Genomic DNA, 57,238 nt, shown 5'->3' with positions numbered 1-57,238 from the left:
CCTCCGGTAACTACCTGCTCCACCGCGCAAAGATGGCGGTCGGCAGCACCAGTCCCCGCGCCTCTTCGCGCACGCCGAGTTCGCCGCATTCGACCTTGCCGCCCAAGTCCGCGAAATGCTGGTTGAGCAATTCGCCGATCGCCAGCGCGGACATGCGGATCGCGTAGACAGTGAGGAACAGGAAGCGCGACTCACTGTCGAGCAGCTGGCGGCAGTCGGCGATCAGGCCGGGGAGGTCGCGTTCGAGTTGCCACACTTCGCCGGTCGGGCCGCGGCCATATTTGGGCGGGTCGAGCAGGATGCCGTCATAGCGGCGGCCGCGACGCACTTCGCGCGCGACGAACTTGGCGGCGTCGTCGATGATCCAGCGGACGGGCTTGTCGGTCATCCCCGACAGCGCGGCATTGCCCTTCGCAGCCTCGACCGACTTCTTGCTCGCATCGACATGGACGAGTTTAGCGCCCGTTGCCGCCATCGCCAGCGTGCCGACGCCGGTATACCCGAACAGGTTCATGACCTCGGGCGCATCGACCCCGGCGGTCTGGTCGCGCATCCAGCTCCACACCGGGGCCATGTCGGGGAAGAAGCCGAGATGGCGGAAGGGGGTGGTCTGGGCGGTGAACTTCGCCTCCTTCCACGCGAGCGGCCAGCCTTCCCGCGGGACCGGCTTGGTGAAGACCCAGCGGCCGCCGCCCTCGTCATCGGGCGCGGGCATGAATTCGCCGTGCGCGTCCCAGTCGGGCGACGCGGGTGACCACATCGCCTGCGGCTCGGGCCGGATGAAGCGGTAATCGCCATAGCGTTCGAGCTTGCGGCCATGGCCCGAGTCGACGAGGCCGTAGTCGCTCCAGGGCTCGCCGGTGAGGGTGATGAGGTTCATGGGGTGCCCCATAACCCGTTTGCCCTGAGCTTGTCGAAGGGCGTGTCCCGCGCCTCACGAAGGGCAGGCTGCGGCCCTTCGACAAGCTCAGGGCAAACGGACGTTAAGCCTTTGGCGTCCCCCGCTCCGCCACATAGCCGGTGATCGCCGCGAACGTCGCGGGGAGGACGTCATAGCGTTCCTCGCGGTCAAACAGGTCGCCGACGCGGGGCGGCAGGGTCGGGCGGATGCCGGTGGCGCGTTCGACCGCGGTGTCGAACTTGGCCGGGTGGGCGGTGGCGAGGGTGACGATCGGCACGTGCGGCGGGAGCGCGACCCGCTGCGCGGCGGCGAGGCCGATGGCGGTGTGGGGGTCGAGAATCTCGTCGGCGCGGGCATGCGCCCAGGCCATGGCGCGCGACATGTCGTCCGCCTCGATCCGGTCGCTGGCGAACAAGGATGCCGCGCCCTCCTGCTGCGCGTTGGTCAGGCGCATCGCCTTGCTCGATTCGAATCCGGCCATCTGTGCAGCAAGCGCGGGGCCATCGCGCCCGGCCAGGTCGAACAACAGGCGTTCGAAGTTGGAGCTGACCTGGATGTCCATGCTCGGCGCGGCGGTGGGCGTGACGGTGCCCGCCGAATAATCGCCGCTCGACAGCGCGCGGTGGAGAATGTCGTTGACGTTGGTCGCGACGATCAGCTTGGCGACCGGCAGGCCCATCTTCGCCGCGACGTACCCTGCGAAGACATCGCCGAAATTGCCGGTGGGGACGCTGAACGCGACTTCGCGCGCCGGGGCGCCGAGGCGGACGGCGGCGTAGAAATAATAGACCACCTGCGCCATCAGCCGCGCCCAGTTGATCGAATTGACCGCGGTGACGTGGAAGCGGCCCGAGAAGTCCGCGTCGTTGAACATCGCCTTCACCAGCGCCTGAGCGTCGTCGAAGCTGCCCTCGATCGCGATGTTATGGACGTTGGGCGCGAGCACGGTGGTCATCTGGCGGCGCTGGACATCGCTGACCCGCCCCTTGGGGTGGAGCATGAAGATGTCGATCCCCTCACGCCCCGCCACCGCGTCGATCGCCGCCGATCCGGTGTCGCCACTGGTCGCGCCGACGATGGTCAAGTGCCGGTCGGTGCCGGTCAGGAACTTTTCGAACAACAGGCCGAGCAGCTGGAGCGCGACGTCTTTAAACGCCAGCGTCGGGCCGTGGAACAGTTCGAGCAGGAAGTGGCGGTGGTCGAGCTGGACCAGCGGGGTCACCGCGTCGTGGCTGAACCGGCCATAGGCGCGCGTGCACAGGTCGCGCAGTTCCGCTTCCGTCAGGCTGCCCGCGACGAACGGGGCCATGACGCGAACGGCGGTCTCGACGTACGACAGGCCAGCCATGTCGGCGATCTGGTCGGGCGTGAAGCGCGGCCATTCGACGGGGACGTAAAGGCCGCCGTCGCTCGCCAGGCCGGCGAGGGTGACTTCGCGGAAATCGAGTTCGGGCGCGGTGCCGCGCGTGCTCTGGTAGCGCATGGCGGGCGGGGTAGCGGCGGTTGCCGGATGGGGCAAGAAAGTCTGGCTTTGGGCGGCTGTGGTGGGTGCGGGATTTGGGGGCGCACAAAGGCACGAAGCCACGAAGAGAAGAAGAAGGTTATTGGTTCGCGCAGAGGCGCGGAGACGCAGAGATGTTCGCCGCCGCGTCAGCGGCTCAGATCACATCATCGTTCCGCTTGCTTCGGCGGCACAGTTAGAGCGCGTCGCGCGAGCCTTACGCTCCGCGCCTCTGCGCCTCTGCGCCTCTGCGCCTCTGCGCGAACAAAATCTCTTCGTGCCTTAGCGCCTTCGTGCGCAATCAAGCCTTCTTCTTCTGCCGCCGCCGCCGCAGTGCGAGCAGGTAGATCACCACCGCGATCCCCGCGAACAGGAACCACTGCACGGCGTAGGCGAGGTGGTTGTTCGGCACGCTCGACGGGTCGGGCGGGGCGCTGGCGGACAGGCCCGGCGCGGGGGCGTCGGCGACGAGCATCAGGTTGCGCGGCGGGCGCTTGCCGAACAGCGAGGCGAGCAGCGGGGTCGAATCGGGAGCATGGGTGATGGTGCCGGTGACCGCTCCACCCTTCCATGCCGGCTTCACGCCGGGGGCGCTGCTGACGCCCATGTCGACCTTGACGCTCATCCCCTCCGCCCCGGTGCGGCAGTCGGCGAGGTGGCGCCAGCCGCTTTTGCCGGTCGCGTCGCGGCCGGCCTGTTCGCTCCAGCTGGCAACTTCGAGGCACATCAGCCCGGCGCGGCGGAACAGATGGTCGTCGCCGACCGGGGGGCTGGGGAAGGTCATTGCGGGCAGGTCGCGGTTGGCGGACAGGCGGGCGAGCTGCACCGCCTTTTCCCCGCGCCGGTCGAGCTGCCAGATGCCGAGGCCGATCATCGCCGCGACGGCGAGGCCGACCAGGATCGTGGGAAACAGCGGGAGTTTCACGCCTCGGGATCCTTCAGCCGCCCTTCACGCGCGGCGTTGCGATATTCGAGCGCGAGCAGCGCCCCCTTGGCCCAGCGCAGGCTGAACACGACCAGCGCCACGGTCACCGGCGGCCAGATCAGCAGGTGCAGCCAGACCGGCGGCTCGGCAGCCAGTTCCAGCCACACCGACAGGGCGACGATGATCGTGCCGATGATGAGGGTCAGGAACGCCGCCGGGCCATCGCCGACATTGAACGCGGCATAATCGAGCCCGCAGTTCGGGCAGCGATCGGCGAACTTTACCCAGCCTGCAAACAGAGAGGGCGCGCCGCATTGCGGACACGCCCCCTTGAATGCCGACTCCGTGACCGGAGGTGCGCTGTGGTCCATCAGCCGTGGACCGGCGCGCCCCAGCCGCCCCACACATAGACGGTGACGAAGAGGAACAGCCACACCACGTCGACGAAGTGCCAGTACCAGGCCGCCGCTTCGAAGCCGAAATGTTGGCGCGGGGTGAAATCGCCCTGATAGGTGCGCAGCAGGCAGACCATCAGGAAGATGGTGCCGACGATCACGTGGAAGCCGTGGAAGCCGGTCGCCATGTAGAAGGCCGACGAATAGTTCGACTTGCCGAACACGAACGGGGCGTGCGCATATTCATATGCCTGCACCGCCGAGAAGACGAGGCCGAGGATGATCGTCAGCCACAGGCCCTTCTTCACCACGTCATTCTCACCCACGCCGATCGCGCCCCACAGGCCGCGCATGGCACCGCCACGCTGGTTGTGGATCAGGCCGTGATGCGCCCAGGTGATCGTGGTGCCCGAGAGGAGCAGGATGAAGGTGTTGAGCAACGGCAGCTGGAACGCGTCGAGCACTTCCATGCCCTTGGGCGGGAACTGCGCGGCAATGTTCTGCGCCACTTCGACCACGCTGGCATGTTCGCCGCTGACGGCGATCGCGGCGGGGAACAGCGCATAGTTGAACCATGCCCAGAACCAGCCGACGAAGAACATCACTTCCGACGCGATGAACAGGATCATGCCATAGCGCAGGTGCAGCTGGACGACCGGGGTATGGTCGCCGGCATTGGCTTCCTTGATCACGTCGACCCACCACGACGCCATGCAGAACAGCACGGCGGCAAGGCCGGACATCATCACCCAGAAACCGGCCGGATGCTCCTTCATGTACATGAGGCCGCCGACCGCCAGCCACAGAGCGGCGAGCGAGCTGAGCATCGGCCACGGGCTGGGCGGGAGAATGTGATAGTCGTGGTTCTTGGCGCCTGCCATCGTCCGTCCCTGTTCGTTTCTGGCGTTGTTGCGACTTCCCCTAGCCCTTGGGCTTGGCGGAATCCACTGGGTAAAATGTGTAGGAGAGCGTGATCTTCTGAATGTCCTTCGTATCCGGATCCGTCAGGATCTTCGGATCGACGAAATAGATCACCGGCATGCGCACCGTCTCACCGGGCTGCAGCGTCTGCTCCGTGAAGCAGAAACACTGGATCTTGCTGAAATACTTCCCCGCCGCCTCCGGCGTGACATTGTAGGTCGCGGTGCCGGTGATCGGCACGGTCCCGGCGTTAGTCGCGGTGTAGAAGGCCATGTCGCGCGCACCGATGGCGATGGTGTCCGACGCCACCTCCGGCTTGAACTGCCAGCTCAGCGCCGGGCTGACGTTGGAATCGAACGCGACGGTGATCTTGCCGTCGACCGCGCCGGGCGCGGCACCAGCGCGCATGGTCGTACCGCCAAAGCCGGTGACCTGACAGAACAGGCGGTAGAGCGGGACGCTGGCAAAGGCGAGGCCGGTCATCGCCAGCACGCCGAGCACCGCCAGCATCGCGGTACGGAGCTTGGGATCCTGAGGGAGGGCTGCGATCATCGGAGACTCACTGCGCGCGAAGGGGCATGCCCATCTGGATCTTCACGATGCTGATCGCGAAGACCAGGATGACGAAGGCGAACAGCAGCACTGCCAGCACGCGGGCGCGCGACTTCTGGCGGGCGCGGATCAGGTCTTGGTCTTCGGGGGTCATGCCATGATCCTATCGGCGGCAACCGCGCCGAACAAGATGAAGAGGTAGGAGATCGAATAGGCGAACAGCCGCTTTTCGGGCTTCATCGTGTCGCCGTCGCTGGCCATGCGGGTCGCGACGTGCAGCGCGAGCAGGCCGAACAAGGCGGTCGTCGCAATCGAGGTCCAGCCATAGAGGCTGCCGGTCAGGCCGAGCGGCCAGGGTGCGACCGCCGCCACCGCCATGGGGATCGTGTAGAGGCCGATCTGAATCCGCGTCGCGCGCTCCCCCGCCACTACGGGCAGCATGGGCACGCCGGCATTGGCGTAATCGGTCTTCACGAACAGCGCGAGCGCCCAAAAATGCGGCGGGGTCCACAGGAAGACGAGGCTGAACAGCAGCACGGGCAGCAGCGCAATCTCGCCGGTCGCCGCCGCCCAGCCGATCAGCGGCGGGAACGCCCCGGCCGCGCCGCCGATCACGATATTCTGCGGCGTGCGGCGCTTGAGCCAGACGGTGTAGATCAGCACGTAGAACAGGATCGACCCGAGCAGGATGCCGGCCGCGACATAGTTGACCGCCAGCCCCATCAGGATCACCGACAGCGCGGCGACACCAACGCCGAAATGCAGCGCCGACTGGCGATCCATGCGCCCGGCGGGCAGCGGGCGGCTCTGCGTCCGCTTCATCTTGGCGTCGAGGTCCGCCTCATACCATTGATTGAGCGCGCCCGATGCACCGGCACCCAGTGCAATGCACAGGATCGCGGTGAAGCCGATAACCGGATGAATCGCGACGGGCGCGGCGAGCATGCCGCACAGGCCGGTGAACACGACCAGGCTCATCACGCGCGGCTTGGTCAGCGCAAGGAAATCGCGCCAGTCGGCGGGGATGGTCAGGGCGTGGTTGGCGACGGACATTTGTGGGGCGCTATAGGCGTGGTTGGCGCGCGGGGGAAGGGTCAGGGCAACACAGGTTGCAGCTTGCGCCGGCGCGCAACCATGCCGACGGGCGTGCGAATGTTCCATGCCAGCCCAAGTCGGGCGAGGAGCAGGATGAAGGCATAGCCCCAGTCGCTCTGGCCCGGGTGGATGCCGATTCGCGCCGAGCCTGGAAATGCATGGTGATTATTGTGCCACGCTTCCCCCATTGTCGGGATTGCTGCCCAGGGGACGTCATGGGCTTGCACCCCGGCATCGCGCACCAGCCAGCTTTGCGGCCCGCGACGATGGGCGAGGTGTCCAACGAACCAATGGCCCGTTACACAGATACTGACCCGCAGGCAGATACCCCAGATCACCCACGCCCATCCGCCAATCGCGAGCAGAACGAGGGCAAGCGGAAGCTGTTGCCAGCGCCAAGTCCTTTCAAGCCAGCGATAGGCCAGGCTTTCGCCTGCAGATCCGGCATCGAAGCCGGGCGGTTGATCGAGGGTGAGACGGCAGTGCAATTGCCACCATGCGTCTTTGAGCATCGATTCGCGGTGCGCCAGATAGGGATGGCAGTCAGGTTGGCGTTGCGCCCAATCCCGCAGATCATGCGTGCGGATCATCCCGATCGGCCCCGCCAGACCCACGAGAACGCCAGCATAGACCAACGCGAACTCAAGCCATTGTGGACAGTCGAAACTGCGATGAATCAATCGGCGGTGCATTCCGACGCTGTGCCCCGCGAGCAACGTTGCCCCCGTGAGCACGGTGAAGACTGCAAAGGCACTCCAACTGAACGTCAATGGGGTGCCAACAAGCGCGATGCCGAGCATCGCGCCGTTCCAGATCGACATCGCTGGATCCCAACGCACTGTGCCTTCAACGGGGGAGCAGCCGGGCAGCTCAATGATGGAGCGAACGGGTGGATCGTCGTCAAACACGGCCATCGCTGTCGGCTCCCAACTAATTAGGTAATAACTTAATTATCTAATTCCCATTGTCAACCGTCGCTTGAGGCCATAGGTTGTCAGCGATGCAGAAGGTTTTCGAAGCACTGGCGTCGGCTCCGCGCCGCAAGATTCTCGCCTATCTTTCCGAGGCTGAGCTGAGCGCGGGGGAAATTGCCGCGCGGTTCGACATGTCGAAGCCAGCGGTGTCGCAGCATCTGTCGGTCCTCGAGAACGCTGGACTGATCAGCAGCGAGAAGCGCGGGCAATATGTCTATTATCGGCTCGTGCCGGACGCGCTGGCAAACACGCTGAATGGCTATGTGCAGCAGGTTTGCCCAGTGTCACGCCCGCTGAAAGCGGAGAGCGCGCGGATCGCGCGGGATCGCAAACGCGACAGCGAATAGGCTGGGACACGACCGTAAAACCAAAACGCCCCGGAGTTTCCCCCGGGGCGTTTCGTGTTTCAGTCGTGACCGACCTCAGTGATGCTTGTCGTCGGCAATCACCGGGAGGGTTTCGAACTGGTGGAACGGCGGCGGGCTGGACAGGGTCCATTCCAGCGTCGTTGCACCTTCGCCCCAAGGATTGTCCGGAGCCTTCTTGCCCGCGGCGAGCGACCAGAACAGGTTGACGAAGAAGATCGCCATACCCGCCAGCATGATCACATAGCCCCAGCTGGAGATCTCGTTCCAGTATGCATAGGCGTCCGGATAGTCCGGGTAGCGGCGCGGCATGCCCTGAAGGCCCAGGAAATGCTGCGGGAAGAACAGCACGTTCACGCCGACGAAGAACACCCAGAAGTGCAGCTGACCCAGCAGTTCGCTGTACATCTTTCCGAACATCTTCGGGAACCAGTAGTAGAAGCCGGCGAACAGGCCGAACACCGCGCCCAGCGAGAGCACATAGTGGAAGTGCGCGACCACATAATAGGTGTCGTGCATGTAATCGTCGACGCCGCCGTTCGCGAGCACGACGCCGGTGACGCCGCCCACGGTGAACAGGAAGATGAAGCCGATCGCCCAGACCATCGGGGTCTTGAAGCTCATCGACCCGCCCCACATCGTCGCGATCCACGAGAAGATCTTGATGCCGGTCGGCACCGCGATGATCATCGTCGCGGCGGTGAAGTACATCTTCACGTTTACGCTCATGCCCGTCGTGAACATGTGGTGCGCCCACACGACGAACCCGACCACGCCGATCGCTACCATGGCATAGGCCATGCCGAGGTAACCGAACACCGGCTTGCGGCTGAAGGTCGACACGATCTGGCTGACGATGCCGAAGCCCGGCAGGATCATGATGTACACTTCGGGGTGGCCGAAGAACCAGAACAGATGCTGGTACAGCACCGGATCGCCGCCGCCGGCGGGATCATAGAAGGTGGTGCCGAAGTTACGATCGGTCAGCAGCATCGTGATCGCGGCGGCCAGAACCGGCAGCGCGAGCAGCAGCAGGAAGGCGGTGATCAGCACCGACCACACGAACAGCGGCATCTTGTGCAGGGTCATGCCCGGCGCGCGCATGTTGAAGATGGTGGTGATGAAGTTGATCGCGCCCAGGATCGAGCTGGCACCGGCAAGGTGCAGCGACAGGATCGCCATGTCCACCGCCGGCCCCGGCTCACCATAGGTCGAGAGCGGGGCATAGACGGTCCAGCCGGTCCCCGCGCCACCGCCGAAGAACGGTGAAGCGAGCAGGAGCACGAATGCCGGGACGAGCAGCCAGAAGGACAGGTTGTTCATGCGCGGGAACGCCATGTCCGGCGCACCGATCATGATCGGAACGAACCAGTTGCCGAAGCCGCCGATCATGGCGGGCATGACCATGAAGAACACCATGATCAGGCCGTGCGCGGTGATCAGCACGTTCCAGAAGTGCAGCGATTCGTCGAAGGTCTGCGGACCGCCATGCACGAATTCGGCGACATAGCCGAGATGCTGGATGCCCGGCTCGGCCAGCTCAAGGCGCATCACGCCCGAAATCGCACCACCGATGATCCCCGCGAGAATTGCGAAGATCAGGTAGAGCGTGCCGATGTCCTTGTGGTTGGTCGACAGGAACCAGCGGGCGAAGAAGCCCGGCACATGGTCCGCATGCGTGTCGTGATGGTCGTCATGCGCCGTAAAGGCGTGCGCGTCGCGTGCTGCGTCGGTCATGGCTTACTGGTCCGTGTTGCCGGTGGCGGCTTGATTGGTGGTGGCGCCGGTTTCGGTCGCCTCGACGGTCGCATTGCCGGTGGCGACGATGGCGTTGGCCGGGGTCGCGGTGTCGTCGGCGGCGTCGCTGCCCGGCTGCGCCGGAGCGGCGGCCGAGGGCTTGGCGGCCGACGGCATCGTGCCGCCCTTGGCCGCGACCCACTGCGCGAACACGGCCGGCTCGACCGCCTCGACCACGATCGGCATGTACGCGTGACGCGCACCGCACAGTTCGCTGCACTGGCCGAAGTAAACGCCAGGCTTGTCGACGGTGAAGCTGGTTTCGTTGAGGCGACCGGGGATGGCGTCCATCTTGATCCAGAATGCCGGGACCGCCCAGCTGTGGATCACGTCATTGGCGGTCGCGATCAGGCGGATCGGGGTGCCGACCGGCACGACGATGCGGTTGTCGACCGCGAGCAGGCGCGGACCATCGACATCGGTGCGGAAGCGCTGACCGGCCTGAACTTCGCTCTTTTCCTTGAGCATGTTGGCGGTGATCGAAATGCCGCCATGGTCGGGATACTCATACGACCAATACCATTGGTTGCCGATCGCCTTGATCGTCACAGCATTGTCGGGCGCCGGCTTGAACTGCTTGGCGAGCAGCGCGATCGACGGCCATGCGATGAAGGCGAGGATCAGCACCGGCACCGCGGTCCAGATGATCTCGATCAGCGTGTTGTGGCTGGTCTTCGACGGGACCGGGTTGGCCTTGCGGCGATAGCGGACGATCGTCCACGCCAGCAGGATCAGCACGAAGATCGAGATCGCGGTGATGATCGGCAGCAGGATGTTGTTGTGGAAACCGGCCGCGCTCTCGCCCAGCTTGGTCGCCTGCGGCTGAATACCGAGCTTGCCGTCGACCGGCATGCCGACGCCCGCGACCGGCCCGTTCTTGTGCGTGCCGTCGGGGTTGAGCGTCGGATCAGCAACCTTCGCTTCCGCGGGAGCAGCCGTCGCGGCCTGCTCGACCGGGCTACCCGGCGCGGGAGCCGCGGCCGGAGTCGCCACCGTCACCGGCGCGGGCGCTTCGGGCGCCGCTGCGGCCGGTGCCTGAGCCTGGGCCATGCCCCCGGCGAGCGCGAGGCCCGCAGCCAGCACGATCGCCTTCAATCCATGCATGCGCATCGTCTCAATAAACCCCTGTCCTTCTGGCCCCTGTGCGGGGGCGCCGGCTTTGCCGGTCGCGCGGACGCAATTCGCCCGTCGAGGCTGGCCTATAGCACCTCGCGCGTCCGCCTCAAGCGTGTCGACTGCTCTTTTTGATACCGTAGTTGCGGGGGGACCGCCCGAACCCTAGATGCCCGGCGACAACAACAGCGGGGTGGACGCGTGACCGAAGACGAGGTGCTGGGCGAATTCCGGGCGGCAGAGGCGCTGCTGGAAGGGCATTTCATCCTGTCGTCGGGGCTGCGCAGCCCGCGTTACCTGCAATGCGCGCGCGTGCTGATGAACCCGCGCCGCGCCGCGCGACTGGCCGAGGCGGTAGCGGCGAACATCCCCGCCGAGCTGCGTTCGCGGATCACCGCCGTTGTCTCCCCCGCAATGGGTGGGGTGATTGCGGGACAGGAAGTCGCCCGCGCGCTCGATGTCGATGCGATGTTCGTCGAACGCCCCACCGGCATTTTCGAACTGCGGCGCGGCTTTCGCTTGGCGCCCGGGCAACAGGTGCTGATGATGGAAGACGTCGTCACCACCGGGCTCTCCAGTCGTGAGGCGATCAAGGCGATTGCCGAAGCCGGCGGCGAGGTGATCGCAGCGGCTTCGCTGGTCGATCGGTCGAACGGCACCGCCGATCTGGGCGTCCCGTTCTTTCCGCTGATCCGACTCGACGTGCCGAGCTACGCGGCGGACGCGCTCCCCCCCGAGCTGGCGGCGATCCCGGCGATCAAGCCGGGCAGCCGGGCGGCGGCGTGAACGCTGCGCTTGCAGCTCTGCTGATGCAGGCAACCGCGGTGCAAACCGCGCCGCCGGTCGATGAGCGCGCGCTCGCTAAATTGGTCGAGGATCCGGCGTTCAGCGGCGATATCCAGATTGCCGACCCGGAGGGCGGCGGCTGGGGCTATGTCGGCTTGCTCCCACAGCCCTTTCGCGGTGGTGATGATGGCGCGACGTGGCGCTGGGCATCGGTGACCAAGCAGGTTGTCGCGGTGTTGGTGATGCAGGAAGTCGCCAAGGGCCGGATCGACCTTGATCGCCCGATCGCCACCTATCTGCCCAAGTTCCGCAGCGCGAATGCCGCTACGGTGACGGTGCGCCAATTGCTGCAGCATCGCTCGGGTTTGCCTAATCCCGACGACAGCCCGGCGGGAACGAGCGGTTTCCCATCCTATTATCAGCCGGGCTATACCGGGAGCCGCGATCCGCTGACCGGCTATTGCGCGGGGCCGGTCAAGGGGACGCCGGGGGGAAACTGGTCCTACAATAATTGCGACTATCTGGTGCTCGGCGCGCTGCTTGAGGCGGTGACCGGCAAGAGCTGGGCAACGCTCGTCGACGAACGCATCGCCAAGCCGCTCGAGATCGACTTTCTTGCCGCTTATCCGGGGGAAGCGTTTACGCGGATGGGCACGATCGATGGCAAGCCCGAGCCGGCGATCGACCTCGCCAGCTATGGTGCTGCGGCAGGGCTGTATGGCTCGACCGACGCGCTGGCGAAATTCGACATTGCGCTGATGGAGGGGAGGCTGATCCCGCCGGATGCGCTGGCAACGCTTTGGCAGGGCGATCCCGCGCTCGGCTATATGGCGCTCGGCCAATGGGTGTTCGAAGCACCGCTCAAGGGGTGCGCCAAGCCGGTGCGGATCGTCGAGCGACGCGGTGGCGTGGGGGGAATCGAGGTTCGCAACTTCATCCTGCCGGACATTCGTCGCGTGGTGATCGTCTTTTCGGACCGCGCCCCCTTTGCCTTTGGTGAAGTGTGGCAGGGCGCGGGTTTCTCGCACGACCTGTTGAGCGCCGCCGCGTGCGGCAAGGGGACCAAGTAATGACCGGCCATCTGCGCCTTGGCGTGAACATCGACCATGTCGCCACCGTGCGCAATGCGCGCGGCAGCGGCTATCCCGATCCGGTGCGGGCGGCATTGTTGGCGGCGGAGGCCGGGGCGGACGGGATCACGGCGCATTTGCGCGAGGACCGGCGGCATATCACCGATGACGACATCGCGCGGCTCGCGGCGGAGCTGACGATTCCCCTCAACCTGGAAATGGCGGCGACCGACGAAATGCTCGCCATCGCGCTGCGCCACCGCCCGCACGCCGCGTGCATCGTGCCTGAACGGCGCGAGGAGCGCACGACCGAAGGCGGGCTGGACGCGGCGGGGCAGCATAATGTGCTCGCGCCAATGGTCAGCGAGCTCAAGGGCGCGAACATCCGCGTGTCGCTGTTCATCGAACCCGATCCGGCGCAGATCGAAGCGGCGATCCGGCTGGGCGCGCCGGTGGTCGAGCTGCACACCGGGCGCTATTGCGAGCTGGAAGGCGAAGCGCAGACCGCCGAGCTGCGCCGCATCGCCGACGCGGCGGCGCTGGCCGCGAAGAACGGGATCGAGGTGCATGCCGGGCATGGCCTGACCTTCGACAATGTCGTGCCGATCGCGGCGATTCCGCAGCTGGCGGAGCTGAATATCGGGCATTTCCTGATTGGCGAGGCAATTTTCGACGGGCTGGCCCCGGTGGTCAGGCGGATGCGCGATCTGATGGATGCGGCGCGGTGAGCGGGTCGTTCGTCCCCCCGGCGGAGGCGGGGGCCGCTCGCAGCACCGGACACGCCTGCAACATGGCGGCCCCGGCCTTCGCCGGGGCGACGATCTTATGATCATCGGCATCGGATCCGATCTCTGCAACATCGAGCGGATCCAGTCGTCGCTCGACCGGTTCGGCATGCGGTTCGAACAGCGCGTGTTCACCGAGGTCGAGCTGCGCAAGGCGGCGCGGCGGCCGATGGGCTATGCCGCAACGCTCGCGAAACGTTTTGCTGCCAAAGAGGCTTTTTCGAAGGCGGTCGGGACCGGTTTCAAGTCTGGCGTGTTCATGCGCGATATCGGCGTGGTCAATGCGCCGTCGGGCGCGCCGACGCTGGCGCTGGCCGGGGGTGCCAAGGCGCGGCTTGACGCGATGACGCCCGCGGGACACGTGGTGAAGGTGCATCTGACGCTGACCGACGACCATCCCTGGGCACAGGCGCTGGTGGTGATCGAGGCGCTGCCCGTGGCGGGCGAGTAAGAGAGACGGGATGGCCGAAAAACTGGCATTGGCGAGCGAGAGCGAAGAGACGCGCAGCGGCACCGATTGGTGGGGCGAGGCGCGCGGTATCTTTTGGCTGGTGCTCGCCGTGCTCGGCTTTCACAGCCTGGCCGCCAAGCCATTCTACATTCCGTCGGAGTCGATGATGCCGTCGCTACTGGTCGGGGACCGGCTGGTGGTGAGCAAATATCCCTATGGATACAGCTATGTCACCCCGACCTTTCACATCCTGCCATTCGTGCAGGGGCGCCTGTTCGGCAGCCTGCCGGAACGCGGCGACATTGTCATCGTCAGCCATCCCGTGGTGCGAACCGACTATATCAAGCGGGTGATCGGCCTGCCCGGCGACCTGATCGAGATGCATGGCGGCATCCTGTATCTCAACGGCCGACCGGTGCAGCGCGAGAAGCTGGGCCTGCGGGCGCTCAAGGTCGATGGCAACCTGACCTGCGACCCGCGCCACTATCCCGACGCGCTGGCGCGCGACGCGGCTGGTGCGCGCGTCTGCAATGTCGAGATCGTCCGCGAGACCCTGCCCAACGGCGTCAGCTATGACACCATCGACATCGGCCTGACCAGCGCCGATAATTTTTCCCCGATCCGCGTCCCGACCGGCCATGTGTGGCTGATGGGTGACAATCGCGACAACAGCGCGGACAGCCGCGCGCCCGCGATGAGTGCGAAGGGTGAGTCCGAGGGATTGGGCGGGCCGGTGCCGATCGAGAATATCGGTGGGCGCGCCGAGTTCATCACCTTCAGCCTGGATGGCAGCGCAAACTGGAACCCGCTCACCTGGTTCGGATCGTTCCGGTCGGGCCGCGCGGGCACGTCGCTGCATCCCGATAGCGCGGCACAGTAAGCCGATGGCGAGCGCCGCCGAGGAGGACGTGAGCGTCACCCAGACGCCCGGCCCGAACGAGATGCGCGATCCGGTGATGCGCGCGGAGATGCGCCGCGCATCGGTGTGGTTCGGACTCGCCGCCGCCGCCGCGCTGATCGTGCTGCTGATCCAGCCTTTGCTGCTCATCTTCGCCGGGCTGGTCGTCGCGTCGATGCTGGATGGCGGGGCGCGGTTGATCCGGCGCGCAGTGCCGATCCCGCGTGGCCTCGCGCTGACCATCGTGGTGATCGGCGTCGTCGCGTTCATCGGTGGCGTCATCTACCTGACCGGGGTCGAGATCGTGGCGCAGGCCGAGCAATTGCGGATCACGCTGGAAACGCAGGCGATGCGGATCAGCGGGTGGCTGAGCGACCTGGGCCTGATGCCGCAGGCGTCCGACCTGAGCGGGCTGGCCAAGGAGGCGCTGGGATCGGTCGGGCGGCTGACATCGTTCATCGGCGGCGCGATCGGCGCGATTGCCAGCTTCATCATGATCCTCGTCATCGGCCTGTTCGTGGCGATGGAGCCACGCCTTTATGAGCGCGGACTGCAATGGATGGTGCCGATGGCGTCGCGCGACCAGTTCGCGATCACGCTGGCGCGGATGGCGCGGACGATGCGCGTGCTGCTCGCCGGGCGGTTGCTGGGCATGGTGTTCGAAGGGATCGTGACCTGGATCCTGCTGTCGATCGCGGGCGTACCCATGGCGCTGCTGCTCGGCATCCTGACCGGCATGCTCGCCTTCATCCCCAATATCGGGGCGTTCATCTCGGGCGTGCTGATGGTCGCGGTCGGCTTCAGCGCCGGGCAGAGCGAGGGGCTGTGGGCGATCGCGATCTATTTCGGGGTGCAGACGTTCGACGGCTATGTGCTGTTGCCGCTGGTGGCGAAGCGCACGGTCGACATGCCGCCGGCACTGACCGTGTCGTCGCAGATTCTGATGAGCACCCTGTTCGGCTTTCTCGGCCTGGCGCTCGCCGATCCGATCGTGGCGATGATCAAGGTGGCGCTGGAACGGCGGTCGGAACAGGCGATTGAAGCGGGCTATGGTGCCGACGAGGGTGAGCTGACGTGATTCTGTACGATTATTTCCGCTCAAGCGCCGCCTATCGCGTGCGCATCGCGCTGAACCTCAAGGGCGTGAGCTATGAACGGCGCGAGGTGCATCTGGTGCAGGGAGCGCAGCGTAGCGAGGCGCATCTGGCGCGCAACCCGCAGGGATTCGTCCCCGCGCTGGAGATTGGCGAGGGCCGCATCCTGACGCAGAGCCTGGCGATCATCGAATGGCTGGATGCGACCTATCCGGAACCGCGGCTGATCCCGGCCGACCCGATCGCGCGCGCCGATGCGATGGCGCAGGCGCTGGTGATCGCGGCCGATATCCACCCGCTCAACAATCTGCGTGTGCTGCGCGCGCTCGAGTCGCGCTTCGGTGCGGATGAGGCGGTGAAGGGCGACTGGTATCGCCACTGGATTATCGAAGGCTTCACCGCGCTGGAGGCGCTAGCGGCGGCCAAGGCCGGCGACGGGCCTTTTCTGGGCGGAACCGCGCCGGGGATCGCGGACGTGATGCTGGTGCCCCAGATGTATAATGCGCGGCGGTTCGACACGCCGCTCGATGCGTTCCCGACCTTGCGCGCCGCCGATGCCGCCGCTTGCGCGCTGGAGGCCTTTGCCGCCGCCAGCCCCGAGCGGGCGAAGCCGGCATGAGGGGCGCGGCCCCGCTGCTCCTCCTTACCCTGCCCTTGCCAGTCGCCGCACAGGAGATTGTGATCGTCGGACAGGGGCTGGACGCACCGCCGGGTGAAGCCGCGCTGGCGACGGTCGAGATCGACCGCGAACGGCTGACCGACAGTGCCAGCGGGCGGCTGGAGGATGTGCTGCGCGATGTCGCCGGGGCGGCGCAGTTCCGCCGCGCCGATTCGCGCTCATCGCACCCGACCGCACAGGGGATCAGCCTGCGCGGGCTCGGCGGCAACGCGTCGAGCCGGGCGCTGCTGCTGCTCGACGGGGTGCCGCAGGCCGATCCGTTCGGCGGCTGGGTCCCCTTCCCCGCCATGCTGCCGCAACGGCTGGGCGGGGTGCGCGTGACGCGCGGCGGCGGCAGCGGCTATCACGGTGCGGGTGCACTGGCCGGGACGGTCGAGCTGTTCAGCGCTGACGCGCAAACGCTGGGGCCGGTCGCGCTGACCGGCTTCTTCGGCAGCCGCGAGTCGGTCGATCTGGTCGCAACCGGCGGCGCGCGCCTGGGCGCGGGGGAAGTGACCGGGGCGGTGCAGTTCGCGCGCGGCGATGGGTTCGTACCGATTATCGAGGGCCAGCGCGGCGCAGCGGACCGTGCCGCGCCCTATGAACAGGCGAGCATCGCTCTGCGCGGCGTCGCGCCGTTGACGGCGGGGATCGAGCTGCAGGCGAACCTGTCGGCCTTTTCCGATCAGCGTGATCGCGGGACCGATTTTACCCCGGTGAACAGCCGCGGGGCGGATGCCAGCCTGCGCCTGATCGGCAACGGGCGCTGGCGCTGGGCGGCGACCGGCTGGCTCCAGCATCGCGATTTCGCCACCGGCTTTGCCAGCGTGAATGCGACGCGCACTGCCGCGAGCCCGACGCTGGACCAGCATGTGCCGGCGACCGGCACCGGGCTGCGCGTCGAGATCGAGCCACCATTGGGCAGCGGATGGACGCTGCGCACCGGCGGCGATCTGCGCATGGTGAGCGGGCGGACCAACGAGCTCTACAGCTTTGTGGCGGGTGCGCCGACGCGCCGCCGCGTGGCGGGGGGTGAGAGCAACACCGCCGGGCTGTTCGCCGATCTGAGCCTGGAGCGCGGCGCGCTTACGCTGACGGCGGGCGGACGCGCCGATCGCTGGACGATCCGCGACGGGCGCTTGTTCGAGGCGCTGTTGACCGGCGGCGCGCCGCTGACCGACAGCCGCGCGCCGAATCGCACCGGGTGGGAAGGCAGCGCGCGGCTTGCCGCTGCGTTGCGGGCCAGCGACGCCATCGAGCTGCGAGGCGCGGCCTATAGCGGCTGGCACTTGCCGACCCTCAACGAGCTCTACCGCCCGTTCCGCGCGGGGACGGATGCGACCGCCGCCAACCCCCAGCTTGCGCCGGAGCGGCTGCGGGGGGTGGAGGTCGGGGTCGACTTGACCCCCGCCGACGGCTTCACGCTGCGCACCACTGCCTTTCTCAACCGACTCGACAATGCGATCGGCAACGTCACTTTGGGCAGCGGGCCGGGGACCTTTCCCGGCGTCGGTTTCGTCGCAGCGGGCGGCGTCTATCGCGTGCGGCAGAATCTGGACGCCATCGAGTCGCGGGGGATCGAGGCCGATCTGACGTGGCAGGCCGGGCCGTGGCGCGCGGGCGCGTCCTGGGCCTATACCGATGCGCGGGTGGAGGCGTCGGGCAGCGCCGCGCCGCTGAACGGACGGCGCCCGGCGCAGACTGCGCCGCATCAGCTCTCCGCCCATATCGGCTATAGCGGCGATCGGCTGAGCGTTTCGGGAACGGCGCGCTATGTCGCGGCGCAGTTCGAGGACGACCTCAACGTGCGCGCGCTGGCCGATGCACTCACGTTCGACGCCGTGATTCGCGTACCGGTGGCGAAGGGTTTCGCGGTCGAGGCACGGGGTGAGAATCTGACCGATGCGCGGATCGAAACTGGCGTGAGCGGGACGGGCATAGTCGAGCGCGCGAGTCCCCGCACGTTGTGGATCGGCTTGAGCTACCGCCCGCGCTGAGCGACCAGGCGATCGAACAACTCCAGATACGCCCCGATCGGCTCCGGCCCCTCTTCGACCAGCGGTTCGGGCCGCTGCCGTCCCGGCGTCAGCCAGTGGTTGAGCGCACCGACCAGCCGTGCGCGATCGCCAGGTGGGACGACCGAGCCGCGCGAAGCGCAGTTGATCAGTTCATGAATTGCAACGCTCGAATCGGTCGCCACGATCGGCGTGCCGGCGGCCAGTGCCTCGCGCACCACACCCGGCACGCCTTCGAATTCGGACGTGAGCGCCACGACATCGGCGCGCGCGATCACGGGAAGCGGATCGGGAGCATGGCCCGGCATCGCCACGCGGTCGGACAGGCCGAGCCGCTCGACCAGCCGTTCGAGCTGTTCGCGCTCCTCGCCTTCGCCCAGGATCAGCAGCTTGACGTCGGGGTCGGCAAGGCGCGGCATCGCGGCGATCAGCCGTTCCCATTTCTTCTGGGGAGCGAGCCGTCCAACGCCCAGGATGAAGCGCCCGTCCGGCATGGGCGGCAGCGGCGCGCCGGGGATCGGCACGGCCGGCGGGTTGGGGATGACCACGACGCGGGCGGGATCGATGCGCATCTCGCGCACCGCCTCTTCGCCCGTGGCCGGAGTCATGGCGACGATTGCATCCAAAAACGACGGATGCATGCGCAGCCACAGCGCATAGCCAAACCCCACTGCGCGGGGCAGATCGGGGCGGATCAACGTGTTGGAGACCTGCGCCGCCATGGGCGGGCACGCCTGGCCCAACCGCCGCTTCAGCCAAAAGGCGGCGGCGGTATAGTGATTACCGGGACAGAAGATCGCGTCAGGACGCACTTCGCGCACGATATCAGCGATGCCGAACATCGCCCGATAGCGCGCATCGCCAAGCTCACGCACCTCGACATTGGGCGGAATTTCGTGCGCCAGCGCGCCGCGCGCATCGCCGATCACCAGCGTCACGCGCCGCCCGGCTTCGGCCCAGCCGTTCGCCATGCGCATCATCGCACGCTCGACCCCGCCCCCTTTCAGGGTCTGGGCAAAGCTCAGGATATGGGTGGCGGAGTGATTTGGTTGGGGCATGGGCTTGCAGCGTGCCTTGTTAAAGCCCAAATCACCCCGCGTTGAAACCATAATCTCGGGTCATTTCACCCCCACTTGCATAGCGGCCACCTTTCCGAGACATGTTGCACCTTCACCGGGGTACGAGCAGGGGTTGCCTGATTGGCTGATGTGGAACCGCCAGGAGCGCAATCCTTGACGACCGATACGCTTCCCGGTGCCGCGCCCAAGCCGGTCGTCGCGGAACTCGCCGAACTCGAACCGATCGCCAAGATCCGGCGGCGTTGGCCGACCTGGCTCGGCGCGGTGCTGTCGGTCCTGATGGTGGTCGGGATCGGGCACGAGCTGCTGGACCAGGGACTGGCGGGGCTGACCCGCACCGCCCCGGCGAGCTGGCTGTTCTACCTGATCTTTGTCCTGCGCTACATGGTCGGGCCGACCTTCGACTTCATCATCTATCGCAAGCTATGGAATATTCCGTGGTCGGGCATGATCGCGCTCAACCGCAAGCGGATCGCGAACGACGTCGTGCTCGGCTATTCGGGCGAGGCCTATTTCTATGCCTGGGCGCGACAGCGGACCAAGATGGTCGCGGCCCCATTTGGTGCGGTGAAGGACGTGTCGATCCTGTCCGCACTGGCGGGCAATGCGATCACGCTGCTGCTGGTGGCCATCGCGCTGCCGCTGGCGACCGACATGCTGAGCCCGGCAGAGTTCAAGACCGGCCTGATCTCGGCAGCCGTGGTGCTTGGCATGTCGTTGCCCTTCCTGCTGCTCTCGCGCCGCGTCTTTTCGCTCGGCCGCAAGGAGCTGTGGGAAGTGTTCGGCATCCATGTCGCGCGCCTGCTTGCCGATTCGCTCTTGATCGCGGTGGCCTGGGCGGTGGCGCTGCCCGGCGTGGGTTTTGGCACCTGGGTTCTGCTCGCCGCCGCGCGCATGCTCGTTTCACGCCTGCCGCTGATCCCCAGCCAGGAAGTGGTGTTTGCCAGTTTTGCGATTTTGCTGATCGGCCGCGGCGACGCGCTGACCGAGATGCTGTCGTTCATGGCAGCGCTCACTTTGCTGTTCCATGCTATCCTGATCGCAGGATTCGGCCTGCTTGGTTTGTTTAGGAAGGATCTATGACCACCCCCCGTTTCGCCCGCCGCGCCGCCCCGCTTTCGCTCGCTCTGATCGCTGCGGTCGCCTGGCCCAATGCTGCATCGGCGCAGGCCGCGATCGGTGAGGATGCCGCCGCGTGCGCTGCGGGCGACGTGCCCGCGCTGCGCGTCAATGTGCAGGGAATCAAGGACCGGACCGGGCGGCTCAAGCTGGAACTCTACCCCGCGGTCGAGGGCGATTATCTGCGCGACGACCATGTGCTGGTGAAGGAAGGCAAGCTGTTCCACCGCAGCTTCGCCCCCACGCCCAAGTCGGGCAACATCGTGCTGTGCATCAAGGCGCCGCGCCCGGGCCGCTATGCGCTGTTCCTGACCCATGACCGCGATGGCGCGAACAAGTTCAACATCTGGAAGGACGGGGCCGGCGTGCCCAGCAACCGCAAGCTGGGGCGCAGCAAGCCCAAGCTGGCCGATGGGATCGTCACGGTCGGCGCGAGCGCGACGCCGATCACGATCAAGTTGCAATATGTGCGGGGCCTGTCCGGCTTTTCACCCAGCGGAAGCTGAACACCGGTGCGGATCGTCGACGTCAACGAATATTATTCGCCGACTGGCGGCGGCGTCCGCACCTATCTCGACCGCAAGGTGCGGATCATGGCGGAGCTTGGCCATGAGCTGATCGTCATCGCGCCGTTCCATGAGGACCGGATTGAGGATCGCGCAGATGGCGGGCGCATCTATTGGGTCAAATCGCCTCCGCTGATCCTCGACCGCAATTACTGGCTGTTCAACGAGCCCGAAGCGGTCACAAGGCTGCTCGACCAGATCAAGCCGGACGTGGTGGAGAACAGCTCGCCCTGGCGGCCCGCCTGGTTCATCGGCGACTGGCAGGGTGATGCGCTGAAGATCTTCTTCGCGCATAACGACAATATGGGCGCCTATCCGCACCGCTGGCTGGAGGGGGTCGCCAGCCCCGAACGGATCGAGCGGATTTTCGGTTGGTACACCCGCTACATGGACAAGTTCCTGGGCAAATATGATGCGTTCGTGACCAACGGTCCGGCGCTGGCGAAGCGCTACAGCGCGCGCGGGCTGCGCGTCGACGCCGCGATGCCGCTGGGGATCGACCGCAACCATTTCTCGCCCAGCCTGCGCGACGAAGCGCTGCGTGCATCGATGCTCGCGCAGCTCGACCTGCCGCCGGAGGGGCATTTGCTGATCGGCTTGGGCCGCCACCACAAGGAAAAGCGCTGGCCGCTGGTGATCGACGCAGTGCAGGCGGCCGGCGCAGAGGTGCCGGTCGGCCTGATGCTGTTGGGTCAGGGCCCGCAGAGCGAGGCGCTGGAACGGCAGATCGGCGGCAACCGCCATATCCGCCTGTTCCGCCCGGTCTATGACCGCGACCGGTTCAGCCGCATTCTCGCCAGCGCCGACGCCTTTATCCACGGGTCGGATCAGGAGCCATTCGGATTGGTGGCAAGCGAGGCGCTGGCGAGCGGCCTGCCGCTGATCGTGCCGGACGAGGGCGGTTGTGCCGAGGTCGCGGACCCCGCCTTTGCCGAAACCTATCGCGCACGCGACACCCGCTCCTGCGCCGGTGCCATTCAGCGGCTGTTCGCACGCGATCAGGTGACGCTGCGTGCGGCGGCGCGGCAGGCGGCCGGCGAAGTGCTGTCCGATCGCGACCATGCGATCGCATTGGTCGAGCTCTATTCGCGCTGGCTGGCCGAACCGCCGCGCGGCGTCAGGGTTTGACGGGCGCGAACACCTCCGGGCGGCAGGCGCTGAGATCGACGGGCCAGGCTTCGCGCTTCTGGCGATAGATAACGCGCGTGCGGTCGCGCGTCGCCACGCACAGGACTGGGCGATAGCGTTCGGCAATCACGCGGTGCAGCAATGCGCGCGTCTCGCGATTGCCGAGCGCATAAGCGGGAAAGGTATCGACGATGGCGTCCGGGTTCGCGTCGAGGATCCGGCGCGTCTCGACCAGCGGATCGACCCCGAGCGCGCGCGGATTATTCTCATCCTGCGTATTCAGATGCCCCGGAAACGACCAACGCGACGGCAGCGGCGACCCGGTCAGCAGGTACAGGCCGGGATAGCCGTTATAGACAAAGATGACGCCGCGATCCGGCTTTGCCGCCGCAGCGACCGCGCGCATTGCCGCGTCGCCACCCTTCATCGCAGCCAACTGAATCTGCACGACCTGTCCTGCGATCAGCGCCAGTGCGGCGATTGCGGCACCCAGTCGGGGCCTGGCATCCAGTGCCGGCGCCAGCAGCACGCATAGCGGGGCGAGGAGCGGGATTGCGTAGTGCGGAGCGCTGAAGCGCCAGTAGAGCAGCACACCAAGCACGGATGCGACCAGCCAGAGGCGCACCATTTGCCCATCGGGTCGCACCATCTTATCCCGTATTGCGCGGTGACCCACGACCGCCACCACGCCCAGCGGCAGAAACAGCGCACTCAGCTCGACCAGCTTGAACAGCTGGACGAGGGACGAGCCGTTTTCCTTATACGCGTTGGAGCTGAAATTGGCGAAGATGAAGGCGTCGGCCTCTCCCACACCCCAGTAATAGAGCAGGACCAGCGCGGTCGGAAGCAGTGCCAGCGCGACCATGACGGTGGCAAAGGCGACGAGCCGGCCCCACGCCATGCGCTGCGTCCACGCCAGCCACAGAAAGGCGAGGCCGAAGAACATGCCTTCGAACACCACGGTATATTTGATCTGCAACGCGAGCCCGATTAGCAGCAGCGCGAGCGCCCCGCGCGGCACCAGCCGGTCGGGTGCGCGCAGCGCCGCGAACAACTGCCACGCCGCGCCGATCACTAGCAGATTGTAGAAGACCGGGGTCTGCCCGCCCTCCCCCTCCATCAGGTTGAGCCAGAGGATGTAGAGCGCAGCGGCAAGGCCCGCGCCGAAGCGCTCGGCCCGCTGGCGCGCGAGCAGGTAGATCAGCCACGCCGTCGCGATCACGAACAGCGTGGCGACCAGCTTGTACTGAACGAACCCCTCCCCGCCGAGCCAGCGGATACCGGCATAGATCAGGAAAATGCCGATCGGCTTGCGGTCGAAGATGTCGACATAGGGCAGTTCGCCCTGAACCATGCGATCCCCGACGAGCAGGTAGAATTGCTCGTCAAAGCCCAGTGCCGGATTGCCATAGGTAATGAAGCGCACCGCGACTGCGAGCAGTGCTAGCAGTGCCAGCACCATCCGGTCCGACTGCATGAACCCAACCGGCGCGGTCGCCGCGCGCGAAACCTGGCTGACCGCCACCCTGAACCTTTCCCGACCTGCCGCGACCGGCGGCGCTCGCCCTTCCCCGATTGCCACCCGCCTGACAAGAGGCGGGCGGCGCGGGCTCATACTGCGTCGGGATAGACCGGGCGGATATCGACGGGGATCGCCGACATCGACGCGATTACACGCTTGGCCGGATCGTCGAGCACCGCCCATTTCGCCATGAACGCCTTGGTCCCGGCGTAATCGCCCTTGTGCTGTAACACGATCATGTCGCGCAGCAGGTCACGCAGCGCGGCTTCAAACTTGGCGTTGTCGATGCGGTAGCGGCCGGTGTTCTCGTCCCAGACGAACGCGCCCTTCGCTTTCATATAGCCATATTGCATCGCCGCGCCGCGCCCGTGCGCTTCCTCGATCCCGAAGCGCATCGAGCGGAAGGTGCCGGCGAGGTAGGTGGCGAACAGCTGCGATTTTTCCGCCGCGGGGATTTCGCCCTTGTCCATCATGAACAGGATGTTCCACGCGCCCATGACGTCGGCCTTGGCCTCCTCCAACGCAGAGGCCTGATCCTTCAGCGCCTCGCTCACCGTCGTCTTCTTGCCCGCAACCGTGATCGTCCCCGGCCCCAGGCTGTGCGACAGCTCGTGGAACAGCGTGCCGAGCTGCATATATTTCTTCACCACCAGCTTCGACTGGTCGGGGACCAGCACCAGCGGGGCCATGGGCGCGAGGATGCGGTCGTACTTCGCGCCGAGCACGTTTGACAGGATCACCTTCTTCGCACCCTTCGCCTCGCGCACGCGCTCATCATTGGGCAGGTTGAAGGCGATGGTCTGAACGCCGGGGACATTGTCGCCGCCGCCGCGGATCTGCTCCGCCACCGCGATCGGCGATTCAAAGCCGCGCTGGAAGTTCTTCATCGCGTCGTCGACCGGAAGGTTCGCCTCCATGTCGCGCAGATAGCGCTTATATTTGTCGAGCGCGGCGGACTCCTTGGGGTCCTTGAGCGTCACGAAGCTTTCGAACGCGGTTTTCTGCCCGTGGAGACGGTCGGTATAGACTTCGTAGGGCCCGATCGCGACTTCGATGGGCGTGTCCTTGAGGTCCATCCAGGCGAGTTCCGACTCGTAATACTCGTCGGTCAGGAACGCCTTCGCCCGCAGCGACAGGAATTTCTTGAGGCTGGGGTTGGTGGTGATCGCCGCCGCCTTTTCAAGCAACGCCGCCGCCTTGGTCAGTTCGGGCTTGTAGGCGACCGAATAGGGGATCGCCTTGAGCTTCGCCCCGTCGCGCACGACCACGGTGTAGGGGCTGGTGAGCGCCGCCTTTTCCCCCGGATTGGCGGCGAGATAGGCGTCGAACGCCTCGCGCGTCAGGTCGGTCGGGTAGAAGCCCGCACCCTCGGGCATCGACCCGCTACCCCAGAAAGCACGCTTGTCGGCGAGTTCGTCCCACGGGCCGAAATAGCGGTCGACCATCTCCAGCTTAAGCGCGTCGCCCTCCTTGGCGACCGCGGCGCGCGTCTGTCGCCAGTTCGCGTCGCGCTGGGCGCGGTAGATGTCCGACATGACGTTCGACGCCCGGATCAGCAGATTGACCACCTGCCGCTCCTCGGCGGTCAAGAAGCTGGTGTCGGTCTGCATCTGGATGACCGCGAGCTTTGCCTTTTGCGCGGCGAGGTCATAGCCTTCGCCCTGCGCGACGGTCTGATTACCCTCGGGCGTGCCGCCACAGGCGGTAGTGGCGAGAAGCAGGGCGGCGAGCGCGAGTTTGCGCATAAGGTCACTCCGGATACGATCAGCTAAAGGCTGGTCTAGACCCGCGAAGATGAACTGTCACGAACCGGACATGCACGCGCGCCAAGGGACGGCATCCACGGGAGACCCGCCATGACAGTTCGCATCGACCGCCGCTCGCTGATCCTCACCGGCACCTTGGGCCTTGGCGCCTATGCGATCCCCGGCTTTGCCGCGCAGGGCCCGAACTGGATCGTCGATGGATTTACGCACAATGTCGCGAGCGGCGAGCCGTCGGCGACGTCGATGCTGCTGTGGACGCGCTATGTCGCCAAGGGGGATACGGCGAAGCTGCGGGTCGAGGTGTCGGCGAGCGCAGACTTCGCCAAGATCGTGGCCAGCGGCGAGGCGATCACCGGTCCGTGGCGCGACTGGACGACCAAGATCACTGTCACAGGCCTTCAGCCCGGAACGCGCTATTTCTACCGCTTCGTCGCGCCCGATGGCAGCTTCTCGCCGGTCGGGCGGACCAAGACGCTGCCGCAGGGCAGCGCTGCCCGCTTCGGCATCGCGGTCTTCTCCTGCTCCAACCTGCCCTTTGGCTATTTCAACGCCTATGGCCACGCCGCCGCGCGCGACGATATCGATCTCGCCGTCCATCTTGGCGACTATATCTACGAATATCAGAAGGGTGGTTACGCCCCCGCGTCGGGTGCGGTCGACGGCCGCTGGCCGTTGCCCGATGGCGAGATCATCCACCTCGCCGATTATCGCCTGCGTTACGCCAGCTATCGCGCCGACCCGGACCTTGCCGCGCTCCACGCCGCCAAGCCGATGATCGTGCAGTGGGATGACCATGAAACGACCAATGACAGCTGGGAAGGCGGCGCGCAGAACCACCAGGCGAACGAAGGTGAATGGAGCATCCGCAAGGCGGCGGCGTTCCAGGCGTGGCGCGAATGGATGCCGGTGTCGGACGAGCCGTGGAAATCCTACACGATCGGATCGCTGGCGACCCTGTTCCGCACCGAAACCCGCGTGATCGGCCGGACCAAGCCCCGCGAAGCCGCCGCGCTGTTCATGGCTCCGGATTCCGCCGCCGCCATCGCCGCCTTCCGCGACGGTCCGTGGCAGGACAAGGCGATGACCATGATGGGCTGGGAACAAGAAGCCTGGCTCGCGCAGGAAATGGCGCGGTCGGTCAAGGCCGGCACGCGCTGGCAGATGGTCGGGTTCGGCACGATCATGGGCAAGACCGTGACTCCGCGTGAGGCCATGAGCTGGATCGCGCCCGACGCGCCGGAACGCGCCAAGCGTTATGTGCAGGCGGGTGTCGCGCTCAGCGCCGCCGGGCTGCCGATGAACTTCGACAATTGGGGCGGCTATCCGGCGGCCCGCGCGCGGTTTCTGTCGTCGGCACAGGCAATGGGCGCGAACCTCGTCGTGCTGGCCGGGGACAGCCACAATGCCTGGGCCTATGACCTGGCTCAGGACGGCAAGCCTGCGGGTGTCGAATTCGCCGGCCAGTCGGTCAGCTCGCCCGGCTATGAAGGGTCGCTCAAGATCGATCCCAAGGTCGTGGCGCGGGCATTGGTCGGCGCCAATCCCGAGCTCAAATGGTGCGATACGTCGAACCGCGGTTACATGGCGGTGACGGTAACGCCGAACAGCGTGCGCAACGACTGGATGTTCGTCGATACCGTGTTGACGCCGAGCAAGACCGCGCGGATCGGGCATAGCGCCACGGTGGCGCGCGGGCGTAACGTGATGGCCTGACAGCCACGATCCTCCCCCTTACGGGGTAGGATCGGGTTACCCCTCCAGGCTCTTGCTCACCTGCTCGGTCATGTCCTTGCTCAGCCCCGGCTGGGCAAGGATGCGTTCCAGTTCGGCGCGCATCTTGGCGGCGCGCGCGGCGTCGAAGCGGCGCCAGCGGCCGAGCGGGGGGACGAGCTTTGCCGCGGTCTGCGGGTTGAGCTTGTCCAGCGCGATCAGCTGATCCGCGACGAAGCGATAGCCGCCGCCATCGACACCGTGGAAGGCGCGCTGATTGACCGCGAACGCGCCCACCAAAGCGCGGGCACGGTTGGGGTTGGCGAGGGTGAAGTCCGGGTGCTGCGCCAGCTCCTGTACTGCGACCAGCGTGTCGGGCCGGGTCGACAGCGCCTGAGTCTGGAACCATTTGTCGAGCACGAGGCTATTGTCGCGATAGCGCTGGTAGAAGATGTCGAGCGCCGCGACGCGCCGCGCGTCGGCGGCGTCGGCGGTGAGGTTGGCGAGCGCCATCAGCCCGCCCTGCCGGTCGGTCATATTGTCCGCCGCCTCGAACTGCGCGAACGCCAGTTCCGGCCCGTCCGCCGCGCCGCTGGCGTTGATATAGCCGAGCGCGACCGACTTGACGCGCCGCGCGCCCTTGCCCGCCGGGGAATATTCGAAGCGGTTGGCGCGCACGCCCTCATACAGGCTGCGCCATTGCGGCTCGAGCGCACGGCCGAGGTCGCGGCGCAACGCCTCGCGCTTCTGAAAGATCAGCTCGGGATCGACCACCGCGAGCTGATCGCCGATGAAGCTGTCCGAAGGGAGCAGCACCGCTTCGGCGACGAAGGCCGGGTCGAGCGCGGGATCGGCGAGCGTGTTCGCCACAGCTGCGATCACCGGGGCGTGATCGACATGCCCCTTGGTCACCGCGCCGACCAGCGTGTCGAGCATCAGCTGCTGCATCGCCTCATAGCGGGCGAAAGGATCGTCATCATGCGCCGAGAGGAAGGCGAGGTCGGCGGCGCTGCGGTTGGTGTCGACGATCAGCGGCGCCGAAAAGCCGCGATTGACCGAGAGCACGGGGCGCTCGGTCACGCCTTCGAAGGCGATCTGTGTCTCGGCAGCATCGAGCAGCACCAGCCGTTCGTCGGCGAGCGGCGCGGCGCTGTCGCTGCCGAACAATTTGATTCGCAGCGGCAGCAGCATCGGCTGCTTGACCGGCTGGCCCGGGGTCGGCGGCACGCTCTGGCGCAGGGTCAACGTGGCGCGCGCGCTGTCCGCTTCATGCTCGAGGCTGGCCGAAACACGCGGGGTACCGGCCTGCGAATACCAAAGGCGGAACTGGGTCAGATCGACGCCGCTCGCTTCCTCCATGCACGCGACGAAATCCTCGCACGTCGCCGCCGTGCCGTCGAACCGGTCGAAATACAGGTCGCTGCCCGCGCGGAACTTCTGCGTGCCCAGGATCGTGGCGATCATGCGGATCACCTCAGCCCCCTTGTTGTAGATGGTCGCGGTATAGAAGTTGCTGATCTCGATATAGTCGTCCGGGCGCACCGGGTGGGCCAAGGGTCCGGCATCCTCAGGGAACTGCGCGGCGCGCAGGCCGCGAACATCCTCGATCCGCTTGACCGCAGCCGATCCCTGATCGGCCGAGAAACACTGGTCGCGATAGACGGTGAAGCCTTCCTTGAGAGAAAGCTGGAACCAGTCGCGGCAGGTGACGCGATTGCCCGACCAGTTGTGGAAATATTCGTGCGCGACCACGGCGGCGACCGCGTCATAGTCGTAATCGGTCGCGGTATCGGGGTCGGCGAGGATGTAGCGGCTGTTGAAGATGTTCAGCCCCTTATTCTCCATCGCGCCGAAGTTGAAATCATCAACCGCGACGATGTTGAACACGTCGAGGTCATATTCGCGGCCATAGACGCGTTCGTCCCACGCCATGCTGAGCTTGAGCGCGTGGAGCGCGTGATCGGTCTTCGCCAGGTCCTTTTCGCGGACCCAGATGGCGAGCTGGACTTCACGCCCGCTGGCGGTGGTGAAGGTCGCGCGGTTGGCGGCGAGATCGCCCGCGACCAGCGCGAACAGATAGCTCGGCTTGGGGAAGGGGTCGTGCCATTCCGCCCAGTGCTTGCCGCCTTCGCCCTCGCCCTGCGCCACCGGGTCGCCATTGGCGAGCAGCACCGGATAGCGCGCCTTGTCCGCCGTCATGCGCACGCGGTAGCGCGAGAGCACGTCGGGGCGGTCGGGGAAGAAGGTGATGCGGCGGAACCCCTCCGCCTCGCACTGGGTGCACAGATTGCCGCCCGAGGCGTAGAGGCCCATCAACTGGCTGTTGCGATCGGGGACGATCTCGACCTCGGTCTCGATCACATGAGCGTCGCCACTCAGGTCGATCACCAGCGTCAGGCCGTCCATCTCCCAAACCGCTTCACCGCCATCGACCCGCACCGCGAGCGGGGCCAGCGCGTCGCCGTCGAGCCGCAGCGGGCGATCATGCGCGCCGTTGCGCGTCACCGACAGGCGCGCACGGACGCGAGTTCCGCCCGGCGCCAGGTCGAAATCGAGGTCGATGTCGGGCACCAGCCAGTCGGGCTGCGCATAGTCCGCACGGCGGATCACACGGGATTGCAGGGCGGGCGTGGCGTCGAGTGCGTCGATCATCTGTGGGCCTTTACGCGCGAGCAGAGGGTGCCGCACGCGAAGAAATTCGATTGCGGTGTATCGCCGGAATGCTACGCCTCACCCCCTCTTTGGTTCAAACGAAAGTTCGACACCTTGTCCAAGTTCCGCCTGTTGCACTCGACGCTCGCTTTCTCGCTGATCATCGCGCCGCCCGCCGTATTGGCGCAGGACGCCAAGGCACCCGCCGACACGACCGCCGAGGATAATGCCCGCGTCAACGCGCCGCTGCCGCCCGCCGAGGCGGCGATGAAGGCGCATGTCATGTTCCTCGCCTCCAACGCGATGAAGGGCCGCGACGCCGGATCGCCGGAATATGACATCGCTGCGGAATATGTGGCGTCGCAATATTATGCGGCGGGGCTGCGTCCGGCCGGGGACAAGGGCAGCTATCTCCAGGCCGTCCCGCTGCTGAGCTATCGCCCGGCGGACAAGGGCACGCTGACCGTCACGCGCGGCGGTACGCCGGTGACGCTGGAGTTCGGCAAGGATTACATCCCCGGTGGCGATCCCGAAAAGCTGAGCACGCTGATCGATGCCGGCGTGGTGTTCGTCGGCTATGGCATCGTCGCGCCGCAGTATAAGCGCGACGATTACAGGGGCGTCGATGTGAAGGGTAAGATCGTCGCCATCTTTGGCGGCGCCCCCGGCAGCTTCGACGGCGAGGAACGCGCGCATTTCGGCAGCAATGCGAACAAGGCGGCGATTGCAGCGAGCAAGGGTGCAGCGGGCGTGATCCTGATCGAAACGCCGGGGTCGCGTCGCCCATTCGCGCAGATGGTCGACTATTGGGACGAGTGGCGGATGACCTGGGCCGATGCGCAGGGCAATGGCCACCTCCCCGCCAAGGGCACGCCGACGCTGGCATCGATCAGTACGGCTGGCGCGGCCAAGCTGTTCGGTGACGACAAGGGCTGGGCCGCCGCGACCAAGGCGGTCGCGGATGGCAAGCCGGTGCTCAAATCCTTTGCGACGCGCGCGACGCTCGCCGCAGCGCTCAAGACCGAGCGCAAGATGGTGATGAGCAGCAACGTCGCCGGGATCATCCCGGGCAGCGACCCTGCGCTGAAGGACGAGGTGGTCGTGCTGACCGCGCATCTCGACCATGTCGGCGTCGGTCGCGCGGATGCGAAGGGCGACACCATCTATAACGGCGCGATGGACAATGCGATGGGCATCGCCTCGCTGATCGAGGAGGCCAAGCGCTTCCAGGCATCGGGCAAGCCGCCACGCCGGTCGGTGATGTTCCTGGCGGTGACGGCGGAGGAAAAGGGGCTGATCGGTGCCGATTACTTCGCGCACAACCCGACCGTGCCGAAGGACAAGATCGTCGCGAACGTCAATCTCGACATGCCGGTCATCACGTACAAGTTCGAAGACATGATCGCATTCGGCGCGGCGCGCTCGACACTGGGTGAGACCGTGGCGCGCGCCACCGCGACCGTCGGCGTCGGCGTCGGCACCGATCCGATGCCGGAACAGGGCTTCTTCGTCCGCTCCGACCACTATCGCTTCGTCCAGCAGGGGATCCCGTCGGTATTCCTGTGGCCGGGCATGGCGGGCGTCGGCCGCGAGGCGTTCGACCGCTTTCTGTCGACCCGCTATCACCGCCCGTCGGACGAGATCACCAATCCCGAAATCCTGTGGGATCAGGGCGTCCGCTTCATCGAGGCCAATTATGCGATCGCCCGCGAGATCGCCGACGCGGATGCGCGTCCGGCGTGGAAGAAGGGCGATTTCTTCGGGACGCTGTACAACGGCTATGGCGCGAAGTGAGCTGAACGGGATCGGGACGGCGTTATGCGCCTCTTGATCTTCGGCTTTGGATACAGTGCGCGGCACATCGCCGCCGCGCTGCCCGCCGCGCGGATCGTGGCGACGGGGAGCGCGGGTAACCTTGGCTTTGACGATTCCGAGCGGGTGCGGTTCGAGATCGCGCAGGCGACGCATATCCTCTCTTCGGTCCCGCCGGGCGAGGCCGATCCGGTACTGGCGACCTATGGTGCCGAGCTCAGCAAGAGCGGGGCGTGGCTCGGCTATTTGTCCTCGACCGGGGTCTATGGCGACGCGCAGGGCGCGTGGGTCGATGAAAGCGCACCGACCGGGACCGGGCGCCGCACCGCGCGCGCGGCGGCGGATGCGGCGTGGCTGGAGCTGGGCGCGCGGGTGTTTCGCCTGCCCGGCATCTATGGTCCGGGCCGATCGCCGCTCGACCGCATTCGTGCAGGCGAGGCGCGGCGGATCGACGTGCCGGGGCAGGTATTCAGCCGGATCCATGTCACCGACCTTGCCGCCGGGGTCATTGCCGGGTTCGATGCGCCGCCCGGCGCCTATAACCTGTCCGACGACGAACCGGCGCCGCAGTCCGATGTGATCGCGTTCGGGTGCCGCGTGCTGGGCCTGCCCGTCCCGCCGCTCGTGCCGCTGGCCGAGGCGCAGCTGTCCCCGCAGGCGCGCGCCTTTTATGCCGAGAACCGCCGCGTCGCTAACGGCAAGGCGAAGCGCGTGCTGAACTGGCGGCCGCGCTTTCCCGATTACCGCGCGGGCCTGCGCGCCTTGAGCGCAACGACCAGCCCGACCCCGGCCAGCGCCGCCCCCGCTCCCGCCAGCAGCGACCAGCGATAGCCCTCGAACAGCGTCGAGAGCAGCATTGCGATCACCGGGATCAGGACGCTGGAATAGGCCGCCTTGGCCGGGCCGATCACGCGGATGATCCCGAAATAGAGCGGGAAGGCCACGGCCGACGCGACAATGCCGAGATACAGGACCCCCGCGATATAGGTCGCGGTCCATTCGAACACCGGAGGGCCGGTCGTGGCCCAGGCGAACGCGCCGTCCATGCCCGCGCCGAGCAGCATTGCCCACGCGATCGTCGTCGCCATCGGGTAGCGTTTCGACGTCTCGGTCGCCTGCATGATGTTGGCGACCGACGCGCACATGACGCCGAGCAGCGTGACGCCGATGCCGTAATAAACCTCGCCGCTCGCGAGAGGGTCACGGCGGATTTCATGGATGAACAACAGCGCTACGCCCGCCATTGCCACCACCGACCCGACCAGCAGCTGCCGTCCCATGCGCTGGCCAAGGAAGATGCGCGACAGGATCGCGTTGGGCACGAGGAGCAACGCGAACACCACGGCGACGAGGCCGGAGGTGACGTGCATCTCTGCGCGGTAGACGAAGTTGAAGTTGAGCACGAACTGCATCAGCCCGAGCAGCGCGGCGAACCCCATGCCGCGCGCATCGAGCCACAAAGGCTGGCGCGACCATGCCGCCCAGGCGAGCATCGCGATTCCGCCGACGAGGAAGCGATAGGTGACCGACCAGGTCGGCGGCACCACGCCGAGCTGGCCGGTAATGACCAGCCAGGTCGATCCCCAGATCAGGGTGACGATGCCGAACGGAATCAGCACCGCGAGCTTGGTGGAATTGGGCCGCGGGGCCGTTGTCGTGCCCTCGCTCACAGCGCGGCGAGCGCCGCTGCGAGTGGCGCGACCGCCGCTTCGTCCTGATCCCAAGCAACGACGAAGCGCGCTTCGCCGACGCCCCAGTCGTAAAAGTCGAAACCCTGCGCGCGCAACGCTGCGGCCTCGTCTGGGCTAAGCCGCACGAACACCGCGTTGGATTCGACCGGGTGCACCAGCCGGTGCGGCGCGGCCCGGCCCAGCAGCGCGGCCCCGGCATTGGCGGCGTGCGCGTTGCGCAGCCAGATGTCGTCGTCGAGCATCGCGATCAGCTGCGCGGCGAGAAAGCGGCCCTTGGACTGGAGATGCCCCGCGCGCTTGCGCCGCATCTTGCAGGTTTCGGCGAGGTCGGGGCGGAAGAACACCAACGCTTCGGCACCCATGCCGCCATTCTTGATGAAGCCGAAGCTCAGCGCATCGACCCCGGCGCGCCACGTGACATCGGCCGGGTCGCACTCATGATGCACGACCGCATTGGCAAAGCGCGCGCCGTCCATGTGCAAGGCTAGATTGCGGCTGCGCGCGAGGTCGCCGATCGCCGCGACCTCGTCCGGGCTATAGGCCAGTCCATATTCGGTCGCGTTGGTGATCGAGATCGCGTGCGGCTGCACCCAGTGGACGCCGGGCTTGACCGCATCGAGCACGGCCCGGATCGAATCGGGGGTCAGCTTCGCGCCCGCCCCGTCGGCCAGCATCAGCTTGGCGCCGTGGGTGTAGAATTCGGGCGCGCCGCCCTCGTCCATCTGGATATGTGCTTCGCGGTGGCACACCACCCCGCCATAAGGCGGGCAGAGCGAGGCGAGCGCGAGGCAGTTGGCGGCGGTGCCGGTCGGAACCCACAGCACCGCAACCTCGGTCCCGAACAGCGCCGAAAAGCGCGCATCGAGCGCCGCGCTCCAGCGGTCACCGTCATAGGCGGTGTCCTGAATATTGGCGGCGGAGAGCGCCGCGATTACCTCGGGACAGGCGGGGGCGGCATTGTCGGAGAAGAAGCGCATGGCGGACCAGATGCGCCGCCATGCGATCCCGGTCAATCAGCCCGTTGGATCATCCGTTGACGATGATCCCGCCATTGGGATGCAGCACCTGTCCCGACATGTAACTGGCATCCTCGCAGGCAAGGAACAGGAATGCGGAGGCGACCTCATTGGGCTGGCCCAGGCGACCCATCGGGGTGTCTTCGCCGAAGGTTTCAAGCTTTTCCGGCGACGCGCCGCCACAGGGGTTGAGCGGCGTCCAGATCGGGCCGGGCGCGACGGCGTTCACGCGAACGCCCTTTTCGATCAGGTTTTCGGACAGCGAGCGGGTGAAGGCGGTGATTGCGCCCTTGGTGCTCGAATAGTCGAGCAGCTCGGCCGAGCCCTGGTACATGGTGACGGATGTACAATTGACGATTGCGGCACCGGGTTTCAGGTGTGGAAGCGCCGCCTGTACCAAATAGAACATGCCGAAGATGTTGGTCTGGAACGTGCGGAGCAATTGCTCTTCGGTAATGTCGCGAATGTCTTTGTCGGGGTGCTGTTCGCCGGCATTGTTGATGAGGACATCGAGCCGTCCGAAGGCGTCGATGGTCTGCGCGACGGCGCGGTCGCACATCTTCTTTGACCCGACATCCGCCTTGATCAGGATCGCGCGGTGACCTTCTGCCTCGACGATGCGCCTAGTCTCCTCGGCGTCGGCGTCTTCGAGCAGATAGAGGATGGCGATATCGGCGCCCTCGCGCGCGAACAGTGCCGCGACCGCGCGGCCGACGCCGCTGTCCGCGCCGGTGATCAGCGCGACCTTGCCGTCGAGCCGCCCCGAACCGGGATAGCGCGGCTGCCATTCGGGCTTGGGATCGAGCGTCCGCTCCTCGCCCGGCAGCGCGTCTTCGTGGATCATTTCGGCGGTGTCGGTCATGCTGTGCTCCAGTCGTGCCCCGCCCGGCGTATCAACCGGGCGTGGCGCAAGCGGTTCCGCGCAACCGGGCGACATGCCGTTCGTTACGGTCGGGATGAGCGATGCACCCGCCCCCTCTTATCCCGACGGCATCGTCCCGGCGCATGCCGATCCGACAACCGGGACGGGGCGCGGTCGGCGGCGGTGGCTAGCGCTGATCCTGCTGAGTGCGCTGATGATCGCGGCGCTGCTGGGTGTGTTCGGCGGCGGCAAGGCGCGACCGCTCACTACCACTACCCATGCCGCCACGCTGGAAGTCCGCACGCCGCGTGTGGTCCGCAACGGGGTGTTTTTCGAAACGTTGGTTCGGGTGACCGCGCGCGCACCGATCGAGAAGGCAGTGATCGCGGTCGATGCGACCTTGTGGCGCGATATGACCATCAACACGATGATCCCCGCACCGAGCGAAGAATCGGTCAAGGACGGTGGGTTCCGCTTCGACTATGGTCCGCTCAAGCCGGGGGAAACGCTCGACATCAAGATCGACGGCCAGATCAACCCGCCGCTGTTCGCCGGCACCGAGGGGAAGATCGCCGTGCTGGATGGCGAGCGCCCACTGGCGGCGATCCCGCTGCACATCACGGTGCTACCCTGATGGATATCGTGATCCGGGCCAGCGTGATGTTTGCCATCCTGTTCGGGCTGCTGCGCCTGATGGGCAAGCGCGAACTGGGGCAGATGACGCCGTTCGAGCTGGTGATGCTGGTGGTGCTGGGCGACCTGATCCAGCAGGGGGTCACGCATAATGATTTCAGCCTGACCGGGGCAACGCTGGCGATCGCGACCTTTGCCTTTTGGGCGAGCGTGCTCGGCTGGGTCAGCTATCGCTGGCCGCGCGCGGAGCGGGCGATCGAGGGCGAGCCCCGCGTGCTGATTCGCGACGGCGCGCTGATCGAGGCCAATCTGAAGCGCGACCGGCTGACGCGGCGCGAGGTGGAATCGGAAATGCGGCTGGCGGGCATTGCCCATGTCCGCGATGTTGCCTGGGCGATCCTGGAGCCCGAGGGGCGGATCAGCTTCATCAGGCGCGGGGACGGCGAACCCGCACAGGCGGAGGATGCGCGACCCGCGTGAAGCGGGGGCGCACCCCGCCGGTCAGGCGATGAAGCCTGCCGACTGGGGTGCGATGGTGGTGGCGACCATGGCGGCGGTGAGACCGAGCGACACGAGCGCGACGAAGAACTGACGAACCATTTTATCTACTCCCTGTGAGACTGCAGCGGATCAGGCGACCGGGCCAAGGCTGACGGTGTTGGCGATCATCACCAGGGTGAAGCCAGCAGCGCCGACCAGAGCGACGGCGGAGCGGGCGAAGTTTTCGAAACGGAGTGCCATGATGTTTTTCCCTCTTTTGCTTCCCGGTGGATCAGTCCGCCGGGGATGCCAGAGAGATTGCAGGGACCGTGCCAGTTTCGATAAGTCACTGATTTACAAGGAATTGTAATTTTATTGTCGGGAAGATTGGGAAAAAATCCCTAGCCGGTTGGCGTAATTTCCCAATGATCAGCCGCCGATCACGCGATTCCGCCCGGCATGCTTGGCTTCGTACAATTTGCCATCAGCGCGCGCGAAGCTGTCGGCGAGCGATTCACCGATATGAACGCGCGTGAGGCCCGCCGAGAACGTAATCTCCCCGATCGGCAGGTCGGATTCGCGCAGGCGATAGCGTTTGGACGCCACCATCGACCGCGCATGTTCCATGATGTCGCGCGCCTTGGCGATACCAATGCCGGAAAACAGGATTGCGAATTCCTCGCCACCATGGCGTGCGACGAGGTGACCGACACAGGTTTCGCTGAGCGCCTGGGCGATGGTGCGCAATACGCGGTCGCCCACGGCATGGCCGAAACGGTCGTTGACCGACTTGAAATGATCGACGTCGCACACCGCGATGCACAGCCGCGCGCCCGACGCCTGCTGCGCGCTGAACGCTTCCTCGAACGCACGGCGGTTGGGCAATTCGGTCAGCGCGTCGCGCCGGGCATTGTCGCGCGCTTCTTCCAGCGCACTGCGCAGCTCGCTCGCTTCGCGCGTCGCGCTTTCCAGCTGCGATTCGGCGCGATGCACGCGCTCCAGCATTGCGCCGGTGATGCGCGACACTTCTTCGAGCGCGACGCCGACTGGTCCGTCACCCGATCGGCGGATCGCGTCGGCGCTGGCGGCGAGGTCGCGACCGAAGCCGGCGGTCTCGGCGCGCATCGCCTGCACCATGTCCTGAAAGCCCTCGACCTGCATCTGCGTCTTCGCGACCAGGCCATCGACCTTCTCACGTGCCTTGGCGGCATTGGCGGGCGGTTCGCAGCCCAGCGATTCGATGTCGCGCTGCGTCAGCCGAACACCACCCTCGGTCAGGTTCGCGACCGCCTTAGCGAGCGCGCCATCGGGATCGTGCAGCAGGTGCCAGGCAAAGGCGAAATTGGCGGGGCTCGGTTCGAGCCGCTGGTCGAAGAGGAACCGGCCGATGCGATCGTACAGCTGACGCGCGGGATCCCCGGCCTCATCCACACGTGACGCCCTCGCCAGCCTCACCAACCCGTCCTCCGTTTCACCAAGGGGCCCACCCATTGCGCCGCTCCGTTCGGCACCGGACTTAAGCCGGAACTGCTAATATCCGGTGAAACGAGCCAGCCCAGTTACGGATCAGCTTTTCCGGGTCGCCCGCCACTGGCGCACGGCGGCGAGCGTGTTGCGCACATGGTCCGCCGGGCTGAGGTCGCTGTGCGCGTAGATGATCTTACCGTTGGGGGCGATCACGTAGCTGGTGCGGTTGGTGGCGTCGCGGCCCCCAATCTGACGGCCCAGCGCGACGTCATAGCCGCGGATGACTTCCGGGCTGGCACTGGCGACGGCGAATTTTCCGGCGCAGTCCTTGGCAGAAAAGTCGCGCAACTTATCCACAGGATCGGCCGACATGCCGATCACGACGGCCCCGGCTTTCTTGAAATCGTCGACTGCTGCGGCAAACGCCGCCGCCTCGGCGCTGCACCCGGGGGTGAAGGCGGCGGGGAAGAAATACAGCACCACCGGCCCCTTTTTCAGCTGCGTAGCCAGGTTCACGGTGAAATCGCGCCCGGCGATCGCGCCCTTGGCCGTGAAATTGGGTGCTTTGGCCCCCGGGGCGAGTGCGGCGCTGGCCGGCATGGTCAGCGGCAGCATCAGGGCGGCAAGAGCGAGCTTCAGGCGCATGGGTCTCTCCTACAAATTCATCGCGTCAGGGCGATCCCGATCCGCGCATGGCTGTCGCGACGGCGATGATCGTCAAGTGCTTCACCATAACCTGTAAAGCCTTGGGCGAAGAGATAGAAGCCGAGACTGTCGCTGATCCGCGCCAGCGGGTACGACGCGAACAGTTCCGCCGCGCCGCGCCCGCTCTCGGGGCTGCCGCGCACGGTGAGCGCGAGCTTGAGGCTGTCGGGCTTGACCAGCGTGAGGCCGAGCGACCCATTACCCCAATAACGGTCGAGATCGGGGGCGACACCCTGTTTGCCGACATAGACCCAGGCCTGGGGCGTCACTTCGGCGCGCCAATTGTCACCCAGGTCGAAGGCCTTGGTCGCGCGCAGGAAGATACGGTTCGAATCGATCGAGGTGGCGTCGCCCTCCCCGTTCGAATCGTGCCGCCAGCCAAGGCCAATCGTCGCAGTCGGATCGACCGCGCGCTCGACATAGACTTCGGGCGAATAGGTCGTGTGGGTGAACGGCCCGGACGGCAGGTCGAGGCGCCAGAACATCGTCTGGGTATAGGCAAAGCGCAGATGGCTGAACGCGCCGTCGCCACCGATCGGCTGAAACGCGAAACTGACCTGCAGCTTGCCGCCCGAATCGCCCAGGCCGAACGCGCCATAGACAGGTTCGTGCGGCGTGAACCGGTCGAGAAAGCCCGATCGCGTGCCGGACGATGTCGGTGCCTCACGCTCGCCCGCCTCGGCGCTGCGCGGTGCGGCGGCGGGTGCGTCGGCGGTCCAGGGTGCGCCGACCCCGGCGGGCAGCGGCGCGCCGGGCAGCGGCTTGGTCACCGGACGGGCGGCATAGCCGGTGGGCACGTAGCGCGCTTTCGCAAAGCTGCCCGGCGCGATCGTTGCGGCGGGTGCAGGCAGGCGTTCAAGGATCAGACGCGTGCCGTCGGCTGCGGTCACCTCGATCGTGCGCGGCCCTTCCGCCGCGACCGGGGCAGTGCCTTCGTTGATCAGGATCACCTCGACCCCGCGCAGCGCGGCTGCTTCCGAGTCGGGCTGAGTCGGCACGGCGCGCAGCTGCGCCACGGCGGGCGCTGCGATCGTGGCGGCGACGAGGAGGATCAGGCTTCGCATGATCCCCGGATGCCAGCGCCCGGTGACGTTTGCGAGTCGGAAACGTGGGGTCGGTCAGTGCGTCCAGTCGAGACTGAGCGACTGGAAGTGCCAGCGGCGCTGGGCCGGGGTGGATCCGTCGACATCGTTGACGCGGCGTAACACCGCCTCCCCCTCGATCCGTACCGGTCGCCCGGACCGATCGGTGCCGGTGATGGTGACCGGCGCGGTGTAGTAGGATGACCCAGCCGCCCCTTCGATCACGCCCGTCGGGACCGCGACGGTCGGCCGGTCAAGGTCCGCGAACAGCGCGCGGAACGCCGGACGGGTCCATTTGCGCCGATCGGCGGGGCTGAGCAGCGCCCAGGCCTGATCGACGCGCCCCAATTCGATGGCGCGGGCGAAATCGAGCAGGACATCGCGCGCGCCGGTTTCGCCCCACTCTGCGTCGGGGGTAAGGGTGGGCGACGCTGTAGCCGGGGTCGGCGCAACGGCGGGCGCAGGTTCCGCTGTGGCCGGTGTCGGGGAGGCTGGAGTAGCTGGCGCGGACGGCGCGGTCACCGTCGGCGTCGGGCTCGGTGTGACGGCTTGCGGGTCGGGTTGCCCACAGGCAGCGAGAGTGACGACCGGCACCAGCAGCGCCACGATCCGTTTCCTGTCCATGCCGCTACAACACCGCAGCGCGCCGGGGCGTTCCGTGCCGCTTAGCCTTCGCGCAGCGCGTAGCGGAGCTGATCGACCAGCGGCTTGGTAAGGTAGGACAGGATCGATCGGCTGCCGGTCGAGACGAACACTTCGGCCGGCATCCCCGCCTTGAGCGCGATATTGGGATTACGCGTCAGCGCCGCCGCATCGACGCGCACGCGGATGCGGTAGAAGGACTGGCGGGTGGCATCGTCGCGGGTCAGCTCCGGCGACACGAAGATCAGCTTGCCCGGTATGTCGGGCGTCGCCTGACGGTCGAGCCCGGAGAATACGATGCGCGCGTCCTGGCCGGTGCGCACCTGATCGACGTCCTGCGGGCGAATCCGCGCCTCGATCACCAGCGTGTCGCGGTCGGGGACGATCTGCAGGATCGGCTGGGCGGCGGGGACCGCGCTGCCGACGGTCGTATAGGCGATCTTGTCGACCGTGCCCGATTGCGGGGCGCGCACCTCGCTGCGGGCGAATGCGTCGGCGGTGGTCGCGACACGGACCTGCTGTTCGTTGATCTGCGCGACGACATCGGCGAGCTGGGTCGCGGCCTCGCTGCGCATATTCTTGGTGACGTTGAGGATCTGCTCGCGCGTTTCGGCGATGCGTGCGCGCGCCTGCGCGATGTTCGATTGCAGCGCTGCGCGGCTGCCCTCCAGCTGCACCGCCGCGCGCTCCGCGCTGTTGAGCCGGTTGATCGTCACCAGCTGCTTTTCGTGCAGCCGCCGCAGCCCTTCCAGCTCGGGCTCGATCAGCACGAGTTGGCGGTCGGCGGCGTCGATCTGGACGCGATAGCCGGCGATTTCGCTGTCGAGCTGCTCGATCCGCTGGCGCAGCAGGTCGAGCGTGCCGCTCAGTTCGGCCCGGCGCAGCGCGAACAGCCCCTGTTCGCGGGCGATCAGCTCGCGCACCCGCGCGTCGCCGCTGCGCGTGAGCTCGGGCGGAAGCCGCATGCTGGCCGCGCCGTCGCGCTCCGCCTCAAGCCGGGCGCGGCGGATCAGCAGCTGCTCGAGCCCCTGCGACGCCGACTCCGACCCGACCTGGGTGACGCTGGTGTCGAGCCGGACCAGCAGCTGCCCCTGCCGCACGCGATCGCCATTGCGCACCAGCACCTCGCGCAGCACCCCGCCATTGGGATGGCTGACCACGCGCACGCTCGAATCGACGACGACCTCGCCCATGCCGATCACCGCGCCGCCGACCTGGAGGATCGCCGACAGGCCGAACAGGCCGAACACGAGGAAGCCGATCAGGGCGAAGGCGCGGCGGGTACGACGCTGAAGCCGCGCGTCGGCGTCGCGGGGATCGGCAAGTTCATAGGCCGCATCGTCGTCGATCGGGCTGTGCGCGTTCATGCCGATCCGCCGCGTTGCGGGAGAACCGCGACATTCGCCGTCTCGGCCGCGCCGCGCGGGCGCGTGACCTTGGCCAGCACCTCGTCGCGCGGACCGAATGCCTGGACGGTGCCGCCGCGGATGAACAGGGCGAGATCGACCGCGGCGAGGATCGCCGGCCGGTGCGCGACCATCAGCACGATGCCGCCACGCGCGCGCACCTGTTCCACCGCGCGGATCAGCGCCGTTTCACCTTCATGGTCGAGATTGGAGTTGGGTTCGTCCAGCACCACCAGAAACGGGTCGCGATAGAGCGCGCGGGCGAGCGCGATGCGCTGGCGCTGGCCGGCGGACAGCTGGCCACCATCCTCGCCCACCTCAAGGTCATAGCCATCGGGCAGCTGCAGGATCAGGTCATGCACCCCCGCCGCACGCGCCGCCGCGAAGACCAGGTCGGGCGGAGCGTCGGGTTCGAACCGGGCGATATTCTGCGCGATCGTGCCGGCGAACAGCTCGACCGACTGGGGCAGATAGCCGATATGTGCGCCGAGCTCGTCGGGATCCCATTGATCGATCGTCGCGCCGTCGAGCCGCACATGGCCGCGCGCCGGCTTCCACGCGCCGATCACGCCGCGTACCAGCGACGACTTGCCCGAACCGCTGGGGCCCAGGATGCCGACCGCCTGCCCCGCCTGCAGCCGGAAGCTGGCGTCGCTGACCGTGGTGCGGGTGGCCGCGGGCGGCGTGAGGGTCAGATGCTCGACCGACAGCGTCTGGCTGGGCGGGGGCAGGCTGGTGCGCGCCTGCACTGGGGCGGGGAGCTGGCGCAACAGGTTCGACAGCCGCGACCAGCTTTGCCGCGCACCGACAAAGCCGCGCCAATTGGCGATCGCCGCATCGACCGGGGCAAGCGCGCGCCCGGCGAGGATCGAGCTGGCGAAGATGATCCCCGCCGTCGCCTTGCCATCGATCACCAGCACCGCACCAACGGTCAGCACCGCCGATTGCAGGAACATGCGCAGCACCTTGCTGACCCCGGTTAGGGTCGAGGTCGCGTCGGTCAATGCTGCCTGTTCGCGCAGGAAGGTCGCGTGCGCGCCCTGCCACTGCGTCACCATCCGCTGACGCATGCCGAGGCTGGCGATCAGCTCGGCATGGCGCCAGCGCCGGTCGCCAAGACTGCGGCGGCGTGCGCCAGCTTCGTTCACGGCGGCGAGGTGGCGGGCATTGATCCGCTCGGCCGCTGCGGTCAGGCCCGCCAGCACGAGCATCCCCAGCAGCGTCACCACGCCCAGCCAGTAATGGACCATGGTCAGTATGAGCAGGAAGAAGATGATCCAGGGCAGGTCGATCAGCGCGGGCGTCCCGGCGCTGGCGATGAAGCTGCGCAGCTGGTCGAGATCGCGGGTCGGGCTGACCATTTCCTTCGCATCAGGCCGTTCGAGCGCGACGCGCCCCTCGATCTGCTGCACCCGCCCGATCAGGCTGTTGTCGAGCGACGCGGCGACATCGGCGAGCATGCGCGCGCGCATCACGTCGAATGCGCCATAAAAGGCAAAGGCGACGATCACCATCAGGAACAGGCTGATCAGGGTCGCCTGATGCTGCCCCGGCAGCACCCGGTCATAGACCAGCATCAGATAGATCGATCCGGTCAGCATCAGGATGTTGACCATCGCGCTGAGCGCCACGATCCCCCACAGCCCTCCGCGCACGCGCCGCAGCGCATCGCGCAGTTCGGATTCGCCGAGGCGGCTTCGCAAATTCATCATCTCGCCACGCCAGTCCCCGGTCCGGCCTCAGCAAATACAGGGGAATGGCGCCGGGGGAAAGCGTCCGTCATGCCCGCACCGCCAAAGCGCGTTCGACCAGCGTCACGTCTGCGGGATTGTTGACTTCCCAGAAGCCCGCGGGCGGGCGCGTCACTTCGACCAACCGGATCGCGGTGCCATGTTCGAGGAAGCGCAATTGCTCCAGCCCCTCGGCCAGTTCGAGCGGCCCCGGCGGGAGCGCGGCATAGCGACGCAAGGCCGCAGGGGTATAGGCATAGAGGCCGAGATGCAGCTTCAACCCGTCGCCCGGCCCATAGGGGATCGGGCGTTTGGAGAAATAGAGCGCCTGACCCATGGCATCGGCAACGACAGTCGTGCCACCGATCCGGCCCTCCTGATGATCTGCAACCAATTGTCCGCCCAGCGCACCGTCGCACGCGATCCAGGGGGTCAGCACCGGCGCGGGCGCGGCGACCCAGGCGTCGATCAGCGCATCGAGCGCGGCACGCGGGATCAGCGGCGAATCGCCCTGCAGGTTGATCACCAGATCGGGGTCTTCATCCAGCTGCTCCAGCACGGCGGCGCAGCGCTCGGTCCCGTTGCGCAGATCGGTCGCGGTCATCGCAACCGCACCGCCAAAGCCGCGCACGACATCGGCGATGCGCAGATCATCGGTCGCAACCACGATTTCAGCACGATCCTGCAGCGCCATCGCCGCTTCCCAGCTCCACCGGATCAGCGGTTTGGGCACGCCATCAGGACCCCGCAGCAGGGTGAGCGGCTTGCCGGGAAAACGCTGCGAAGCATAACGCGCGGGCACCACCACCAGCACGCGCGGCGGCGGTGCGTCAGAGGATGCCGGCACGCAGCAGATCCTGAATATGGACCAGACCGGTCGCGCGCCCGGCATCGACCACGAACAGGGTCGAGATCCGGTGCATGCGCATCAGGTCGAGCGCCTGCGCGACATCGGCGGCGGCGTCGATCGTGACCGGGTGCGGGGTCATCAATGCGCTGGCCGAGAGCGTTGCCACGTCCATCGCGTGCCGCCGGATATCGCCATCGCTGATCGCGCCGATCAGCTGGCCGGTCGCATCGGTGACGCCGACAATGCCCTGACCCTTGGCGGTAATCTCACGCACCACTTCGGCGCCCATTGCCTGGACCGGGACCAGCGGCAGGCGGTCGCCGCCCACCATGATCTGCGCCAGCGGACGCAGCCTGCGCCCGAGATCGCCGCCGGGATGCAGCGCGTGCATGGCGCTCCGCCGATGGCCGCGCAACTGCGCCACCAGCAATGCGAGCACATCGCCCATCGCCATCGACACGATCGTCGACGCCATGGGTGCAGCATAGTCGCCGCTGCCTTCGTCGCAGTGCGGAATCAGCAGAACATGGTCGCAGAGCAAGGCGAGCGGCGCATGGCTGGACGCGGTGATCGCGATGGTCGCGGCGCTGAGATGCCGGGCATGCTCGATGACCCGTACCAGTTCGCGGCTCGCCCCCGATGCGCTGAACGCCACCACGACATCCTCGCCCCGGATCGCGCCGAGATCGCCGTGCAGCGCATCACCGGCATGCAGAAACTGCGCGGGAGCATCGAGCGAGCAGAGCGTGGCGGCGAGCTTGCGCGCGACGATCGCCGATTTGCCGATCCCGCTGGTCAGCACACGGCCACCACAGGTCGCGATCGTCGCTGCCGCCTCGATCACCGTGTCGTCGATACTGTCGTCGAGCAGGGCGAGCGCGCGTTGTTCGGCGCGCAGCACCCGGTGCGCGGTGGCGCGCAGATCGTCACCCGCCAGCGCCGCGACGCGATCATGCATCAGGCTGGACCGCCGAAATGGGCAAGGAACACGCAAACATCGAACGGCCCCAATGGGTTGAGTCCGCAATCCATGCACCGCCGCCGTGGCGAAGGCAATCGGCGCGCCTCCCGGTGTGCTCCGCTACCGGATCAAGACGAGCATCTGATCCTCATGCGGAGGCGCGGACAGCACCGCTTCGCGCGTCGTCGGCAGGACCACTTCGGGATCGAAATAGTCGATCCGGTGGAGGGCAAAGCCATCGGCGAGGATCGTGTCGAGAAAGCCCGCCGCGTCGGCATAGCGCGCCGGGGTGAACTCCATGAACACCGTCAGTGGGCGGTTGCGGCGGAGGAGTCCGGCCATGCCGCGCCATACGGCATCCTCTGCCCCTTCGGTATCGATCTTGATGAAATCGGCGTCGCGCAGGGCATTGAACGCATCTGCGCGCTGGACGCGGACGCGAATCTCGCCGTCGCGGCCGCTGGGCTGGCTGAAATGGGCGTTCTTCGGTTCGGTCGGCGGCACGAACATCACCGTGTCGCCTGGTTCGTCGCTCAACGCGACTTCGTGGATCTGGGTAAAGGGCGCGAAGCCGTTGACGTGTGCACTGCGCCGCGCGCGTTCGGCCATGCGCGGATTGGGCTCGAACGCCACCACGCGCCCAGTCGGCCCGACCAGATCGGCCATCAGCATCGTGAAATAGCCGAGATTCGCACCGATATCGACGGCGGTCATCCCCGGTCGGATGAAGCGCAGCATCGCCTCGGTCGTCCACATCTCCCAATAACCGTCGAGCAGCAGGAAGGTGGACAGGCCAACGTCGCGTGTGTCGACGAACATGCGATAGCGGCCAAGCACCCGGCACACCGCCATGTCGCCGCCAAGATAGGCATTGCGGCACAGCGCGCGCACCGCTGCCTCGTTCAAGTGACGTGGCGGCACGCGCAGCCGCCACAGGTCGAAATATTGGCCGGCCTGCTCCAGCGGAGACGCGCTGCGATGTTGCGCCGAGCCCGGAGGCATCGGCTCCGCGTCATCCTGCCCTGTCGATGCGCTGCTTCCGGGTTGGCTATCCATTGCCAACCAACCCGGGACGCGCAGCTTCGATCCCTGATGCAGCGAACTTCACCCGGTCGCCCGGGCAAAGCGCGTCAGGCGATCAGATACCAGCCAGCATGCGGCTGTTCCCACGCGCTCATGCCGCCGTCGCGCGCGGCCGACAGGTCAACGCCGACCATCTCGTCCTGAACGTCGGCCAGGTTCTTGACCACAGGCTCGCTCGACGCCGTCAGAATGAAATCGCTCTGCGACAGGCTCGCCCGCGCAACCCCGTTGATGACGATGAAATCGCCATTGCCCAAGTCGATGGCGGTGGTGCCGCCATTTTCGTGCATCGAGTTGATCACCGTCTGCCAGGTCAGGCCATAGGCGCTCAGGTCAATGCGGTCGGTCCCCGCCACAAAGTCGGCGATCACGTCACCGCCCGTGCCCTGGGTGAAGACGAAGGTGTCCGCGCCCGCCTCACCGAACAGCACGTCATTGCCCGCGCCGCCGTTGAGGATGTCATTGCCCGCGCCGCCGAGCAGCCAGTTGGCGCTGGCACTGCCGGTGATGCGGTTGTCGAGCTCGTTGCCGACGCCGAACGGCGTGTTGCCGCCCAACACCAGATTTTCGACATTGGCGTTGAGATAATAGCCCGCGCCGTTGATCGTGGCGTAGACGGTATCGGTGCCGCCACCGACCGCCTCGAACGTCAGATCGTTCGGCGTATCGACATAATAGCTGTCATCGCCCGACCCGCCGTCCATCCGATCGTAATCGCCGAGGCCCGAGTCACCACGCAGGATATCGTTGCCCGCGCCGCCGACCAGGATGTCGGTGGCGAAATCGGACCCGCCGATCAGAATGTCGTCGCCATCCTCGCCATAGAGCGCATCGGCACCGTCCCCGCCATTCAGTGTATCGTTGCCGATCCCGCCGACGAGATAATCGATCCCCGCATCGCCGAACAGCTGGTCATTGCCGCTTTCGCCGAACAGCGAGTCCACCCCGTCGCCGCCGCGCACAATGTCGTCGCCACCGCCGCCGATCAGCAGGTTCGAGCCGCTATTCCCCTGAAGCGTGTTGGCAAGGTCGTTGCCGACCCCGAAAATATCGCCCGCACCCTCGGCCAGCGTCAGATTTTCGACATGCTGCCACAGATAATAGTTGCTCGTCGAAATGACGGTGTCGGTGCCTTCGCCAGCGAATTCAAACACGATGTCGTCCAGGCGGTCGACATAATAGGTGTCGTCGCCACGGTCGCCGTGCAGCCCATCGGCGCCCGCTCCGCCGTTGAGGATGTTGTTGGCCGCGTTGCCGATCATGAAATCATTGCCGCTGCCACCGATCGCGTTCTCGATCACCGAACCACGCGCGATCACGACATTGCCGCGGCCGAGACCGATGTTGGAAAACGCCTCTTCGCGCAGGTTGATCAGCTGGTTAGAGATGTTGCCGGAATAGTCGAGCGTATCGATCCCGCCATTGTCGATGATCGTATAGGCGACATTCGGGTAGAGCGACGCGTTGTAGATGTCGCGGCCGGCGTTGCTGTTATAGCCATAGGTGGTGTCGCCGGTCCGGGTCGTGGTCACCGTGCCATACATGTTGGCAACCGCGATCGCGTCCGCCGCCATCGGCGACAGCGTGAACTGGCGGGTATAGCCGAGCCCGGCGAAATAGCTGTTCTCGAGCGCGTCGAAATACGACATCACCGTCGTGATCCAGGCATCATTGAGATAGCCAGCGTCGGTCGCATAGTCGGCGCTGCTGTTATAGTTGCCGCCATGCCCCAGGCCCAGCGCATGCCCGATTTCATGCACATAAGTCTGGAAGGAATAGGTGTTGATTCCCGTGCCATAGGTGGTCAGCCAGGCGGTGCCGACGTTGACCGTGGCGCTGGATGTGACGCCAGCGCTGTTGAACGACGCGTTGGCGAACGCGCCTTCCTGATTATCGTCGAACGTGATCTGGGCGTTGCCGGTCTGCTCAACGAAATTGATGCCGGTGAAGTCGGTCCACAGTTGCAGCGCCGCGCGCGCCAGCGTCTGACCGCTGGCCGTCAGTCCGGTGATATCGACGGTCAGCGTGCCGCCCGGGGCCACCGCAAAATGGTGCGGCGTCGTCCAGTATAGCGTAGTCAGCTGGTTGGCGATCTGGTCGTTGGTCCATACCGTGAGCGGCGGAGCTTCGCCGAAGCTCAGCGTGAAGCTGCCCTGATCCTGCTCGCGCCAGGTGCCGACGTCGATATAATAGGTGCCGCTGGTGGTCGGGGTGAAGACGAGCCGCGAATAGGTGCCCGCGCCACCATCGTCATTCTCACCCAGTGCGCCACCGTTGGAATCGCGGAGCATCAGCAAGGTATCGACAGTGCCGGAACCCGAGGTTTCGAACACATAGCGCGTGCCTGCGGTCAGCGTGACCGCATACCAATCATGGTCGCCAAGGCCGTTGATGTTGACCGTGGTCGAGCCGCCAAAGGCGACGGTGCCGGTGGTGGTGCGGTTGTCCGCCACTGCATCGGCCGGATTCCACAGGCCATTGCTGGCGAACAGGCTGTACGAGCCCGTAACACTGCTGCTGAACCCGCTGACATCGACGAAATAGGTGCCGCTGGTCGTGGCAGTAAACGTGATGTGCGACAGCACGTCCTGCCCACCATCGTCGTTGGTGACGATCACGCCGCCGCTCGAATCGCGCAGCCTGAGCAGCGTGTCGGTCGGGTCCTGGGCGCCGTTGGTCCAGAAGGTATAGGTCTGGCCGGCGGTCAGAGTGACGCGATACCAGTCCTGGTCGCCGCCGGTATCGATCGCACCCGCGACCGAGCCGCCGAACACCACGGGATCGGTCGAGCTGGTGCTGCCCGGCGCGTCTTCCGCAACCTCGACCGGCAACAGGTCGTCGTCGTCGAGCCGCGCCTTGGCGCAGGCCTCGCACATGCAGGACGTGACCTCCGCGTGCTGGATCAGCGCGGTGCCGACCGACCCGTCGAGCTGCACGCCGCCGCCGAACCCGTCGACGATGCGCGAGAATCCGGCGAAATTACCGTCGGTCACACCGTCAACCGTTGTCGAGATTCCGAACACGCCCTGCCTCCTTCACTGGACATCCGACCGGCCGGACATCCTTGAAAAGGCGGTGCAAATCCCCCGAGTAACACTTCAGTCCGATAGCGCCGCCGCCCGGGCGACATCCCGCGCCAGCAAGCCGATGGAGTCAAGCCCCAAAGGGCGATCGGACGATGAAATCATGCGGGTTTCGACCGAACGTGCGCGTCCGCGCTCGATCACCGTCACATCTGCGGCCATGGTGTCGGACCGCACGACGCGCAGGGAGACCGTCATGCCATCGCCCGATCGCTCCCCGACGGGCACCAGCGCATAGGGGCGCGCGGCTGCCGCCGACAGCTGTTCGACGAAGCGCGCACACACCGCCCGCGCGTCCAGCCCGGCCTTTTCGCCCCCCGCAACGGTGCAGGACACGGACAGCGGCGCTCCGGCTCCGCTTACCGACATGGCGAGCCAGACGATCCACGACATGCTGCTTCTCCCGCTAAGACACGCATGCGCAGCACCTTGACCGCGCGGCGATGAACAGAGGCTGTCGCGCGCACCTCATCGTCGGAAGCACAGCATGTGGTCGATATTGTGCGGCTGGGCAAAGATTGCGTCGATCGTGGTCGGCTGGATCCCGGCAGCATAGTCGATGATCTCGAGGCTGAACCCCTCGCCGATAATCTCCTCCAGAAACCCGCGCGGGTCGGGGTAGCGCGACACGGTGAATTCCATGAAGATGGTCAACGGCTGACCCCCGGCCAGGATGCCGGTCATGCCGCGCCACACCTGCTGCTCGAACCCCTCGACGTCGATCTTGATGAATTCGGCATTGAGCGCATCGGGAAAGCTGTCGAGCCGACGCAGCGGCACCGCGTTGGAAATGCCTTCCCCCTCATAGGCATGCACGCGACCGCCACCGGGCTGATGCGTCATCACCTCCATCGTCACATAGCCCTCTTCGCTCCCAAGCGCGACGTTATGGACGGCGGCAAAGGGGGCGTAGCCGTTCATCTCGACGCTGCGCTGGGCACGGGTCGCCATGGCGGGGTTGGGCTCGAACGACAACACCCGCCCCTCGGCCCCGGTGAGGTCGGCGAGCAGCAGCGAATAATAGCCGAGATTGGCGCCGACATCGATCACGGTCGATCCGCGCCGGACGCTGCGCAGCATCGCTTCGGTCACCCACATTTCCCAGAAGCCGTCGAGCATCAAATGGCTGGAGATGCCGATGTCGCGGGTGTCGACAAACATCTTGTAGCGACCCAGCACGCGCGCCAACGCGGTGTAGTCGCCGCAATAGGCGGTGCGGCACAGCGACCGGATCTCCGCCTCGTTGAACGTGCGCGGATGCTGCAGCAGCCGCCAGATGTCGTAGATCGGTCTCGCGCTCATTCCATCCCCATCAGTTCATGGCGCGCGCGGCGCCGAATTGTCCCGCCAGCCGCCCGACCAGCGCGCGCCACCGCGCGGGCGGCGGGGCCGATCCTTGCGCCGCCAGCTCCGCCGCCAGCGTCTCGACGCTGCACGGGGCGCCGGTGCGCGCACTGGCATAGAGCGGATAGGCGATCAGCGCGGCCGCCACCAGTTCGGTGAGGCTGCACCGGCGGGTCCGGCGCGCAATCGGTGCGCGATCCTGCGTCAGGCCCCAGCCGGCATAGAAGGGCTGACCGTGCACGACCACGTCGCGCCCGCGCACCAGCGCCTCGAACCCGGTGAGTGAGGTGAGTACGTGCACCGTATCGACCCGGTCGAGCAGGTCGGGCAGGCCGGCCTGAGGTGCGACAAGATCGGCAAGCTCGATGGCGTCGCGCTCGCCCTGCCCAGCCGCGCGCAGGCCCGACACGACATCGGGGTGCGGCTTGTACACGATGAAGGCATCGGGCTCCTCGGCCCGGACGCGGGCGAGGAGGTCGAGCATCCCGGTCACCCCGGCATTGCCGAGCCGCACCGACTGGTCCGCCTCGACCTGACCGGGGACCAGGACGATGCGACGCCCTTGCGGCAAGTCGAGCGGTGCGCCGGAGAGGTTGTATTTGGACAGTCCCGCCGACCGCAGCAGCGCGATCAATGCATCGGCACGCGCCAGGGTCGCGGCACCAAATTCTGCCGTCTGGAGCAGCGCTTCAAGATCGCTCGGGCCGGTCGGGTCGTAATGCGGGCGGCGGCTGTCGAGGGTCAGCGAACAGGGCTGCACCAGCGCCGCGCCCAGACCGGCAGAGCGCAGAAACCCGTCCTCGATCCACCAGAGCGGCACCTTCGCGTCCTCCGCCGCATCCTCCAGTCCCGGCGGGACCCGCGTCGCCCAGCAGCCGATCGCCCCACCCCGCTCCCGCGCGATCGCGACGGCGCGCGCAGGGTCGCGGGCAATGGCCGGACCATGGCGGTTGCGCAGCATCGTGGCGATCCGCCGTCGTTTCCACGGCGCGATGCCGATCAGGCAGGCGAGACCCTCGGGCTGCGCCGCTGGTGTCATCGCGTCAGCAGGTCGACGGTGATCGCGGGCGTCACCAGCGTGTTGAGCAGCTGCACCAATTTGCCGAACTGCACCGATCGCGCATTGGCGACCAATAGCACGTCCTTTTCGCGCATCTCGAAGCGCTGCGACAGGAAATAGCTGCGCGGATCGAGCAGGTTGAGGCGATAGATGACCGGCTTTTGCGCGCCGTCGGGTCCGACCTCGTAGCGGAAGATGAACACGCCGGTTGCATCGGCGCGGTCGTCGGCGAGGCCACCCGAGCGCGCAATCGCCTCGGCCAGCGTCAGCGTGTCGCTGTCGAACGCGAGTTCAGCCACATTGCGGGCCGAGCCCAGCACGGTGAGCGAACGCACGCTGCGGATCAGCTGGACATGGTCGCCCGGCGCAAGCCGGACATTGGCCGGACTATCGACGCGCAGCTGATCGAGCCGGATTTCCGCCGCCTGGCCATCGCGCACCAGCCGCACGCGCGTATCCGCCGGACGATTTGCCGGCCCACCCGCCTGCGCGATCAGGTCGAGCAGCCGCTCGCCCGCCAGCGTCAGCGGCTGACGACCGGGGTTGCGGACATCGCCACTGGTCACGACGCTGCGCCCCGGTCCACGCTCGATCGCAACCACCACCTGCGCCTGTTGCGACAGGCCGCGCAATTTCTGACGAATCTCCTCGCCGACCGCTGCGCTCGTGCGCCCGACGACGCGGACCGCGCCGATATAGGGAATGGCGACCAGCCCGGACTCGCCCACTTCCATGCGCGGGAGCGTGCGCGCGCCCGCCGCCGGAACCGCCCCCTCGCGCGCGCTCGTCTCCCCCGACGGGGCGAACAGCGCATAGCCGACCTCGAACACCGTCACCGTCAGCGTGTCGCCCACCGCAATCTCGCCGGTCCAGGGCGCGGCATCGGCGATCGGCCAAGCCATTGCGGGAGCGACAGGCTGGCTGGGCGCGGGGGTATCGACGATATCGATCACGGCGATACCCGATGTGGCCGCAGGGCCCACCACCTGCGACACGGTCGGCGCTCCTGCAGGCAGCGTGGCGCAGGCCGATGCCGCAAGCAGCACCGGGACGAGCGTGCAGAGCCTGAAGCTACGCATGCGCGGCGACTCCATCCGTGCGCCTGGCCGCGAATTGGGCGGCCGCGCGTTCGTCGAGCAGCTCTTCATAGAGTCGCGCCAGCCGCTCCTGATAGCGCGCGAGCGAGAAGCGCTCCGCCTGCACCCGCCCGGCCGCGCTCAAGGTCGCGCGCAACTGCGTGTCGCTGTCGAGCTGTGCGAGGCCAGCGCGGATCGAGCGCGGATCATAAGGGTCGACATACAGCGCCGCGTCGCCGCCCACTTCGGGCAGTGAGCTGACATTCGAGGTCAGGACCGGCGTGCCCAGCATCATCGACTCCAGCACCGGCAGACCGAATCCTTCATAGATCGACGGGAAGGTCACCGCCTTTGCCCCGCGGATCAACCGCATCAGCAGCGCGCGCGGCAGATAATCGATCCGGCGGATATTCTTGAACGTCGCCTTGAGCGGCTGAACCTCGTCACGCTGGAGCAGCCGCAATTCATCGTCCGCGCCCCAACTGCGGCGACCGACGATGACCAGCGGGGTCTTGGTCGCGAGCGAGAGATAGGCTTCGATCAGGCGATTGACGTTCTTCTTGGGCTCGATCGCGCCGAAGAACAGGAAATAGCCCCGAAATGGCAGGTTAAAGATGCTGTGGATCGCGGCGGCAACGTCGTCGTCGCTTTCCTGCAGCACCGCGTCGGGCACGCGCACCGCCTGATAGGTGTTGACGACCTTGGGCTCGGCAAAGGGGAAGAATTCGATGATGTCGCGCCGGCTCGATTCCGACACGGTGACGATGCGGTCGGCGCGCCGGGCGACCGTGCGCATCAGCTTGTAATAATAGCGTTTCCGGTCGGCGCTGGCATAGGGAAGCTTGAGCGGGACCAGGTCGTGCATGGTGTGGATATTGGCGGCACCCGAGAGGTTGACCGGCAGCGGATAGGTCCAGTGCATTACATCGACCGGCGCGGGGACATGCACGTTCGAAAACAGCCCGAGCCGCGCGAAATTGCGCCCGGCGAGGTCGAAAATATCGGGCGCGGTGTAGAGCCCGCCATCGAATTCGGGCAGCCGGTGGGCGAATTGCCGTGCGAGCACGCGACCGTCCTGCGGAATGGCGCGGGCGCGGCGGTCGCGCAGCATCAATGTCGTTTCGCGAACCCAGCTCAAGGACAAGCGACCGGGTTTGCGCGTTTCATGCTCGCCGCCCAGCGCTTCATAGAACATGACATCGCGCAGCTTGGGGTTGAACGGCGCGCGCAGGCCGTAAAGCCCCCCGACCGGCACGCCCATGTCCTTAAGCGCCCCGGCAAGCTGATAGCCATAGGTGGCGACCCCAGTGCCGCGGGGCAGCGCGAGATTGAAGCCGTCGATCAATACGCGCATCGTGAACCCGCCCCCAAGGGTCTCATAACTCACCAAAAGCGTTCGTAAAGCGCCGCAAGCCGCGCGGCAAAGGATTCAGCGGTGAACTGCGCGGCGCGCTCGTGCCCTTGGGCGATCAGGCGGGTGCGCAACGGCACGTCGCTGGAAATCCGGCGGATCGCATCAGCGAGCGCAGAATGGTCATGTGGATCGACCAGTAGCGCCCCGTCCCCGGCAATCTCGGCGGCCGCGCCGGTTGCGCTCGCCAGCGCAGGGACGCCGAGCGCCATCGCCTCGACCACCGGCAGCCCGAACCCTTCGGCGAGCGACGGCATGAGCAGCGCCCGCGCTCCGGCGATCAGCGCCGCGACAGTCGCATTGTCCTGCCAGCCGAGCCGGATCACGTCGGGGCCGTCCATCCGTGCATGGGTGCGCCCGCGCTCCGATGCGCTGCGCCAATGGCCTTCCGGGCCGGCAATCACCAGCGGGAGCCCGGTCGCGGCGCGGCGATGGGCATCGAGCAGCGCTTCGATATTCTTGCGCGATTCGACGCGACCGACCGCCAGTAGATACCCGCCCGCAATCAATCCGGCAGGCAATATGCCAAGCGGTCCGGGATCGACCGCCTGAAAGCAGCAGCTGACCTGGTCTTCCGTCAGCGAAAGCCGCGCGCGCAGGTCGGCCCGCACCGATTCCGACACGGTCACGAACTGCGCGGCCACGCCCGCCAGCCGCTCCAGCAACCGCCGGTGACGGCGCGGCGCGATGCCGGTCAGGTCGGGGTGGGTGAGCGGAATCAGATCGTGGACGGTGTAGAGGTTCGCCGCCCCCGCGACCTGGAGCGGCATCGGGTGCGACCAGTGGACGATCGCCGGTGGGTCGGGCAGCGTCAGGGTCGTCAACGCGCCGGTCGCGGTGAAGCGGCGCTGGGCAAGGCGGTAAAGGTCGGGGACCAGCCAGCCTGGTTCGGCGCAGGTAGCTGCCGAGCGCCCGTGAAGCATGCGCGGCACGTCGCGCCATCCCGCCCGCGCCGCCGCATCGCCCCCATCGCCGATCGGCTCCACCGCAAGGGGCAGCCGCGTGAGGGCATCGGCCAGCCCGGCGCGATAGCGCGCGATGCCGGTGCCTTCGTGCCAGCGCACCGCGCGCCGATCGACCGCGATGCGCTTCACCCCTGTGCTCCGCCCGCGCGCTTGCCTATCGTCGCGCGATGATTCGCTTCGACCGCGTGAGCAAGACCTATCGAACGCGGCGCGGCCACCACCGCGTGCTCGAGGACGCGAGCTTCACCATCGGGCGCGGCGAGGCGCTGGGGATTTGCGGCCATAACGGCGCGGGCAAATCGACGCTGTTGCGCCTGATCGCTGGGGTGGAACGGCCGAGTTCGGGGACGGTCGAGCGCCAAATGTCGGTATCGTGGCCGCTCGGCTATGGCAGCAGCTTTCAGAGCAGCCTGACCGGCGCCGACAATGTCCGTTTCATCGCGCGCGTCTATGGGCGACCGGTCGACGCGGTGCTCGGCTTTGTCGAGGCGTTTGCCGAGCTTGGCAGCTATCTCGACATGCCGATCCGCACCTATTCTGCGGGGATGAACGCGCGGCTGGCCTTTGCCGCATCGCTCGCGGTCGATTTCGACTGTTACCTGGTCGACGAGATCACCGCCGCGGGGGACGAGCGTTTCCGTGCACGCTGCCACGCGGCGCTGATGGAACGGCGCGAGCGGGGTACGCTGGTCATGGTGTCGCACGATCCGCACACGCTGCGCGCCTATTGCACCAGCGGCGCGACGTTGAGCGACGGACGGCTGACCTTCTACGACTCGATCGAGGGTGCGCTGGAGCAGCATTTTTGACGGCCGAGCCGGCATGGCCGGCTCGGCGGCACCAGCCCGCTCCCCCACCCGGCCACCCATTTCAGAATATCCTGTCGATGGGTGGCCGGGTGGGGGAGCGGGCTGGTGCCGCAATTCAGCGCAGCTGAATTCAGCTCTCAAGCGCGATGCTCGCGCACGCCCGCGATCAGCATCCAGCCGATCCCATAGGCGACGCTCAAACCGATCAGGATCAGCAAGGTGGTCCGGAACGGCTTGGGCAGTGCCGGCTTTTCGGGAAGGTTCGGCTCGACCACTGCGACGATGAACAATTGCTCGTTCGCCGCCCGCGTGCGCGCCTGTTCGAGGCGGGCGCGGGCGGTTTCGTAGCGCTTGGCCGCGAACTCCTGTTGCAGCCGCAATTCCTCATATTCGCCGAGCCGCCCTGCCACCGCCTGCGGCTGACCGGTCTGGCGTCCCCGCGCCGCGTCCAGCGCTGCCGACGCCGCCGCAACCTGTGCCGCCATCGCGCGCACTTGCGGGCTGTTGGGGCTGAGCTTGCTGCGCATGTCCGCGAGCAAGGCGGCGGCGCGATCCAGCCGCGCCTGTTGCTCCTCGATCTGGCGTCCTCCGCCCGCGCCGGTTGCGGCGGGATCAAGGTCGCCCTCACGCTCGCGAAAGCCACCGAGCTGGCGCTGGATCGACTCCAGCTCTTCCTGCGCGCGCTGCGATTCGCCCGAGGCGACGCGCAACGAGGCGTCGAACAGCCGGGCATTGTACGCGTTGACCCGTTTCTCCCCCAGCGCGAGCAGCGCGCGGGCCACGCGCTGGGCATCTGCGGGATCGAACGCGCGCACCGACAGGCGGGTGATATTGTCGTCGGGGTCGTAGATCACATCGACATGATCGCGGTAGAAATCGAGCAGGGTTTCGGCGCGCGGTGCCGGGCTCCACAGGCGTGAGAGCGGATCGGTGCCGGGGCGGCGATAGATGGCGACCAGGTCGATCCCCTGCCCCCGCAGCGCGCGGATCGCGTCGTGCGAGCGCAGATATTCGCGGATGCTCTGCGCCTCCTGCTGCCCCGGTGACAGGCTGGCGGAGATGCCGAGCAATTGCCCGACCCCGCTGGCCGGGGCGGACTGGCTTTCGAGCCCGCGCACCACGAATTGCGCCTCCGAGCGATATTGGGCGCTGGCAATCAGAAACAGGTATAGCGCCGCGATCACCGTCGGCACGACCACCAACAGGATGAACGGATGCGCCCGCGCCCGATC

53 protein-coding genes (1 of these 53 running past the window's edge) are annotated in these 57,238 nt (G+C 66.7%); 18 read left to right on the top strand and 35 right to left on the bottom strand.

Features of this window, described 5'->3' with window-relative positions; all coding sequences use genetic code 11:
- Nucleotides 1-10: 10 nt before the first annotated feature.
- From KYX69_RS10190 to KYX69_RS10150, 9 genes are all read right to left on the bottom strand, one after another.
- Complete coding sequence (locus KYX69_RS10190; protein WP_300496753.1) at nt 11-880, bottom strand: class I SAM-dependent methyltransferase; 870 nt, start codon at nt 878-880, stop codon at nt 11-13.
- 103 nt (nt 881-983) lie between these two features.
- The gene (thrC, locus tag KYX69_RS10185; RefSeq protein ID WP_300496750.1) at nt 984-2,384 is read right to left on the bottom strand and encodes a threonine synthase; all 1,401 of its coding nucleotides are present in this window, start codon (nt 2,382-2,384) and stop codon (nt 984-986) included.
- Nucleotides 2,385-2,703: 319 nt separating this feature from the next.
- A complete protein-coding gene (locus tag KYX69_RS10180) occupies nt 2,704-3,276 on the bottom strand; it encodes an SURF1 family protein (RefSeq protein WP_300496793.1) in 573 nt (190 codons plus the stop codon).
- A gap of 47 nt (nt 3,277-3,323) precedes the next feature.
- Complete coding sequence (locus KYX69_RS10175; protein WP_300496748.1) at nt 3,324-3,698, bottom strand: DUF983 domain-containing protein; 375 nt, start codon at nt 3,696-3,698, stop codon at nt 3,324-3,326.
- The gene (locus KYX69_RS10170) at nt 3,698-4,603 is read right to left on the bottom strand and encodes a cytochrome c oxidase subunit 3 (RefSeq protein ID WP_300496745.1); all 906 of its coding nucleotides are present in this window, start codon (nt 4,601-4,603) and stop codon (nt 3,698-3,700) included. The genes KYX69_RS10175 and KYX69_RS10170 overlap by 1 nt, the downstream gene beginning before the upstream one ends.
- Before the next feature lie 40 nt (nt 4,604-4,643).
- Nucleotides 4,644-5,195, bottom strand: coding sequence for a cytochrome c oxidase assembly protein (locus KYX69_RS10165; protein ID WP_300496743.1), 552 nt, complete (start codon nt 5,193-5,195; stop codon nt 4,644-4,646).
- Nucleotides 5,196-5,202: 7 nt separating this feature from the next.
- Nucleotides 5,203-5,349, bottom strand: coding sequence for a hypothetical protein (locus KYX69_RS10160; RefSeq protein ID WP_300496741.1), 147 nt, complete (start codon nt 5,347-5,349; stop codon nt 5,203-5,205).
- Nucleotides 5,346-6,248, bottom strand: coding sequence for a heme o synthase (locus tag KYX69_RS10155; RefSeq protein ID WP_300496739.1), 903 nt, complete (start codon nt 6,246-6,248; stop codon nt 5,346-5,348). Before KYX69_RS10155 ends, KYX69_RS10160 begins: the two co-directional genes overlap by 4 nt.
- A gap of 41 nt (nt 6,249-6,289) precedes the next feature.
- Complete coding sequence (locus tag KYX69_RS10150; RefSeq protein WP_300496737.1) at nt 6,290-7,204, bottom strand: acyl-CoA desaturase; 915 nt, start codon at nt 7,202-7,204, stop codon at nt 6,290-6,292.
- Nucleotides 7,205-7,290: 86 nt separating this feature from the next.
- Here KYX69_RS10150 and KYX69_RS10145 point away from each other — a divergent pair, with 86 nt between their 5' ends.
- The gene (locus KYX69_RS10145; RefSeq protein ID WP_300496735.1) at nt 7,291-7,611 is read left to right on the top strand and encodes a metalloregulator ArsR/SmtB family transcription factor; all 321 of its coding nucleotides are present in this window, start codon (nt 7,291-7,293) and stop codon (nt 7,609-7,611) included.
- 75 nt (nt 7,612-7,686) lie between these two features.
- Here KYX69_RS10145 and ctaD read toward each other — a convergent pair whose 3' ends face one another.
- A complete protein-coding gene (gene ctaD / locus KYX69_RS10140) occupies nt 7,687-9,366 on the bottom strand; it encodes a cytochrome c oxidase subunit I (protein WP_300496734.1) in 1,680 nt (559 codons plus the stop codon).
- A gap of 3 nt (nt 9,367-9,369) precedes the next feature.
- Nucleotides 9,370-10,536 carry a cytochrome c oxidase subunit II gene (gene coxB, locus KYX69_RS10135; RefSeq protein WP_300496733.1) on the bottom strand — a complete coding sequence of 389 codons (1,167 nt, stop codon included), beginning with the start codon at nt 10,534-10,536 and terminating at the stop codon, nt 9,370-9,372.
- 204 nt (nt 10,537-10,740) lie between these two features.
- On the opposite strand from coxB, the gene pyrE reads away from it, so the two are divergent.
- From pyrE to KYX69_RS10095, 8 genes are all read left to right on the top strand, one after another.
- Nucleotides 10,741-11,325 (top strand): orotate phosphoribosyltransferase, encoded by a 585-nt coding sequence (pyrE, locus tag KYX69_RS10130; RefSeq protein WP_300496731.1) that lies wholly within the window; start codon nt 10,741-10,743, stop codon nt 11,323-11,325.
- Entirely contained in the window at nt 11,322-12,395 is a 1,074-nt protein-coding gene (locus tag KYX69_RS10125) for a serine hydrolase (RefSeq protein ID WP_300496730.1), read from the top strand. The genes pyrE and KYX69_RS10125 overlap by 4 nt, the downstream gene beginning before the upstream one ends.
- Nucleotides 12,395-13,123, top strand: coding sequence for a pyridoxine 5'-phosphate synthase (locus KYX69_RS10120; protein ID WP_300496728.1), 729 nt, complete (start codon nt 12,395-12,397; stop codon nt 13,121-13,123). The genes KYX69_RS10125 and KYX69_RS10120 overlap by 1 nt, the downstream gene beginning before the upstream one ends.
- A gap of 97 nt (nt 13,124-13,220) precedes the next feature.
- Nucleotides 13,221-13,631, top strand: a complete 411-nt coding sequence (acpS, locus tag KYX69_RS10115; protein WP_300496726.1) for a holo-ACP synthase — start codon at nt 13,221-13,223, stop codon at nt 13,629-13,631.
- Nucleotides 13,632-13,641: 10 nt separating this feature from the next.
- Entirely contained in the window at nt 13,642-14,511 is an 870-nt protein-coding gene (lepB, locus tag KYX69_RS10110) for a signal peptidase I (RefSeq protein WP_300496724.1), read from the top strand.
- Nucleotides 14,512-14,515: 4 nt separating this feature from the next.
- Nucleotides 14,516-15,607, top strand: coding sequence for an AI-2E family transporter (locus KYX69_RS10105; protein ID WP_300496721.1), 1,092 nt, complete (start codon nt 14,516-14,518; stop codon nt 15,605-15,607).
- Complete coding sequence (maiA, locus tag KYX69_RS10100; protein ID WP_300496719.1) at nt 15,604-16,242, top strand: maleylacetoacetate isomerase; 639 nt, start codon at nt 15,604-15,606, stop codon at nt 16,240-16,242. The genes KYX69_RS10105 and maiA overlap by 4 nt, the downstream gene beginning before the upstream one ends.
- Nucleotides 16,239-18,278: a TonB-dependent receptor gene (locus tag KYX69_RS10095; protein ID WP_300496716.1), complete on the top strand. Its 2,040-nt coding sequence runs from the start codon at nt 16,239-16,241 to the stop codon at nt 18,276-18,278. The genes maiA and KYX69_RS10095 overlap by 4 nt, the downstream gene beginning before the upstream one ends.
- On the opposite strand, the gene KYX69_RS10090 is transcribed toward KYX69_RS10095, so the two are convergent.
- The gene (locus tag KYX69_RS10090; RefSeq protein WP_300496715.1) at nt 18,263-19,354 is read right to left on the bottom strand and encodes a glycosyltransferase; all 1,092 of its coding nucleotides are present in this window, start codon (nt 19,352-19,354) and stop codon (nt 18,263-18,265) included. The genes KYX69_RS10095 and KYX69_RS10090 overlap by 16 nt on opposite strands.
- A 174-nt stretch (nt 19,355-19,528) precedes the next feature.
- Here KYX69_RS10090 and KYX69_RS10085 point away from each other — a divergent pair, with 174 nt between their 5' ends.
- Genes KYX69_RS10085 through KYX69_RS10075 form a run of 3 tightly spaced genes read left to right on the top strand, consistent with a single transcriptional unit; the run spans nt 19,529 to nt 22,188 of the window.
- Nucleotides 19,529-20,458 (top strand): hypothetical protein, encoded by a 930-nt coding sequence (locus KYX69_RS10085; protein WP_300496713.1) that lies wholly within the window; start codon nt 19,529-19,531, stop codon nt 20,456-20,458.
- Complete coding sequence (locus tag KYX69_RS10080) at nt 20,455-21,000, top strand: DUF2141 domain-containing protein (RefSeq protein ID WP_300496710.1); 546 nt, start codon at nt 20,455-20,457, stop codon at nt 20,998-21,000. Before KYX69_RS10085 ends, KYX69_RS10080 begins: the two co-directional genes overlap by 4 nt.
- Nucleotides 21,001-21,006: 6 nt before the next feature.
- Nucleotides 21,007-22,188, top strand: a complete 1,182-nt coding sequence (locus KYX69_RS10075) for a glycosyltransferase (RefSeq protein ID WP_300496707.1) — start codon at nt 21,007-21,009, stop codon at nt 22,186-22,188.
- Here the strand turns inward: KYX69_RS10075 and KYX69_RS10070 are convergent.
- Both KYX69_RS10070 and KYX69_RS10065 read right to left on the bottom strand, forming a co-directional pair.
- Entirely contained in the window at nt 22,178-23,713 is a 1,536-nt protein-coding gene (locus KYX69_RS10070; protein ID WP_300496705.1) for a hypothetical protein, read from the bottom strand. The genes KYX69_RS10075 and KYX69_RS10070 overlap by 11 nt on opposite strands.
- Nucleotides 23,714-23,799: 86 nt before the next feature.
- Nucleotides 23,800-25,455, bottom strand: a complete 1,656-nt coding sequence (locus tag KYX69_RS10065; RefSeq protein WP_300496703.1) for a hypothetical protein — start codon at nt 25,453-25,455, stop codon at nt 23,800-23,802.
- Nucleotides 25,456-25,566: 111 nt separating this feature from the next.
- Here KYX69_RS10065 and KYX69_RS10060 point away from each other — a divergent pair, with 111 nt between their 5' ends.
- Nucleotides 25,567-27,189: an alkaline phosphatase gene (locus KYX69_RS10060; protein WP_300496701.1), complete on the top strand. Its 1,623-nt coding sequence runs from the start codon at nt 25,567-25,569 to the stop codon at nt 27,187-27,189.
- 36 nt (nt 27,190-27,225) lie between these two features.
- Here the strand turns inward: KYX69_RS10060 and pepN are convergent, their stop codons facing one another.
- Nucleotides 27,226-29,838, bottom strand: a complete 2,613-nt coding sequence (gene pepN / locus KYX69_RS10055; protein WP_300496699.1) for an aminopeptidase N — start codon at nt 29,836-29,838, stop codon at nt 27,226-27,228.
- 114 nt (nt 29,839-29,952) lie between these two features.
- Here pepN and KYX69_RS10050 point away from each other — a divergent pair, with 114 nt between their 5' ends.
- Together KYX69_RS10050 and KYX69_RS10045 are read left to right on the top strand one after the other, a co-directional pair.
- A complete protein-coding gene (locus KYX69_RS10050; protein WP_300496697.1) occupies nt 29,953-31,632 on the top strand; it encodes a M28 family metallopeptidase in 1,680 nt (559 codons plus the stop codon).
- A 24-nt stretch (nt 31,633-31,656) separates the two neighbouring features.
- Nucleotides 31,657-32,481: an NAD(P)-dependent oxidoreductase gene (locus KYX69_RS10045; RefSeq protein ID WP_300496695.1), complete on the top strand. Its 825-nt coding sequence runs from the start codon at nt 31,657-31,659 to the stop codon at nt 32,479-32,481.
- Here KYX69_RS10045 and KYX69_RS10040 read toward each other — a convergent pair.
- From KYX69_RS10040 to KYX69_RS10030, 3 genes are read right to left on the bottom strand one after another with little or no spacing between them, the layout of a single operon-like run.
- On the bottom strand, nt 32,391-33,320 hold the full coding sequence (locus KYX69_RS10040) for an EamA family transporter (RefSeq protein ID WP_300496692.1): 930 nt from the start codon (nt 33,318-33,320) through the stop codon (nt 32,391-32,393). The genes KYX69_RS10045 and KYX69_RS10040 overlap by 91 nt on opposite strands.
- Complete coding sequence (locus tag KYX69_RS10035; protein WP_300496690.1) at nt 33,317-34,318, bottom strand: low specificity L-threonine aldolase; 1,002 nt, start codon at nt 34,316-34,318, stop codon at nt 33,317-33,319. Before KYX69_RS10035 ends, KYX69_RS10040 begins: the two co-directional genes overlap by 4 nt.
- Before the next feature lie 49 nt (nt 34,319-34,367).
- Nucleotides 34,368-35,219, bottom strand: a complete 852-nt coding sequence (locus KYX69_RS10030) for an SDR family oxidoreductase (protein ID WP_300496689.1) — start codon at nt 35,217-35,219, stop codon at nt 34,368-34,370.
- A 73-nt stretch (nt 35,220-35,292) separates the two neighbouring features.
- On the opposite strand from KYX69_RS10030, the gene KYX69_RS10025 reads away from it, so the two are divergent.
- Nucleotides 35,293-35,853 (top strand): hypothetical protein, encoded by a 561-nt coding sequence (locus KYX69_RS10025; RefSeq protein ID WP_300496687.1) that lies wholly within the window; start codon nt 35,293-35,295, stop codon nt 35,851-35,853.
- Entirely contained in the window at nt 35,853-36,332 is a 480-nt protein-coding gene (locus tag KYX69_RS10020) for a DUF421 domain-containing protein (RefSeq protein WP_300496686.1), read from the top strand. The genes KYX69_RS10025 and KYX69_RS10020 overlap by 1 nt, the downstream gene beginning before the upstream one ends.
- A gap of 429 nt (nt 36,333-36,761) precedes the next feature.
- On the opposite strand, the gene KYX69_RS10015 is transcribed toward KYX69_RS10020, so the two are convergent.
- The 16 genes from KYX69_RS10015 to KYX69_RS09940 all read right to left on the bottom strand — a co-directional run bounded on the left by KYX69_RS10015 (nt 36,762) and on the right by KYX69_RS09940 (nt 55,326).
- Nucleotides 36,762-37,763 (bottom strand): GGDEF domain-containing protein, encoded by a 1,002-nt coding sequence (locus KYX69_RS10015; RefSeq protein WP_300496683.1) that lies wholly within the window; start codon nt 37,761-37,763, stop codon nt 36,762-36,764.
- Between the two features lie 135 nt (nt 37,764-37,898).
- Nucleotides 37,899-38,444: a peroxiredoxin gene (locus tag KYX69_RS10010; protein ID WP_300496680.1), complete on the bottom strand. Its 546-nt coding sequence runs from the start codon at nt 38,442-38,444 to the stop codon at nt 37,899-37,901.
- 17 nt (nt 38,445-38,461) lie between these two features.
- Entirely contained in the window at nt 38,462-39,568 is a 1,107-nt protein-coding gene (locus KYX69_RS10005) for a phospholipase A (protein ID WP_300496679.1), read from the bottom strand.
- 54 nt (nt 39,569-39,622) lie between these two features.
- Nucleotides 39,623-40,210: a hypothetical protein gene (locus KYX69_RS10000; RefSeq protein WP_300496676.1), complete on the bottom strand. Its 588-nt coding sequence runs from the start codon at nt 40,208-40,210 to the stop codon at nt 39,623-39,625.
- Between the two features lie 41 nt (nt 40,211-40,251).
- Nucleotides 40,252-41,595, bottom strand: coding sequence for an HlyD family type I secretion periplasmic adaptor subunit (locus KYX69_RS09995; protein ID WP_300496675.1), 1,344 nt, complete (start codon nt 41,593-41,595; stop codon nt 40,252-40,254).
- On the bottom strand, nt 41,592-43,343 hold the full coding sequence (locus KYX69_RS09990) for a type I secretion system permease/ATPase (RefSeq protein WP_300496672.1): 1,752 nt from the start codon (nt 43,341-43,343) through the stop codon (nt 41,592-41,594). The genes KYX69_RS09995 and KYX69_RS09990 overlap by 4 nt, the downstream gene beginning before the upstream one ends.
- Before the next feature lie 70 nt (nt 43,344-43,413).
- Nucleotides 43,414-44,211, bottom strand: a complete 798-nt coding sequence (locus KYX69_RS09985; RefSeq protein WP_300496670.1) for a 3-deoxy-manno-octulosonate cytidylyltransferase — start codon at nt 44,209-44,211, stop codon at nt 43,414-43,416.
- On the bottom strand, nt 44,195-45,172 hold the full coding sequence (locus tag KYX69_RS09980; RefSeq protein ID WP_300496668.1) for an SIS domain-containing protein: 978 nt from the start codon (nt 45,170-45,172) through the stop codon (nt 44,195-44,197). Before KYX69_RS09980 ends, KYX69_RS09985 begins: the two co-directional genes overlap by 17 nt.
- A gap of 123 nt (nt 45,173-45,295) precedes the next feature.
- A complete protein-coding gene (locus KYX69_RS09975) occupies nt 45,296-46,231 on the bottom strand; it encodes an FkbM family methyltransferase (protein WP_300496666.1) in 936 nt (311 codons plus the stop codon).
- Between the two features lie 74 nt (nt 46,232-46,305).
- The gene (locus KYX69_RS09970; protein WP_300496664.1) at nt 46,306-49,281 is read right to left on the bottom strand and encodes a M10 family metallopeptidase C-terminal domain-containing protein; all 2,976 of its coding nucleotides are present in this window, start codon (nt 49,279-49,281) and stop codon (nt 46,306-46,308) included.
- Nucleotides 49,282-49,356: 75 nt separating this feature from the next.
- On the bottom strand, nt 49,357-49,734 hold the full coding sequence (locus KYX69_RS09965) for a hypothetical protein (protein ID WP_300496662.1): 378 nt from the start codon (nt 49,732-49,734) through the stop codon (nt 49,357-49,359).
- A 75-nt stretch (nt 49,735-49,809) separates the two neighbouring features.
- A complete protein-coding gene (locus KYX69_RS09960; RefSeq protein ID WP_300496661.1) occupies nt 49,810-50,643 on the bottom strand; it encodes an FkbM family methyltransferase in 834 nt (277 codons plus the stop codon).
- Nucleotides 50,644-50,653: 10 nt separating this feature from the next.
- Entirely contained in the window at nt 50,654-51,724 is a 1,071-nt protein-coding gene (locus KYX69_RS09955; protein WP_300496660.1) for a hypothetical protein, read from the bottom strand.
- Nucleotides 51,721-52,824 (bottom strand): polysaccharide biosynthesis/export family protein, encoded by a 1,104-nt coding sequence (locus tag KYX69_RS09950; RefSeq protein ID WP_300496657.1) that lies wholly within the window; start codon nt 52,822-52,824, stop codon nt 51,721-51,723. The genes KYX69_RS09955 and KYX69_RS09950 overlap by 4 nt, the downstream gene beginning before the upstream one ends.
- Nucleotides 52,817-54,208, bottom strand: a complete 1,392-nt coding sequence (locus KYX69_RS09945) for a glycosyltransferase family 1 protein (protein WP_300496654.1) — start codon at nt 54,206-54,208, stop codon at nt 52,817-52,819. Before KYX69_RS09945 ends, KYX69_RS09950 begins: the two co-directional genes overlap by 8 nt.
- Nucleotides 54,205-55,326, bottom strand: a complete 1,122-nt coding sequence (locus KYX69_RS09940; protein ID WP_300496652.1) for a glycosyltransferase family 1 protein — start codon at nt 55,324-55,326, stop codon at nt 54,205-54,207. The genes KYX69_RS09945 and KYX69_RS09940 overlap by 4 nt, the downstream gene beginning before the upstream one ends.
- A 38-nt stretch (nt 55,327-55,364) precedes the next feature.
- On the opposite strand from KYX69_RS09940, the gene KYX69_RS09935 reads away from it, so the two are divergent.
- The gene (locus KYX69_RS09935; RefSeq protein ID WP_300496651.1) at nt 55,365-56,006 is read left to right on the top strand and encodes an ABC transporter ATP-binding protein; all 642 of its coding nucleotides are present in this window, start codon (nt 55,365-55,367) and stop codon (nt 56,004-56,006) included.
- A 137-nt stretch (nt 56,007-56,143) separates the two neighbouring features.
- Here KYX69_RS09935 and KYX69_RS09930 read toward each other — a convergent pair whose 3' ends face one another.
- A protein-coding gene (locus KYX69_RS09930) for a lipopolysaccharide biosynthesis protein (protein WP_300496649.1) crosses the window boundary here: on the bottom strand, nt 56,144-57,238 show its 3' portion. It continues 69 nt past the right edge of the window; the window shows 1,095 of its 1,164 coding nt (coding positions 70-1,164); its start codon lies off the right edge, out of view — the gene reads right to left on this strand; the stop codon is at nt 56,144-56,146.

The sequence above is a fragment of the Sphingomonas sp. genome, from assembly GCF_030145815.1.
In the GTDB taxonomy this organism is placed as follows: Bacteria; Pseudomonadota; Alphaproteobacteria; order Sphingomonadales; family Sphingomonadaceae; genus Sphingomonas.
This window is presented reverse-complemented; position numbering and strand designations above follow the sequence as displayed.

Excerpts from the sequence above, each read along its gene's own strand:
- KYX69_RS09980 (WP_300496668.1), bottom strand. The coding sequence starts at position 45,172 with ATGCATGATCGCGTCGCGGCGCTGGCGGGTGACGATCTGCGCGCCACC.
- lepB (WP_300496724.1), top strand. The coding sequence starts at position 13,642 with ATGGCCGAAAAACTGGCATTGGCGAGCGAGAGCGAAGAGACGCGCAGC.
- KYX69_RS10005 (WP_300496679.1), bottom strand. The coding sequence starts at position 39,568 with ATGCGAAGCCTGATCCTCCTCGTCGCCGCCACGATCGCAGCGCCCGCC.
- KYX69_RS10190 (WP_300496753.1), bottom strand. The coding sequence starts at position 880 with ATGAACCTCATCACCCTCACCGGCGAGCCCTGGAGCGACTACGGCCTC.
- KYX69_RS09950 (WP_300496657.1), bottom strand. The coding sequence starts at position 52,824 with ATGCGTAGCTTCAGGCTCTGCACGCTCGTCCCGGTGCTGCTTGCGGCA.
- KYX69_RS10155 (WP_300496739.1), bottom strand. The coding sequence starts at position 6,248 with ATGTCCGTCGCCAACCACGCCCTGACCATCCCCGCCGACTGGCGCGAT.
- KYX69_RS10060 (WP_300496701.1), top strand. The coding sequence starts at position 25,567 with ATGACAGTTCGCATCGACCGCCGCTCGCTGATCCTCACCGGCACCTTG.
- KYX69_RS09995 (WP_300496675.1), bottom strand. The coding sequence starts at position 41,595 with ATGAACGCGCACAGCCCGATCGACGACGATGCGGCCTATGAACTTGCC.
- KYX69_RS10065 (WP_300496703.1), bottom strand. The coding sequence starts at position 25,455 with ATGCGCAAACTCGCGCTCGCCGCCCTGCTTCTCGCCACTACCGCCTGT.
- KYX69_RS10170 (WP_300496745.1), bottom strand. The coding sequence starts at position 4,603 with ATGGCAGGCGCCAAGAACCACGACTATCACATTCTCCCGCCCAGCCCG.
- KYX69_RS10035 (WP_300496690.1), bottom strand. The coding sequence starts at position 34,318 with ATGCGCTTCTTCTCCGACAATGCCGCCCCCGCCTGTCCCGAGGTAATC.
- KYX69_RS10045 (WP_300496695.1), top strand. The coding sequence starts at position 31,657 with ATGCGCCTCTTGATCTTCGGCTTTGGATACAGTGCGCGGCACATCGCC.
- KYX69_RS10080 (WP_300496710.1), top strand. The coding sequence starts at position 20,455 with ATGACCACCCCCCGTTTCGCCCGCCGCGCCGCCCCGCTTTCGCTCGCT.
- KYX69_RS10165 (WP_300496743.1), bottom strand. The coding sequence starts at position 5,195 with ATGATCGCAGCCCTCCCTCAGGATCCCAAGCTCCGTACCGCGATGCTG.
- KYX69_RS10180 (WP_300496793.1), bottom strand. The coding sequence starts at position 3,276 with ATGATCGGCCTCGGCATCTGGCAGCTCGACCGGCGCGGGGAAAAGGCG.
- coxB (WP_300496733.1), bottom strand. The coding sequence starts at position 10,536 with ATGCGCATGCATGGATTGAAGGCGATCGTGCTGGCTGCGGGCCTCGCG.
- pepN (WP_300496699.1), bottom strand. The coding sequence starts at position 29,838 with ATGATCGACGCACTCGACGCCACGCCCGCCCTGCAATCCCGTGTGATC.
- KYX69_RS10030 (WP_300496689.1), bottom strand. The coding sequence starts at position 35,219 with ATGACCGACACCGCCGAAATGATCCACGAAGACGCGCTGCCGGGCGAG.
- KYX69_RS09955 (WP_300496660.1), bottom strand. The coding sequence starts at position 51,724 with ATGACACCAGCGGCGCAGCCCGAGGGTCTCGCCTGCCTGATCGGCATC.
- KYX69_RS10095 (WP_300496716.1), top strand. The coding sequence starts at position 16,239 with ATGAGGGGCGCGGCCCCGCTGCTCCTCCTTACCCTGCCCTTGCCAGTC.
- KYX69_RS10145 (WP_300496735.1), top strand. The coding sequence starts at position 7,291 with ATGCAGAAGGTTTTCGAAGCACTGGCGTCGGCTCCGCGCCGCAAGATT.
- KYX69_RS10000 (WP_300496676.1), bottom strand. The coding sequence starts at position 40,210 with ATGGACAGGAAACGGATCGTGGCGCTGCTGGTGCCGGTCGTCACTCTC.
- ctaD (WP_300496734.1), bottom strand. The coding sequence starts at position 9,366 with ATGACCGACGCAGCACGCGACGCGCACGCCTTTACGGCGCATGACGAC.
- KYX69_RS10010 (WP_300496680.1), bottom strand. The coding sequence starts at position 38,444 with ATGCGCCTGAAGCTCGCTCTTGCCGCCCTGATGCTGCCGCTGACCATG.
- KYX69_RS10160 (WP_300496741.1), bottom strand. The coding sequence starts at position 5,349 with ATGACCCCCGAAGACCAAGACCTGATCCGCGCCCGCCAGAAGTCGCGC.
- KYX69_RS10090 (WP_300496715.1), bottom strand. The coding sequence starts at position 19,354 with ATGCCCCAACCAAATCACTCCGCCACCCATATCCTGAGCTTTGCCCAG.
- thrC (WP_300496750.1), bottom strand. The coding sequence starts at position 2,384 with ATGCGCTACCAGAGCACGCGCGGCACCGCGCCCGAACTCGATTTCCGC.
- KYX69_RS10025 (WP_300496687.1), top strand. The coding sequence starts at position 35,293 with ATGCCGTTCGTTACGGTCGGGATGAGCGATGCACCCGCCCCCTCTTAT.
- KYX69_RS10175 (WP_300496748.1), bottom strand. The coding sequence starts at position 3,698 with ATGGACCACAGCGCACCTCCGGTCACGGAGTCGGCATTCAAGGGGGCG.
- KYX69_RS09935 (WP_300496651.1), top strand. The coding sequence starts at position 55,365 with ATGATTCGCTTCGACCGCGTGAGCAAGACCTATCGAACGCGGCGCGGC.
- KYX69_RS09965 (WP_300496662.1), bottom strand. The coding sequence starts at position 49,734 with ATGTCGTGGATCGTCTGGCTCGCCATGTCGGTAAGCGGAGCCGGAGCG.
- KYX69_RS09975 (WP_300496666.1), bottom strand. The coding sequence starts at position 46,231 with ATGGATAGCCAACCCGGAAGCAGCGCATCGACAGGGCAGGATGACGCG.
- KYX69_RS10150 (WP_300496737.1), bottom strand. The coding sequence starts at position 7,204 with ATGGCCGTGTTTGACGACGATCCACCCGTTCGCTCCATCATTGAGCTG.
- KYX69_RS10105 (WP_300496721.1), top strand. The coding sequence starts at position 14,516 with ATGGCGAGCGCCGCCGAGGAGGACGTGAGCGTCACCCAGACGCCCGGC.
- KYX69_RS10020 (WP_300496686.1), top strand. The coding sequence starts at position 35,853 with ATGGATATCGTGATCCGGGCCAGCGTGATGTTTGCCATCCTGTTCGGG.
- acpS (WP_300496726.1), top strand. The coding sequence starts at position 13,221 with ATGATCATCGGCATCGGATCCGATCTCTGCAACATCGAGCGGATCCAG.
- KYX69_RS10120 (WP_300496728.1), top strand. The coding sequence starts at position 12,395 with ATGACCGGCCATCTGCGCCTTGGCGTGAACATCGACCATGTCGCCACC.
- KYX69_RS09990 (WP_300496672.1), bottom strand. The coding sequence starts at position 43,343 with ATGAATTTGCGAAGCCGCCTCGGCGAATCCGAACTGCGCGATGCGCTG.
- KYX69_RS09960 (WP_300496661.1), bottom strand. The coding sequence starts at position 50,643 with ATGAGCGCGAGACCGATCTACGACATCTGGCGGCTGCTGCAGCATCCG.